The organism is Microbacterium sp. CGR1 (genome assembly GCF_001266755.1).
Taxonomy (GTDB): Bacteria; Actinomycetota; Actinomycetes; order Actinomycetales; family Microbacteriaceae; genus Microbacterium.
The window spans coordinates 2,650,207-2,707,322 of the sequence record NZ_CP012299.1 but is presented as its reverse complement, the minus strand read 5'-3'; the positions used below and the strand labels follow the sequence as shown (position 1 = coordinate 2,707,322).

General features: G+C 68.7%; 52 protein-coding genes and 1 pseudogene (2 of these 53 only partly in view). 25 read left to right on the top strand and 28 right to left on the bottom strand.

The annotated features are described in order from the left end of the window. Positions 1-644, top strand: the 3' portion of a protein-coding gene (locus AKG07_RS13115; protein WP_053098327.1) for a tetratricopeptide repeat protein. It extends 142 nt beyond the left edge of the window; 644 of the gene's 786 nt are visible here — the last part of the coding sequence; the start codon falls outside the window, past its left edge; its stop codon occupies positions 642-644. Beyond that, a complete protein-coding gene (locus tag AKG07_RS13110; RefSeq protein WP_053098326.1) occupies positions 638-1,759 on the top strand; it encodes a hypothetical protein in 1,122 nt (373 codons plus the stop codon). Before AKG07_RS13115 ends, AKG07_RS13110 begins: the two co-directional genes overlap by 7 nt. A gap of 63 nt (positions 1,760-1,822) precedes the next feature. On the opposite strand, the gene AKG07_RS13105 is transcribed toward AKG07_RS13110, so the two are convergent. The 3 genes from AKG07_RS13105 to AKG07_RS13095 all read right to left on the bottom strand — a co-directional run bounded on the left by AKG07_RS13105 (position 1,823) and on the right by AKG07_RS13095 (position 4,807). Next, a complete protein-coding gene (locus tag AKG07_RS13105) occupies positions 1,823-2,530 on the bottom strand; it encodes a ZIP family metal transporter (protein ID WP_053098325.1) in 708 nt (235 codons plus the stop codon). An 89-nt stretch (positions 2,531-2,619) separates the two neighbouring features. Next, positions 2,620-3,411 (bottom strand): NAD(P)H-dependent oxidoreductase, encoded by a 792-nt coding sequence (locus AKG07_RS13100; RefSeq protein WP_233277271.1) that lies wholly within the window; start codon positions 3,409-3,411, stop codon positions 2,620-2,622. Between the two features lie 13 nt (positions 3,412-3,424). After that, positions 3,425-4,807 (bottom strand): MFS transporter, encoded by a 1,383-nt coding sequence (locus tag AKG07_RS13095; RefSeq protein ID WP_053098323.1) that lies wholly within the window; start codon positions 4,805-4,807, stop codon positions 3,425-3,427. Positions 4,808-4,905: 98 nt separating this feature from the next. Between AKG07_RS13095 and AKG07_RS13090 the strand changes: the two genes are divergently transcribed. The 6 genes from AKG07_RS13090 (at position 4,906) to AKG07_RS13060 (ending at position 13,225) form a co-directional block, all read left to right on the top strand. Beyond that, a complete protein-coding gene (locus tag AKG07_RS13090; RefSeq protein WP_053098322.1) occupies positions 4,906-5,310 on the top strand; it encodes a winged helix-turn-helix transcriptional regulator in 405 nt (134 codons plus the stop codon). A 50-nt stretch (positions 5,311-5,360) separates the two neighbouring features. After that, entirely contained in the window at positions 5,361-6,794 is a 1,434-nt protein-coding gene (gene argG / locus AKG07_RS13085; protein WP_053098321.1) for an argininosuccinate synthase, read from the top strand. 228 nt (positions 6,795-7,022) lie between these two features. Then, complete coding sequence (locus AKG07_RS13080) at positions 7,023-7,646, top strand: TetR/AcrR family transcriptional regulator (RefSeq protein WP_053098320.1); 624 nt, start codon at positions 7,023-7,025, stop codon at positions 7,644-7,646. Beyond that, a complete protein-coding gene (locus AKG07_RS17955) occupies positions 7,643-8,563 on the top strand; it encodes a hypothetical protein (RefSeq protein ID WP_201778462.1) in 921 nt (306 codons plus the stop codon). The genes AKG07_RS13080 and AKG07_RS17955 overlap by 4 nt, the downstream gene beginning before the upstream one ends. Beyond that, positions 8,560-10,437, top strand: coding sequence for a YhgE/Pip domain-containing protein (locus tag AKG07_RS13065; RefSeq protein ID WP_053098318.1), 1,878 nt, complete (start codon positions 8,560-8,562; stop codon positions 10,435-10,437). The genes AKG07_RS17955 and AKG07_RS13065 overlap by 4 nt, the downstream gene beginning before the upstream one ends. 133 nt (positions 10,438-10,570) lie before the next feature. Further along, positions 10,571-13,225 carry a penicillin acylase family protein gene (locus tag AKG07_RS13060; protein WP_082297938.1) on the top strand — a complete coding sequence of 885 codons (2,655 nt, stop codon included), beginning with the start codon at positions 10,571-10,573 and terminating at the stop codon, positions 13,223-13,225. A gap of 20 nt (positions 13,226-13,245) precedes the next feature. On the opposite strand, the gene AKG07_RS13055 is transcribed toward AKG07_RS13060, so the two are convergent. Then, a complete protein-coding gene (locus AKG07_RS13055) occupies positions 13,246-14,607 on the bottom strand; it encodes an MFS transporter (RefSeq protein WP_053098317.1) in 1,362 nt (453 codons plus the stop codon). A 104-nt stretch (positions 14,608-14,711) separates the two neighbouring features. Here AKG07_RS13055 and AKG07_RS13050 point away from each other — a divergent pair, with 104 nt between their 5' ends. Continuing rightward, the gene (locus tag AKG07_RS13050; RefSeq protein ID WP_053098316.1) at positions 14,712-15,473 is read left to right on the top strand and encodes an alpha/beta fold hydrolase; all 762 of its coding nucleotides are present in this window, start codon (positions 14,712-14,714) and stop codon (positions 15,471-15,473) included. A gap of 63 nt (positions 15,474-15,536) precedes the next feature. Here the strand turns inward: AKG07_RS13050 and AKG07_RS13045 are convergent, their stop codons facing one another. The 14 genes and pseudogenes from AKG07_RS13045 to AKG07_RS12980 all read right to left on the bottom strand — a co-directional run bounded on the left by AKG07_RS13045 (position 15,537) and on the right by AKG07_RS12980 (position 30,784). Next, on the bottom strand, positions 15,537-16,454 hold the full coding sequence (locus AKG07_RS13045; protein ID WP_053098315.1) for a hypothetical protein: 918 nt from the start codon (positions 16,452-16,454) through the stop codon (positions 15,537-15,539). Positions 16,455-16,715: 261 nt separating this feature from the next. Beyond that, the gene (gene mnhG / locus AKG07_RS13040; RefSeq protein WP_053098314.1) at positions 16,716-17,105 is read right to left on the bottom strand and encodes a monovalent cation/H(+) antiporter subunit G; all 390 of its coding nucleotides are present in this window, start codon (positions 17,103-17,105) and stop codon (positions 16,716-16,718) included. Further along, entirely contained in the window at positions 17,102-17,371 is a 270-nt protein-coding gene (locus tag AKG07_RS13035; protein ID WP_053098313.1) for a monovalent cation/H+ antiporter complex subunit F, read from the bottom strand. The genes mnhG and AKG07_RS13035 overlap by 4 nt, the downstream gene beginning before the upstream one ends. Then, entirely contained in the window at positions 17,368-17,955 is a 588-nt protein-coding gene (locus AKG07_RS13030; protein ID WP_053098312.1) for a Na+/H+ antiporter subunit E, read from the bottom strand. The genes AKG07_RS13035 and AKG07_RS13030 overlap by 4 nt, the downstream gene beginning before the upstream one ends. Then, complete coding sequence (locus tag AKG07_RS13025) at positions 17,952-19,505, bottom strand: Na+/H+ antiporter subunit D (protein ID WP_053098311.1); 1,554 nt, start codon at positions 19,503-19,505, stop codon at positions 17,952-17,954. Before AKG07_RS13025 ends, AKG07_RS13030 begins: the two co-directional genes overlap by 4 nt. 263 nt (positions 19,506-19,768) lie before the next feature. Next, positions 19,769-20,269 (bottom strand): annotated as a pseudogene (locus AKG07_RS13020) (Na(+)/H(+) antiporter subunit C); the annotation flags it as partial. After that, positions 20,269-23,211 (bottom strand): Na+/H+ antiporter subunit A, encoded by a 2,943-nt coding sequence (locus AKG07_RS13015; protein ID WP_053098310.1) that lies wholly within the window; start codon positions 23,209-23,211, stop codon positions 20,269-20,271. The gene AKG07_RS13015 and the pseudogene AKG07_RS13020, both read right to left, overlap by 1 nt. A 180-nt stretch (positions 23,212-23,391) precedes the next feature. Next, on the bottom strand, positions 23,392-24,108 hold the full coding sequence (locus tag AKG07_RS13010; RefSeq protein ID WP_053098309.1) for a GntR family transcriptional regulator: 717 nt from the start codon (positions 24,106-24,108) through the stop codon (positions 23,392-23,394). Between the two features lie 5 nt (positions 24,109-24,113). After that, complete coding sequence (locus tag AKG07_RS13005) at positions 24,114-25,127, bottom strand: aldo/keto reductase (RefSeq protein ID WP_053098308.1); 1,014 nt, start codon at positions 25,125-25,127, stop codon at positions 24,114-24,116. Beyond that, the gene (locus tag AKG07_RS13000; RefSeq protein ID WP_082297937.1) at positions 25,124-26,272 is read right to left on the bottom strand and encodes a mandelate racemase/muconate lactonizing enzyme family protein; all 1,149 of its coding nucleotides are present in this window, start codon (positions 26,270-26,272) and stop codon (positions 25,124-25,126) included. Before AKG07_RS13000 ends, AKG07_RS13005 begins: the two co-directional genes overlap by 4 nt. Further along, the gene (locus AKG07_RS12995) at positions 26,272-27,135 is read right to left on the bottom strand and encodes a carbohydrate ABC transporter permease (protein ID WP_053098307.1); all 864 of its coding nucleotides are present in this window, start codon (positions 27,133-27,135) and stop codon (positions 26,272-26,274) included. The genes AKG07_RS13000 and AKG07_RS12995 overlap by 1 nt, the downstream gene beginning before the upstream one ends. Then, on the bottom strand, positions 27,128-28,090 hold the full coding sequence (locus AKG07_RS12990) for a carbohydrate ABC transporter permease (protein WP_232224506.1): 963 nt from the start codon (positions 28,088-28,090) through the stop codon (positions 27,128-27,130). The genes AKG07_RS12995 and AKG07_RS12990 overlap by 8 nt, the downstream gene beginning before the upstream one ends. Positions 28,091-28,103: 13 nt before the next feature. Next, entirely contained in the window at positions 28,104-29,360 is a 1,257-nt protein-coding gene (locus AKG07_RS12985) for an ABC transporter substrate-binding protein (protein WP_233277270.1), read from the bottom strand. Positions 29,361-29,440: 80 nt separating this feature from the next. Beyond that, positions 29,441-30,784, bottom strand: coding sequence for an alpha-L-fucosidase (locus AKG07_RS12980; protein ID WP_053098304.1), 1,344 nt, complete (start codon positions 30,782-30,784; stop codon positions 29,441-29,443). 86 nt (positions 30,785-30,870) lie between these two features. Here AKG07_RS12980 and AKG07_RS12975 point away from each other — a divergent pair, with 86 nt between their 5' ends. From AKG07_RS12975 to AKG07_RS12965, 3 genes are read left to right on the top strand one after another with little or no spacing between them, the layout of a single operon-like run. Continuing rightward, the gene (locus tag AKG07_RS12975; protein ID WP_053098303.1) at positions 30,871-32,199 is read left to right on the top strand and encodes an alpha-L-fucosidase; all 1,329 of its coding nucleotides are present in this window, start codon (positions 30,871-30,873) and stop codon (positions 32,197-32,199) included. Between the two features lie 15 nt (positions 32,200-32,214). Continuing rightward, entirely contained in the window at positions 32,215-32,541 is a 327-nt protein-coding gene (locus AKG07_RS12970; RefSeq protein WP_053098302.1) for an L-rhamnose mutarotase, read from the top strand. Between the two features lie 47 nt (positions 32,542-32,588). Continuing rightward, positions 32,589-34,085 carry a hypothetical protein gene (locus tag AKG07_RS12965; RefSeq protein ID WP_053098301.1) on the top strand — a complete coding sequence of 499 codons (1,497 nt, stop codon included), beginning with the start codon at positions 32,589-32,591 and terminating at the stop codon, positions 34,083-34,085. Between the two features lie 20 nt (positions 34,086-34,105). Here the strand turns inward: AKG07_RS12965 and AKG07_RS12960 are convergent, their stop codons facing one another. Next, positions 34,106-35,167 (bottom strand): LacI family DNA-binding transcriptional regulator, encoded by a 1,062-nt coding sequence (locus AKG07_RS12960; RefSeq protein ID WP_053098300.1) that lies wholly within the window; start codon positions 35,165-35,167, stop codon positions 34,106-34,108. A gap of 59 nt (positions 35,168-35,226) precedes the next feature. Between AKG07_RS12960 and AKG07_RS12955 the strand changes: the two genes are divergently transcribed. After that, complete coding sequence (locus AKG07_RS12955) at positions 35,227-36,477, top strand: MFS transporter (protein ID WP_082298064.1); 1,251 nt, start codon at positions 35,227-35,229, stop codon at positions 36,475-36,477. 1 nt (position 36,478) lies between these two features. Here the strand turns inward: AKG07_RS12955 and AKG07_RS12950 are convergent, their stop codons facing one another. Further along, positions 36,479-36,805 carry a hypothetical protein gene (locus tag AKG07_RS12950; RefSeq protein WP_053098299.1) on the bottom strand — a complete coding sequence of 109 codons (327 nt, stop codon included), beginning with the start codon at positions 36,803-36,805 and terminating at the stop codon, positions 36,479-36,481. 147 nt (positions 36,806-36,952) lie between these two features. Between AKG07_RS12950 and nucS the strand changes: the two genes are divergently transcribed. Further along, positions 36,953-37,648 carry an endonuclease NucS gene (nucS, locus tag AKG07_RS12945; RefSeq protein WP_053098298.1) on the top strand — a complete coding sequence of 232 codons (696 nt, stop codon included), beginning with the start codon at positions 36,953-36,955 and terminating at the stop codon, positions 37,646-37,648. Between the two features lie 63 nt (positions 37,649-37,711). Further along, on the top strand, positions 37,712-38,377 hold the full coding sequence (locus AKG07_RS12940) for an HAD hydrolase-like protein (protein WP_053098297.1): 666 nt from the start codon (positions 37,712-37,714) through the stop codon (positions 38,375-38,377). 116 nt (positions 38,378-38,493) lie between these two features. Here the strand turns inward: AKG07_RS12940 and AKG07_RS12935 are convergent, their stop codons facing one another. Further along, positions 38,494-38,700, bottom strand: a complete 207-nt coding sequence (locus AKG07_RS12935; RefSeq protein WP_042540947.1) for a cold-shock protein — start codon at positions 38,698-38,700, stop codon at positions 38,494-38,496. 542 nt (positions 38,701-39,242) lie between these two features. Here AKG07_RS12935 and AKG07_RS12930 point away from each other — a divergent pair. After that, complete coding sequence (locus tag AKG07_RS12930) at positions 39,243-40,061, top strand: shikimate 5-dehydrogenase (RefSeq protein ID WP_171821965.1); 819 nt, start codon at positions 39,243-39,245, stop codon at positions 40,059-40,061. A gap of 30 nt (positions 40,062-40,091) precedes the next feature. On the opposite strand, the gene AKG07_RS12925 is transcribed toward AKG07_RS12930, so the two are convergent. Further along, on the bottom strand, positions 40,092-40,925 hold the full coding sequence (locus tag AKG07_RS12925; protein WP_053098296.1) for an aldo/keto reductase: 834 nt from the start codon (positions 40,923-40,925) through the stop codon (positions 40,092-40,094). Positions 40,926-40,960: 35 nt separating this feature from the next. After that, the gene (locus AKG07_RS12920) at positions 40,961-42,148 is read right to left on the bottom strand and encodes an MFS transporter (RefSeq protein WP_053098295.1); all 1,188 of its coding nucleotides are present in this window, start codon (positions 42,146-42,148) and stop codon (positions 40,961-40,963) included. A gap of 114 nt (positions 42,149-42,262) precedes the next feature. Here AKG07_RS12920 and AKG07_RS12915 point away from each other — a divergent pair, with 114 nt between their 5' ends. Next, positions 42,263-42,712, top strand: a complete 450-nt coding sequence (locus AKG07_RS12915) for a MarR family winged helix-turn-helix transcriptional regulator (RefSeq protein WP_053098294.1) — start codon at positions 42,263-42,265, stop codon at positions 42,710-42,712. A gap of 15 nt (positions 42,713-42,727) precedes the next feature. On the opposite strand, the gene AKG07_RS12910 is transcribed toward AKG07_RS12915, so the two are convergent. From AKG07_RS12910 to AKG07_RS12895, 4 genes are all read right to left on the bottom strand, one after another. Then, positions 42,728-45,073, bottom strand: coding sequence for an FdhF/YdeP family oxidoreductase (locus AKG07_RS12910; RefSeq protein WP_233277269.1), 2,346 nt, complete (start codon positions 45,071-45,073; stop codon positions 42,728-42,730). Beyond that, a complete protein-coding gene (gene fdhD, locus AKG07_RS12905) occupies positions 45,063-45,947 on the bottom strand; it encodes a formate dehydrogenase accessory sulfurtransferase FdhD (protein WP_053098293.1) in 885 nt (294 codons plus the stop codon). Before fdhD ends, AKG07_RS12910 begins: the two co-directional genes overlap by 11 nt. Before the next feature lie 66 nt (positions 45,948-46,013). Further along, positions 46,014-46,691, bottom strand: a complete 678-nt coding sequence (locus AKG07_RS12900) for an ABC transporter ATP-binding protein (RefSeq protein WP_053098292.1) — start codon at positions 46,689-46,691, stop codon at positions 46,014-46,016. Then, a complete protein-coding gene (locus AKG07_RS12895; protein ID WP_053098291.1) occupies positions 46,688-47,758 on the bottom strand; it encodes an ABC transporter permease in 1,071 nt (356 codons plus the stop codon). The genes AKG07_RS12900 and AKG07_RS12895 overlap by 4 nt, the downstream gene beginning before the upstream one ends. A 163-nt stretch (positions 47,759-47,921) precedes the next feature. Between AKG07_RS12895 and AKG07_RS12890 the strand changes: the two genes are divergently transcribed. After that, the gene (locus AKG07_RS12890) at positions 47,922-49,106 is read left to right on the top strand and encodes a sensor histidine kinase (protein ID WP_053098290.1); all 1,185 of its coding nucleotides are present in this window, start codon (positions 47,922-47,924) and stop codon (positions 49,104-49,106) included. Next, positions 49,103-49,729, top strand: a complete 627-nt coding sequence (locus AKG07_RS12885) for a response regulator transcription factor (RefSeq protein WP_053098289.1) — start codon at positions 49,103-49,105, stop codon at positions 49,727-49,729. Before AKG07_RS12890 ends, AKG07_RS12885 begins: the two co-directional genes overlap by 4 nt. A 55-nt stretch (positions 49,730-49,784) precedes the next feature. Here AKG07_RS12885 and AKG07_RS12880 read toward each other — a convergent pair whose 3' ends face one another. Beyond that, a complete protein-coding gene (locus tag AKG07_RS12880) occupies positions 49,785-50,756 on the bottom strand; it encodes a LacI family DNA-binding transcriptional regulator (protein WP_053098288.1) in 972 nt (323 codons plus the stop codon). Positions 50,757-50,908: 152 nt separating this feature from the next. Between AKG07_RS12880 and AKG07_RS12875 the strand changes: the two genes are divergently transcribed. The 6 genes from AKG07_RS12875 to AKG07_RS12850 form a co-directional block, all read left to right on the top strand. Beyond that, on the top strand, positions 50,909-52,438 hold the full coding sequence (locus tag AKG07_RS12875; protein WP_233277268.1) for a mannitol dehydrogenase family protein: 1,530 nt from the start codon (positions 50,909-50,911) through the stop codon (positions 52,436-52,438). Next, positions 52,435-53,439, top strand: a complete 1,005-nt coding sequence (locus AKG07_RS12870) for an L-idonate 5-dehydrogenase (RefSeq protein WP_053098286.1) — start codon at positions 52,435-52,437, stop codon at positions 53,437-53,439. The genes AKG07_RS12875 and AKG07_RS12870 overlap by 4 nt, the downstream gene beginning before the upstream one ends. A 59-nt stretch (positions 53,440-53,498) precedes the next feature. Beyond that, complete coding sequence (locus AKG07_RS12865; protein ID WP_053098285.1) at positions 53,499-54,890, top strand: MFS transporter; 1,392 nt, start codon at positions 53,499-53,501, stop codon at positions 54,888-54,890. A gap of 84 nt (positions 54,891-54,974) precedes the next feature. After that, the gene (gene manD, locus AKG07_RS12860) at positions 54,975-56,201 is read left to right on the top strand and encodes a D-mannonate dehydratase ManD (protein ID WP_053098284.1); all 1,227 of its coding nucleotides are present in this window, start codon (positions 54,975-54,977) and stop codon (positions 56,199-56,201) included. Further along, positions 56,191-56,844, top strand: coding sequence for a bifunctional 4-hydroxy-2-oxoglutarate aldolase/2-dehydro-3-deoxy-phosphogluconate aldolase (locus AKG07_RS12855; protein ID WP_053098283.1), 654 nt, complete (start codon positions 56,191-56,193; stop codon positions 56,842-56,844). The genes manD and AKG07_RS12855 overlap by 11 nt, the downstream gene beginning before the upstream one ends. Beyond that, on the top strand, positions 56,841-57,116 hold the 5' end (the start) of the coding sequence (locus AKG07_RS12850; RefSeq protein WP_308418030.1) for a sugar kinase. It continues 684 nt past the right edge of the window; the window shows 276 of its 960 coding nt (coding positions 1-276); the start codon lies at positions 56,841-56,843; its stop codon lies beyond the right edge, outside the window. The genes AKG07_RS12855 and AKG07_RS12850 overlap by 4 nt, the downstream gene beginning before the upstream one ends.

Genomic DNA, 57,116 nt, shown 5'->3' with positions numbered 1-57,116 from the left:
TGACGCTGGCCGCACTGCTGTTCGTCGGCAAGATCCTCAGCATGTACGCATTCGCGCACCAGTCGATCACCGCGTACGTGGCCGATGACTATGCCGGATCAGAGGCGTCGGCCCGCGGGCAGGAGTGGGTCAACTGGTTCGAGCCCTTCAAGGCGCCGTTCAACGTCGGCACCGCGCTGGCGGGCGCCGAGAAGCTGCCGGATGCTCGGGCGAAGCTCGAGGAATCACTCGACCTCGCGACCGGCCTCGAGGTGTGCACGGTGCGCATCAACCTCGCTCTCGTCCTCGAGCGCATGGGCGACGCCGCCCGCGCCGAGGGCGACGGCGCGGGGGCCGCGGAGTTCTACGGCGAGGCGCTCACCATCACGACCGAGATGCCCGAGGAGTGCAACAGCGACGAGGCGCAGGAGCAGTCGTCCGACCCCGACCGAGACATGCAGCAGAGCAGGGAAGACCTCGAGGACCGCCTCAAGCAGAAGCAGCAGAACGAGCAGCCGCCGCCGGAGGAGGAGCAGGAGCAGGAGCCGCAGCCCTCCGACGAGAAGCTCGAAGAGCTCGAGGACAAGCTCGAGCAGGGCACGCAGGAGCGCGATCAGCAGCAGGGCGACGATGGCGGAGGCTCGGGAACGGACAAGCCATGGTGATGGATCACGAGAAGCAGCGGGCCCGCTACGTCGCCGGCACGGAGGGTGCGCCGCCCGTGCCGCCGCCCGGCGGCTATCGCAACGCCCGCCGCCAGGCCGGGCCGGTCGTGCAGCATCCCGGCGCTCCGGCGATGTCGGGCACGGCGACCGCAGGCGAGGTCGCCTCCGCCGAGAAGAAGCCGGCGAACGCACTCGGCTGGATCGCACTCATCGCCGGCATCCTGTTCGCCCTGATCCTCCTCATCATGCTCGCGATCGGCGCTACCGACGCGGTCTACGGCGTGACGATGCTGACGCTGCAGCTCGTCGTCGTCGCCGTCGTGATCGGCGCGCTGTTCACCGCCCGAGGACGCACGCTGGCCGCCGTCGCCCTCGCTGTCACGCTGATCTTCAACGTCGCCACCGTGGGCGGCATCGGTGCACTGCAGACGTCGGCCTCGGGCAGCTACGACGGCATGAAGACCGACGAGCAGAAGCACGAAGAGGCCTACCCGGGCATCAAGGGCACCGACCCGCAGGACGCTCTCACCCAGCAGTCGCTCGAAGAGGTGAAGGCCGAGGCGGACAGCCTGTTCGCCGACATCCGCGAGCGCATCACCGCCGAGTACGGATACGACTGGGTGCAGGTCGGCGACGAGGATCTGCGTCCGGAGCGCAACGGCTACGGCGGCGAATCGATGCTCATCGAGTACACCTCCGCCGGCTGGGCCACCACCGAGCCGATCCAGGACTACAGCCTCAAGCTCGAGGTCATGTCGACGATCGACTCGGTCGTCGCCGAGCACGGTCTGCCCACGCTGTACTCGTTCAACGGGGAGTACTCGGGGATCGACCCGTCGATGATCGCGAAGCTCTACGGCAGCGAAGACCCGCGCGAGCAGCACACGTGGGAGTACTACACCGAGAACTATCCCGATCCGATGAGGTTCTACGCGAATATCTTCGACCTCTCGAACGACCCGTCGGGCGACTTCCTGACGACGCGCGAGGCGCAGAACGCCCGCACCGGCGAGCCCCTCGAAGGGCTGCAGATGGTGGTCATCGCGAGCGCCGTGCTCAGCGATGCGGACCGAGCCGAGTTCGAGCAGAAGCTGCAGGAGTACCCCGGGTTCTGAGCCCTGGCGGCTGTACCACCCCGCTGACCGCGGTCGCACTCGTCTTATCTCGCGACGCCCGGATCAGCTCGCGAGCGAGAGCCCCGCGGCGAGCGCGAAACCGAGCACGGTCGCGAGCCCGGTCACCTGCTTGGCCTTCTGCTGCGCGTCGGGCACCATCGAGTCGACGAGCATCACGAGCAGCGCGCCTGCCGCGAAGCCGCTCGCGCCGGCCCGGAAGTCGTCGCCGGTGCTGCTCGCCACAGCGAATCCGGCGACGGTCGCCAGCGCGCAGATGACCGAGATGCCGGCCCACAGCAGCAGCACGCGCGACTTCGCCATGCCGCCCTCCAGCAGGTCGGCGGCCGAGCCGATCGACTCGGGCAGGTTCGAGACCACGATCGCCACGACGAGCGCGATGCTCACCGGCTCTCCGGAGGCCAGTCCGATTCCCAGCACGAGCTGCTCGGGGATGCCGTCGAGCAGTGCTCCGAGCGCGAGCGGGACGCCCGCCCCCTGCTCCTGGGACTTCGCGGCTCGCGCATCGAGGATCCGGTCGGCGATGAAGTACGCGAGCGCGCCCGCGACCACGCCGACGATGAGAGGGATCGGACCTGCGAGGTCCAGCCCCTCCTCCCACAGCTCGAAGGCGATGGAGGCCATCAGGGCACCGGCTCCGAAGCCGAGCACGATGCCCAGCCAGCGCGGCGGCCAGGTGCGCAGCAGAGCGAGAACAGCACCGACGATGAGGGGCGACGCCGCGACGACGCCCCACAGGATCGCTCCACCCATGCCGTCCTCCTTCACGGACACTCTGCCACCGTCGGGGCCGATCGTGCAGAAGCGGAGAGCTACGCCCGCGCGCGTCGGGCCGCGTCGCCTCAGTCGACCGCGACGCGATGGATGCCGAGGTCGGTGCGCCCGGGAAGCAGGTCCGATCGCAGCGCCCGGGTGCCGTGGTAGTCGCCATCGCGCAGCCGACGGTACGGGCGGCTCGGAGATTCGAACGCCACTCCGGAGAGCCTCTCGATCAGCCGTGCGCTCTCGCGATCGACGCGCTCCGCGTCCAACCCGTCAGCGTCGTGGACGACGTGCAGGTCGAGCGGCTCGATGCCCGTGTACCAGAGGGTGCCGTGGGTCAGCGGGAACAGCAGCGAGTCCAGATCCCCGCTGATGCCCCGTTCTCCGATCGAGCGCTCGTCCTCCCCCGCCGTCACGATCACGAGGGCTCGGCGCCCGGCGAGCGGGCCCTCTCCGTATCGCAGCGGCAGACCGGTCTCGGCATCCGACGGGCCGTAGGCGAAGCCGTTGGTGAGCACCCGGTCGAGCCAGCCTTTGAGGATCGCCGGCGGTCCGTACCACCACAGCGGGAACTGGAGCACGACGAGGTCGGCGGCCGCGAGCTTGCGCTGCTCCTCGGTGACGTCCGGCGGCAGCTGGCCCGTGGCGTACGCCTCGCCCATCAGGTCGACGACGCTGCCCTCACGCCCCCGGGGCTCGCCCAGATCCGGCGCTGCGAGAACCGGATCGAAGCCCTGAGAGTACAGGTCGGTGATCTCGACATCGTGGTCGCGCGCGAGGGCGTCGACGCCATCTCGGAACAGTCGCGCGTTGAACGAGCTCGATCGGGGGTGGGCATAGATCCAGTGGACGGTCGGGCGCGATGCTGACACAGGTGTCCTTCCTTCAGCGGGCATCGATGGCCCGGTTCTCGGCAGCGCTCACCGGCGAGCGTCTCCACAGCGGCAGGAGCGCGGCGGCGACGACCGCGACGGTCGCGACCAGCAGGGCGACGAGGAAGCCGCGCGAACCGACGATCGATGCGATCGTGCCGAGCACCGCGATGCCGAGACCGCCGCCGAGGGCGAACCCGACCTCCTGGATCGCCCCCACCTGACCGGCGTCGTCCTCCGTCGTGACGTCGAAGAGCGTGGTGGCGGCGAGCGTCGCCGCGACTCCGAACCGCGCGCCGACGAGCACGAGAGGGATCACGACCAGCTCGACGCCCGTGGACAGCCACGCGAGTCCCGCCCCCTGCACCACCAGGGCGAGCACGGTGAGCGTCGGCGAGGTCAGCCACCGCAGGAACAGGGGTGCGAGCACCCCGCCGAGGGCGATCGCCACCGCCTGCGGCAGGATCGCGATACCGGCTTCGGCCGCGCTGAATCCCCGCGCATCCTGCAGGTGCAGGCTCACCAGGAGCACGGATGCCGTCGACACCCCGCTGCTCGCCAGGATGCGCACGATCGCAGGGCTGAAGCCGGGCACGCCGAACAGCCGCATGTCGATGAGAGGTTCGGCGAGGGCACGCTGGCGGCGGATGAAGAAGACGAGCGTCACGACGGCGACGACACCTGCGATGCCGGCGGCGACGGGAGCGGCGAGCACCTCGTGCAGGGCGAAGACGAGAGACCCGAGAGCGACGATCGACGTCACGATGCTGAGGATGTCCCACGACGGGCGACGGGAGCTGCGCGAATCCGGCACGAGCCAGATCGCGAGCACCCCGGCGACGACGGCGAGCGGCACGCTTCCGAGCAGCAGCCAGCGCCACCCCGGCCCCTCGGTCACCAGCCCGCCGAGCACGGGTCCGAGCGCGCTGCCGGCACCGAACGTCGCGGTCCACAGCCCGTAGGCGAGCACGCGCTGCCGTGCGTGATAGTGCGCCCCGATCGTCGCGACGACGCCCGCCACGACGAACGCCTCGGCGACGCCGAGGAGCGCCCGGACGACGATGAGCAGCATCCCGTCCTGAGCGAATCCGCCGACGAGGTTGAGCACCGCGAAGCCGGCGAGACCCGCGAGCACGATCCGCTTGCGACCGAACGCGTCTCCGATCCTGGCGGCGATGATCAGGGTCGCCGCCAGCGACAGCGCGTACACGTCGACGAGCCACAGCGCTCCACTGTCGGACAGGACGAGATCGCCGCGGATCGCGGGCAGCGCGGTCGACATGCTGCTGATCGCGAGAGCCCCGATCAGGATGCCGAGAAGCAGCGGGATCATGGCGAGCCACGGATGCAGGGTCGTGCGCGGTCGAGCGGATGCCGTGGGAATCGGGAAGGTCACCGCATCAGTCTCCCGGTCTGAGTACACTTCAGACAAGTACTGTCATTCCGGGTAGATAGTGACCGAATGGATACCATGACGGCCAGGAGGCGGAGCCGATGAGGGAGAAGACCGAGCGGATCGTCCGGGAGTGGGGCGACGCGTGCGACGCGGAGATCTCGATCGCCGTCCTCGGCGGGGCCTGGAAGCCCAGCATCCTCAGCCTCCTCGATGAGCATGAGGTGCTGCGTTTCGGCGAACTCAGCCGGCTTCTCGACGAGCCCACAGCCCGCGTGCTCACCCGTCAGCTGCGCGAGCTGGAGGACGACGGCCTGATCCTCCGCACGGTCTACCGGCAGGTCCCTCCCAAAGTCGAATACCGGCTGAGCGACCTCGGGCGCGGATCGATGCCGCTCGTCGAGGCGCTCACGAGCTGGGGTGCCGGCTACGCCGCGCATCAGCGACGCGAGCTGGCGCGGCTCGACTCCGAGCCCGAGGCACTCGACGCCGTCGTGGCCCGCTGACGGCCGACGCCGTCCGAAACAGCCGACACGCCGCCGATAGACTGGGAAGCATGTCCAAGGTCCTCCAGTCACTTCCCGTCGGCGAGCGCGTCGGCATCGCCTTCTCCGGAGGACTCGACACCTCCGTCGCCGTCGCGTGGATGCGCGACAAGGGCGCCGTCCCTTACACGTACACCGGTGATCTCGGTCAGTACGACGAAGACGACATCGAGTCGATCCCCGGCCGTGCCCTCGAGTACGGCGCCGAGGCCTCGCGCCTGGTCGACTGCAAGACCGCGCTGGTCGAAGAGGGCCTGGTGGCGCTCGCCTGCGGCGCCTTCCACATCCGCTCCGGCGGCCGCACCTACTTCAACACCACTCCCCTCGGCCGCGCCGTCACCGGCACGCTGCTGGTGCGCGCCATGAAGGAGGACGGCGTCGACATCTGGGGCGACGGCTCGACCTACAAGGGCAACGACATCGAGCGGTTCTACCGCTACGGCCTGCTCGCCAACCCGCGTCTGCGCGTGTACAAGCCGTGGCTGGATGCCGACTTCGTCACCGAGCTCGGCGGCCGCAAGGAGATGAGCGAGTGGCTCGTCGCCCACGACTTCCCCTACCGCGACTCGGTCGAGAAGGCGTACTCGACCGACGCCAACATCTGGGGCGCCACGCATGAGGCGAAGACGCTCGAGCACCTCGACGTCTCGCTCGAGACCGTCGACCCCATCATGGGCGTGAAGTTCTGGGACCCCTCGGTCGCGATCGAGACCGAAGACGTCTCCGTCACGTTCGAGGCCGGCCGCCCCGTCGCACTCAACGGCGTCGAGTACACCGACCCGGTGGCCCTGGTGCAGGAGGCCAACACGATCGGCGGACGCCACGGCCTCGGCATGAGCGACCAGATCGAGAACCGCATCATCGAGGCGAAGTCGCGCGGCATCTACGAGGCCCCGGCCATGGCGCTGCTTTTCATCGCCTACGAGCGCCTCGTCAACGGCATCCTGAACGAGGACACCCTCGCGACCTACCACGAGCAGGGTCGCCGCCTCGGTCGACTGATGTACGAGGGCCGCTGGCTCGAGCCGCAGTCGCTCATGCTGCGCGAGTCCATCCAGCGCTGGGTCGGCCTCACGATCTCGGGCACCGTGACGATCCGCCTGCGCCGCGGTGACGACTGGACGATCCTCGACACCACCTCGCCGAACCTGTCCTACGGCCCCGAGAAGCTCTCGATGGAGCGCGTCGGCGACGCCGCCTTCGGCCCGGTCGACCGCATCGGCCAGCTCACGATGCGCAACCTCGACATCGCCGACTCGCGCTCGCGCCTCGAGCAGTACGCGGGTCTCGGCCTCATCGGCGGCGCCACCGGCGAGCTCGTCGGACGCGTCACCGCCGGCGAGTCGGGCGAGATCACGGGCTCCGTCGAGGAGGTCGACGAGAACTTCGCCGACGCGGTCGACACCGCATCCGAGGGTGCTGCGTTCGACTCCGGCACCGACTGACGCGCGACTCTTCTGGGGGCGGATGCTGCGGCATCCGCCCCCTTTTCTGTCTGTGCCCGCCGCTCGCCGTTCACGATTCAGCATGAGCGCCGGGATTCGGGTCCGCATGGTGCTGATTGCGGCTTTAAGCGCCCATCCGTGCTGAGTTGTGAACGGCCCACCGTTCAGACCCTGCGAGTCCCCCGAGTTATCTTGCACACGGCTGTGCACAATACGTAGAATACGGGCATGACAACCCGTGCTCCCCGCCGCGACTCCGTCGAGAACCGCGCCGGAATCCTCGATGCGGCCCGCGCGACCCTCGCCACCGACCCGCGGGCGTCCATCGACGTCATCGCCCGCAGCGCCGGCCTGTCGCGCCGCACCCTCTACGGCCACTTCGACGACCGAGAGGCTCTGATCCGCGAGCTGATCTCGGTCGGAGCGCAGCGCTTCAACGCGATCGCCGAATCCGTCACCGACGCCGACTCACGCATCGCGCTGGCCCGCCTCGCCGCACGACTCTGGCAGGAGGCCGCGCACGTTCAGGTCGCAGCCGCGCTCGCCCTCGACGAAGCCCACGTGCAGCACACCGCAGACGCCCTGGCCCCGCTGCGCCGCACCGTCGCCGCCCTCGCGCGTCGCGGGCAGGAAGACGGCAGCTTCCGCACAGACCTCTCTGCCCCGACCCTCGCCCGCCTCATCGAAGAGGTCGCCCGCACGGTCGTCTCGCGCACCGACGCCTCGAGCACCGGGGCAGCCGATCTCGCTGTTCGCACTCTGCTCAGCATCGCCGGACTCTCGTGGCGCGAGGCCGACGAGCTGTTGAGCGCGCACCCGGACATCGTCGAATCACAGGAGGTCAGCGCATGAGGGTCACCCTGCACGACGTGAGCAAGGGGCGGGGTGGCCAGGCGCTGCCGACGACGAGCCTCGAGTTCCACAGCGGAGCCGTGCGCTTCGCCCTCGCCGAGACCGAGCAGCGCCCGACGGTGCTGGGCCTCATCGCCAGCGGTCGGATGCGGCCGGACACCGGGCGCGTGACGATCGACGGCGACGCGGACAACCGCGCGCTGCGCCGCACGATCGCGCTCGTCGACGCCCCCGACGTGAGCGATCCCCACGCTGACATCACCCTCGCGGGTGTCGTCGGCGAAGAGCTCATGTTCGCCGGCGTCGGCGCCACCCCTCTGCACGCACGGCACTGGCTGAATCAACTCGGCTTCGGCGAGCTCGCCGGCGTGGCGATCGGCAACGTCGATCCCGCCGCACGGGTGCGCATCCTCTGCGAACTCGCGATCCTCCGCACGGGCACCGAAGCAATCGTGCTCGTCTCGCCCGACCGTCACGGCGGCAGCCCGGACGGCTGGTGGCGGATCGCGTCGGAGTTCGCCGACCGCGGGTACGCGATGCTCGTCGTCATCGGCGGATCCGCTGCGGTCGCCCTCGAGCGCATGCACGAGCTCGAGGCGATCAACGCGTCCGGACCGGTCGAGCCGCTCGTCCTCGACCTGCCCGGCGGCTCTGAACCCGAGCCCGAGCCAGACTCCGAGGCCGAGGCCGAGCCCGAGCCAGCGCCCGAACCGGATCCCGAGCCCGCCCCTGAGCCAGAACCGGCGCCCGAACCGGATCCCGAGCCAGAGCCCGAGGCGGAAGACCCGGACGAGCGCCCCGCGACACCGCATGCCGACGCCGAGCACGCGGATGCTCTCGGCTCTCCCCCGGCCGACGACGAAGACCCACCCGCAGAACCCGAGCCGAACACGACAGAGAACGGAGGCGAGCGATGAAGGTTCCCGCCATGATCGCCGCCGAGCTGCGGCGCCTCACCGCGAGCAGGATGGGCGTGATCGCCCTGATCGCACTGGTCTGCGTGCCCATCCTCTACGGCGGCCTGTACCTCTGGGCCAACCAGGACCCGTACGCGAAGTTCCCGGAGGTCCCCGTCGCGCTGGTCGTCGATGACAGCGGAGCCCCCGAGCCCACCACGGGAACGGATGCCGCCACCGGCGAGACCGTGAACTACGGCGAGGACGTCGCCGACAACCTCATCGACGGCAACGCGTTCGACTGGCAGCGGATGTCGGCCGACGAGGCCGCCGACGCATTGCGGGAGGGAACGGTCGACTTCACCGTCACGATCCCCGCCGACTTCTCGTCGGCCTTGACCTCGGCCGCGGGCGACGACCCCCACCAGGCGCGCATCGAGCTCGAGACCAACGACGCGAACAACTACCTCGCGTCGTCGATGGGCACGCAGGCGGTGGAGAAGATCCGCAGCTCGGTCGCCGAGATGGTGGGCAGCGAGGCCGCAGAGCGCCTGCTCACCGGCCTCAGCGAGGTGCGCGACAACCTCGTGACCGCGGTCGACGGAGCGACCCAGCTCACCGCTGGCGCCGACACCGCCGCCACCGGCAGTGCGACGCTCGCAGACGGAACCTCTCAGCTCGCCGCGGGCACGTCGCAGCTCGCGGGCGGCGCGTCCGAGCTCGCCGGTGGTGCGGCGACGCTGGCGTCGGGGGCTCAGCAGGTCAGTGACGGCAACCGGCAGCTGGCCGACGTCGCGGACCGGGCCGGATCGGCTGTGCAGCAGGCGACGGATGCTCTGCCCCAGGCGCGCGAGGACATCGCCACCGTGCTCACGGATCAGGGCCTGACGCCGGAGCAGATCGATCGGGTGCTCACGACACTCGATCCCCTCGCGACACGACTCCAGGAGGGCAACTCGACCGTGCAGAACGCGGTCGACAAGGTCGACCAGCTCGCCGCAGGAGCGGACTCGGTGGCATCCGGCGCCTCGCAGCTCGCCGGCGGCGCGCAGACCCTGGCCAGCGGCGCGCAGAGCGTCGCCACCGGCGCGGCGGCCGCGAACGACGGCGCGGCCCAACTGCGCGATGGGCTCGGCACCCTCGCGTCAGGCACGGCCGAGTTGCGCGACGGGCTCTCGGACGGTGTGCAGCAGATCCCCGTCTCGACGCCGGAGCTCCGCACGCTGCAGGCCGACACGATCGCCGACCCGGTCAAGGTCTCGAGCGACAAGGTCGCCTCCGCCGAGGACTACGGCGCCGGTCTCGCACCGTTCTTCGCCGCACTGTCGGCCTGGATCGGCATCTACGCCCTGTTCCTCATCGTGAAGCCGATCTCCCGCCGCGCGGTCACGGCGCTGCACTCTCCGATCCGAGTGACACTCGCCGGGTGGCTCACCCCGGCGACGCTCGGCGCGGTGCAGATGCTGGGGCTCATGGGCATCCTGGCGATCACCCTGGGCTTCACGTTCAACAACCCCGTCGGCACCTTGGGCGTGATGATCTTCGCGTCGGCGACCTTCGCGGCGATCATCCTCGCCCTCAACGTCTGGCTCGGTTCCGTGGGGCAGTTCCTGGGACTCGTGCTCATGGTTCTGCAGCTCGTCACCGCGGGCGGCACGTTCCCCTGGCAGACCCTCCCCGCCCCGCTGGCCGCACTCCACCACGTGCTGCCGCTCGGCTACGTCGTCGACGCCATGCGGCAACTGATGTACGGCGGCAACCTCGGCCGGGCGGGCTGGGATCTGGTGGTATTGGGCATCTGGCTGGTCGGCGCGCTGCTGCTCGCCGCCATCGGAGTGACGCGCATGACGCACCGGCGCACGCTGCGCGACCTGCAGCCGAGCCTGATCGGCTGACGCCGCGGGCGGGGGCGAGAACACCCCCGCCCGCGAATGCTTTATGGGTAGTATTCCGGAAGCGTCTGTTGAGACGCGCTCTGGGACTCTCTGGGACTGAGTTCCGCCATGCCACCCGAAAGAGTTCTCGAAGATGACAACCCATTCGACCGAGATCGTCGACCCGTCGCGCCCTTCCCTGGGTGCTCGCATCGGCCGCATCGTGTTCCTCGTCGTCGCTGCGATCGTGGTGGTCGCCGTCGCCGGTGCCTTCTTCGTGACCTGGACCATCCAGCGCTCGTTCCCGCAGACCGACGGCACCCTGTCGCTCGACGGGCTGCAGGCCGAGGTCACGGTGCAGCGCGACGCCAGCGGCATCCCCACCATCACCGCCGACTCATCGCACGATCTCTTCTACGCCCAGGGCTTCGTGCACGCGCAGGACCGCTTTTTTGAGATGGACTTCCGCCGCCACGTCACGGCGGGACGCGTGGCCGAGATGTTCGGCGAATCGCAGGCCGGGACCGATGCCTTCCTCCGCACGCTCGGCTGGCGCAAGGTCGCCGAGGCCGAGGTCGAGGCCATGGACGACGTCACCCGCGGCTACTACGAGGCCTACGCCGACGGCGTCAACGCCTACCTCTCCTCCCGCTCGGGCGCCGAGCTGTCGCTCGAATATGCCGTTCTCGGAATACAGAACCCGGAGTACGCGCCGGAGCCCTGGGAAGCCGCCGATTCGGTGGCGTGGCTCAAGGCGATGGCCTGGGATCTCCGCGGCAACGTCGAAGACGAGGTCGAGCGCTCGCTCCTGGCCGCACAGCTGGCGGAGACCTCCGACGCCGCCGGGATCACCACGACGCTCGACGAGCTGTACCCGCCGTATCCGTTCGAGGATCACCCCGTCATCGTCCCCGAGATCTCGACCGCCCCGATCACCGAGGCCGGTGCCGAGCCCGCCGCGTTCACGACCGATGGGAACGACGGCGAGATGCAGCAGGCGGCGACGACGATCCAGTGGCAGGAGGCGTCGGACGTGATCGAGGCGGCGAGCCTGCTCGTCGGCGATGTCGGCGAGGGCATCGGATCGAACTCGTGGGTCGTGTCCGGGGACCTCACCGACACGGGCATGCCGCTGCTCGCCAACGACCCGCACCTGGGCGCATCACTCCCCTCGGTCTGGTACCAGGTGCAGCTCCGGTGCAGCGAGGTCACCGACGACTGCCCGTTCGACATGGGCGGTTTCTCGTTCTCGGGTCTCCCCGGCATCGTGATCGGCCACAACCAGCAGGTCGCCTGGGGCTTCACCAATCTGACCACCGACGTCACCGACCTCTACGTCGAGCGGATCGAGGGCGACCAGTACTGGCGCGACGGCGCGCTGGTGCCGATCGACGAGACCACCGAGACGATCGCGGTGGCCGGGGGCGACGACATCGATCTCACGATCCGGTCGACCGTGCACGGACCGATCATCTCGGGTCTCACCGACGACTTCACCGCGATCGCCGACGACCCTGAGCCGGGCCTCGCCGCCGGCGGCGCCGCAGGTCCGGCGCCCACCGGCACCGCGCCGGAGGGAGCCGAGTACGCGGTCAGCCTGCGCTGGACGGCGCTCGACCCCGGCACGGCCGCGACCGCGACCTTCGCTCTGTCGACCGCCCAGGACTTCGAGGAGTTCCGCGCGGCGGCCGCGCTGTTCGATGTGCCGGCACAGAACCTCATCTATGCGGACGTCGAAGGCAACATCGGCTATCAGACCCCCGGACGCCTCCCCGTGCGCGGGGCCGGCGACGGATGGATGCCGCAGCCCGGCTGGGACAGCAGCTACGACTGGACCGGATTCATCCCGTTCGACGAACTGCCGGTGTCATACAACCCGGCATCCGGGTACATCGTGACCGCGAACAACGCGATCGTCACCGACGACTACCCCTACTTCCTCTCACGGGACTGGGACTACGGCTATCGGGCGGATCGCATCGCCCACCTGATCGAGCGACGCGCCGCCGCCGCACCGCTCACCGCCCAGGACATGCGGGAGATCCAGATGGACAGCGAGATGTGGATCGGCAAGCGACTGGCAACGGAGATCGAGGATGTGGAGGTGACGGGTGCGGGGACTGCAGATGCCGTGGCGCTGCTGCGCTCGTGGGACGCACAGAACGACGCGGGTTCGGCCGCAGCCGCCTACGCGAACGTCCTCTGGTCGAACCTCGTGCAGAACCTGTTCGCCGAACGCGACCAGCCCCTGCCGATCGACGGCCAGGGTCGACTCTTCACCGTCGTCGCGGACCTTCTCGATGACCCATCCGACCCGCTCTGGACCAACCCGAGCATCGATGTCGCGGGCATGGACGAGATGCTCGCCCTGTCGGCCGAGGAAGCGTACGACGAGCTCTCCGCGGTTCAGGGCGACGTCGTCACCGCATGGAGGTGGGGCGACCTGCACGCGATCACCCTCACGAGCGACACCCTCGGGTCCTCCGGCATCGCCCCGATCGAAGCCCTCTTCAATCGCGGCCCCTACGCCGTCAGCGGCGGCGCGTCCGTGGTCAACGCCACCGGCTGGGAGCTCGGCACGTCGTACGCCACGACCACCGTGCCGTCGATGCGGATGGTCGTCGACCTCTCCGATCTCGACGCCTCGACCTGGATCCACCTCACCGGCGCATCCGGACACGCGTTCGACGAGCACTACGTCGATCAGACGTCCGACTGGGCGGCGGGGATTCAGCGGCCGTGGGCGTTCACCGACGGGGCGGTCGATGCGGCGACGCGTCACACTCTGGTGCTGGCGCCGGCCGGTTAGCCCGGGACGGCTCTGCGGGCTCAGTCTGGAGCAGGCGTGGCGGATGCTGCGGCGCGGCGTGCGATGAGCCAGATGCCGATCGCTGCGGCGAGGAAGATCGCGGCGAGGATCACCCAGCCCACGAAGCCGAAGGTGATCGCGGTGGCGTTCACGACGATCGGCGACGCCAGGGCTCCGAGCGAGAATCCCATGCCGAACACGCCCTGATAGGCGCCGGCTCGGACAGGATCGGCGAGCTCGAAGCTGAGACCCCAGGCTCCGGCCTGCGACAGGATCTCGGCGAACGTGTGCGCGATCATGCCGACGATGAGGATGACGATCGCCGCCCATGCCGGAAGCCCCGCGGCGAGCGCGTAGATCAGGCAGGCGGAGACCATCAGCCAGCCGGCGATCATCGTCACCCTGCCGGCGATCCGCAGGTCGTGCGTGCCACGGGAGGCACGCACCTGGAACAGCACGACCAGCGCGGTGTTGACGATCAGGAGCACTGCGAACGTGGCATCCGGGGCGTTCGTGTACTCGCTGATCCACAGCGGCACCCCGAGTTCCGCGACTCCGAACTGCATGCCGAAGATCGCCGAGAGCGCGCTCAGCAGCAGGTACCTCGGGTCCCGCCACGGTGAGCGGCGGTTCCAGTCCCTGCGCTCGGCGGATGCCGCGGCCGTGGCGTGCGTGTCGATGGATCCCGTTTCCGTCAGCTGAGCCGCGGCTCGGTTGCGCGGCGGCGCGTCGACGGCCGATGTCAGCCGCAGGAGGGAGAGCGAGCCGAGCGCGCAGACGGCGCCCGCGCAGGCGATGACGACGCGGTAGGCCTCGGGTGTGCCGAGAGCCAGAGCGATCGCGCCGAATCCGGAGCCTGCCGCGATCGCGAGGTTCGTGACCGTGCGCAGCACCGCACGCGCGTGCACCCGCCGGTCCGGCGCGAAGCCCCGGGCGATGATCGCGGAACGAGCGGAATACCCCAGCGAGTCGAAGAAGCCCGAGAGGCTGGCGAGGACGAGCGCCGACACGAAGTCTCCGACGAACGCGTATGCGGCGAGCAGCACGCCACCCGCCATCTCGAAGCCGAAGGCGAGGCGTCGGGCGCTCCACCGATCGGCGAGCCAGCCGCCGAGGAGCGACCCGACCACCCCGCATCCGCTCGACACGGCGAGCACCACCGCGGCGTGCGCGGGCGAGAGGCCGATGATCTGCGTGAAGAACAGCACGGTGACCGCGAGGAAGACGCCGCGGCCGATGCGTGAGACGGCCGTCGCGGCGACGAGCGCGCGCAGCACCGGATCGCGCAGCCCGTCGGCGATGCGCGCGATGACACCCTTGGGCGAGCCTGATGTCTCGCCCTCCGACTCGATCTGATCGGGATCGGGGTTCGGCGAAGACACCCTTCATCCTCGCACGACGCAGGCTCGCCCCTCGTCGCACACCGGCGTACGGCATGCGTGGATCCCGGTTCGTCGCAGGGGTCCCACTCGGTTAGCGTTGAGGTGTGGTCTCCAGCTATCTCGCCCCGAAGGGCACCCCCGTCACGCTGCTCGAGTTCGAGCACGCGGGCGCGACGCTGATCGCGGAGACCTTCGGCGACGGACCGCACACCTTCCTCCTGCTGCACGGCATCGGCATGGGACGCAGCGTCTACCTCGACGTCGTGCAGCGACTGAAAGGCCGGGTGATCGCAGTCGACCTGCCCGGTTTCGGCGAAGCACCCGAGCCCGCTCGCACCTTCACCATGGAGCGTCACGCCGACCTCGTCGCCGCGTACCTCCGTCATGCCGACGAGGGCCCCGTCGTCGTCATCGGGCACTCGATGGGCAGTCAGATCGCCGCGGAGCTCGCCGCCCGGCATCCCTCCCTCGTCGAGGGCGTCGTGCTCGCCGGTCCGACCGTCAACAAGGCCGCACGGAATGTCGCAGCGCAGGCGAGCTATCTCCTCACGGACCTGGTCGGCGAGCGCCCGCTCGTGATCTGGCGCGGTGCCCGCGAATATCTGCGCGGCGGCCCCCACCTCATCCGCAAGATCCGGGCGACCATCGTGCACGAGCCGGAGAAGGCGTTCGCGCGCATCGATCAGCCTGTGCTGGTGCTGCGCGGGGAAGACGACCCGCTCGCTCCGATGACCTGGTGCCAGGAGATCATCGACGAGATCCCGGGGGCCGATCTGCAGGTCATCCCGGATCACGGCCACGGCACGTTGATCAGCGACTCCGAGCCGGCCGCGCGGCTGATCCAGAGCTTCGCCGACGGGCTCTGACCCGCCGCCCCGCACTTTTCCGTTCACAACTCAGCATGAACGCATGTGAGCCCCGTGATTCCGCTATTCGACCGCCGCGCCGCGGCGATTCCTGCTGAATTGTGAACGACGTGCGTCTACGAACCTCGGTCCGAGTGCAGCGATGACCTGCTCGAGAGCCTGCCTCACAGACGCCTGGTCACCGAAAATGTCTTTCGCAAGGGGCCGGACGGTCACGAAGCCGAGTCGGGCCGCGGCGATATCGCGCTCGCGATCCTGCATCTGCTTCTCCCACCCCTCGTGGAACTCCTTGCTGTCGCACTCGATGATCAACCAGCCGTCCACCACGAAGTCGACGTACCCGACGCCTTCGAGGTACACCTGGGTCTCATAGGCGACGCCCATCGTCCGGAGCAGCAACCGCATGAATGTCTCTGAGCCCGAGCCCGCCGACGGGTCGACCAGTGCGAGCAGCGGGCGGAATCGGGCGGGTAGAGCAGCGAACATCGTGACCAGATCTTCGCGGGTCAGGAGTCCGTGATGAAGCACACTGTCCAAGGTGGCAAGCGCCTCGCGCGGAGCCTGGCAGAGCACGGAGTGCGCGACGGCATCGATCAACGGAGCCGCATGAAGGCTCTCGCGAACGCTGGTCAGCGCCTTCCAATGGAGCACGACCTTTCCGTCCCTCGCCACACGTAGACGAGACGAACCCGGAGTCACGAGCACATGGAGCTCTCGGCAACGGAACACGAAGACACCGAGAAGGGCGAGGAGAGACAAGCATGAGACCCGCCCGCCGATGCGGACAGCCTCGACGATGTCCCGGTGCGTCGACGGCAGCGCATATCGATCGCGGCGCACGTGCTGGAGTTCTCCTCGGGCCACTGACTCGGCGATGAGACGCCCCGTGAGCCCTCGGTGCACCAGATCCGATCGACTGAAGACCGTGCGCGAATAGGTGTCTCTCGCGCGCTGAACGACCGTCTTCTGCTTATTCCCCATCGCAGAAGTGTGCAGACAAGGGACGGTGTCGATGTGCGTCGTCCAAGCAACAGTGGATGACTTGCACGGAACAGGGTTCCGTGTAGGAGAAGAAGCAATGACCGGTGTCGTTCACTACTCAGCATGGATCGCGTATCGAGCAGCCCTGAAGCCCCTTTGGCCCCACCGGCACAGGCTCATGCTGAATTGTGAACCGCAAGCGGCCCCGCACCGGCGTAAGACGTGCGTGGCGTCCGTCTCAGCGCAGCTGCGAGCGTGCGATCAGCCGGCGGCCGGCGGGGTCTGCTTCGACTCGGCGAGCTCGTCGACGACCAGGCTGCGCTCGTCGGTGGTGCCGTTGCGATACGCCTGCCGCCCGACGATGTGCGCGGACAGCGGCGCGGTGGCGAACTGCATGAGCACGACCGGGGCCACGAGCGCGAGCCCGAACAGGATTCCGCCGACCGTGCGCTGAGACAGCGCGATCGCGAGGCAGATGAGGATGAGGCCGAGCACCTGCGGTTTGGTCGCGGCGTGCAGCCGCGACGGCACGTCGCGGAATCGCAGCAGCCCGACCGCCGCCGACAGGCAGAGGATCGCGCCGAGCAGGATCAGCACGAGCACCGCGACGTCGATGACCACGTCGGGAATGGCGAGACCGAACACGTTCATGGTGTCGTGTTGTCCCTTCTGGCCACGAACCGGGCGACCGAGATCGAGCCGAAGACGCCGACCGCGGCGATGATCAGCATCACCGGGATGTTGCGGGTGTGGCCGTTGATGGCCATCTCGGCGCCGAGCACGCACATGACCTCGGTGAGCAGCACGTCGGAGGCCACCGCCCGGTCGAGGATCGAGGGCCCCCGCACGATGCGGATGATCGTCAGGATGGCGGCGACGCCGAAGACGACCATGATCGCGAGCATCAACACATTCATCGGGCACCTCCGCCGGCGCGCGCCGCACGTTCGTCGGCCTTGAGGGCACGGTACTGCGCCGGGGCTCCGAGCGCACGCACGACCCGTCGCTCCCAGCGCAGCACGCCTTCGCGCTGCTTCTCGACATCGGCCATGCTGCGCACCCCGATCACGTGCAGATACAGCACCTGCCGGTCGCGATCGGCCTCGACGACGAGCGACCCGGGAACCAGCGACGACACCACGGACACGTGCGTCATCATCAGGTCGTCGGCGTAGCGCAGAGGAACGGCGATGATCGCGGCGCCGGGCTGATGCCGAAAGTCGAACACCTGCAGGGTGACCGCGACGGCGCCGCGGAGCACGGCGAAGAGGAACTGCACGATGAGCAACGCGGCGAACCAGATGTTGATGCGTCCGGAGAGCTCGACGGTGGGCAGCCGGAAGACACGGGTGACGAACACCGCGATGACCAGGCCCGAGACGAACGCCAGCACCGTGAACTGCCCCCACAGCAGCATCCAGAGCACGACGAGCCATGCCAGGAACGGCAGCTGCACGCGGATGTCCCGCCAGAAGTGGCGGCCGGTCTCGGTGGGGCTCATCCTTCCACCTCGTCTTCCAGCTGCACGAGGGTGACGGGGTCGAGCAGCGCCGCACCGATGCGGTCGCACAGGGCATACAGCGGGCCCGCGAACACGGTGAGCGCGATCGTGACCCCGACCATCCCGGCGGTCGCGATGGTCATGATCCGGGGGATGCGGCGACGCTCCTGCTGCTCATCCGCGGCCGGGGCGTTGCCGAGGTACGAGATGCGCCCCTCGGTCTCGGTCGAGTCGTCCTCCTCGCGCCAGAACGCGAGGTTCCATGCTCGCATCAGCGCGTAGAGCGTGAGCAGCGAGGTGACGATGCCGCCGAAGATCAGCACGAGCATCAGCGGCGTTCCCACGGAGGCTGCCGCTTCGAACAGCGCGAACTTGCCGATGAAGCCGGAGAAGGGCGGCAGTCCGCCGAGGTTGATCGCGGGGATGAAGTAGAGCACCGCGATCACGGGCGCGACCTTGAGCAGTCCCTTCACGCGCAGGATGGACGTGCTTCCCGCCCTGCGCTCGATGAGACCGACCGCGAGGAACAGCGTCGTCTGCACGATGATGTGGTGGACGATGTAGTAGACCGTCGCGCCGATCGCCGCGGGGGTCGCTATCGCGAGGCCAAAGATCATGTAGCCGACGTGGCTCACCAGCGTGAACGACAGGATTCGTTTGAGCTCGGCCTGTGCGACAGCGCCGAGCACGCCCACGATCATGGTCGCCAACGCGATGATCAGCAGCACGGTGTCGATGCTGTTCTCGGCGAACAGCTGCGTCTCGGTGCGGATCAGCGCGTAGACGCCGACCTTGGTCAGCAATCCCGCGAACACCGCAGTGACGGGCGCCGGTGCCGTCGGGTACGAGTCGGGCAGCCAGAACGACACCGGGAAGATCGCGGCCTTGATGCCGAAGGCGATCACCAGCATGAGGTGCAGCACGAGCTGCGTCTCCTGCGGGAGCTCGGTCATGCGCTCGGCGATCTGGGCCATGTTCACGGTGCCGAGGGCACCGTAGATCATCGCGATCGAAGCGAGGAACAGGATCGACGAGACCAGCGAGACGACGATGTAGACGGCACCCGTGCGGATGCGGGACTCGGTGCTCCCGAGCGTTATCAGCACGTACGACGCCACGAGCAGGATCTCGAATCCGACGTACAGGTTGAAGAGGTCGCCCGCGATGAAGGCGTTGAAGATGCCGGCCGCGAGGATCAGGTACGACGGGTTGAAGATCGAGATCGGGGTCTCGTCGGTGCCGTCCGCGGCACCCTGACCGATCGAGAAGAGCAGGACCGCGAGCAGCACGATGCTCGAGATGAGCACGAGGAGCGCCGCGAGCCTGTCGACGTAGAGCACGATGCCGAAGGGCACCGGCCACCCGCCGACCGAGACCGCGAGCGGCTCATCCGCATCGACGACGACCAGCAGCACGGCCGCGATGACCGAGACGATCGCGAGCGTGGCCACCGTGACGAAGGCCTGGAGGCGCGGATTGCGGCCGAAGATCAGGGTCACGGCGGCGCCGAGCAGCGGCAGGGCGACGAGCAGGGGGACGAGGGCGCTCATCGGCGGTCCTCCCCATCGTCGGTGTGCTCGGGTGCGCTGTCATCGGATGCCGTGTCAGCCGCCGTATCTCGAGCGGCGTCCGCCGCATCGGTCTCGTGGGCGTCCGACGCGTGCGTGTCGGCATCCGTCCGGAAAGCCGACGAGTGCGTCGAGTCCTCGGCGTCGTCGTCGGGCGGTGCCGACTCCCCGTCGAGGACGGCCGCGCCTGGACCGGCATCCACATCGGGATCCTGGTCGGACGCCGCGGACACGGCTCGAGGCGGGGTGGGCCGGTCGGTCGGAGCGTCGTCGTTGATCGCGGCGTGGTCGCGCATGTGCAGCACGGTGATCGGCGACGTCTGCACGCCGACGAAGTCCGTGGTCGCCTCGTCGTCCGCCGCGTCGGCCTCGTCGTCCATGAGGTCTTCGTCGGCATCGGTGCGCTCACGGAGAGCGATGTCGGCCTCGTCGTCCTCGACGGTGTCGGCCTGGCCCAGCTGCCACGAGCGGTAGATGAGGGCGAGGAGGAACGCCGAGACGGCGAAGGTGATGACGATGGCGGTCAGGGTGAGCGCCTGGGGCAGCGGGTCGCTGAGCTCGCCCTCGGTTCCGAAGAAGGGCGCGTTGCCGGGCACTCCCATGACGATGAGGAGCAGCAGGTTCGTCGCGTTGCCGAGCAGCAGGAAGCCGATCAGCACGCGGGTGAGACTGCGCTCGAGCATCGCGTAGACGCCGCAGGCGAAGAGCACGGCCATGATCACGATCAGGGTGAGGGAGACATCCATCAGAGTGTCACCCCTCGCTCGCGGAACTCCTGCGCCTGACGGTCGACCTCGGCACCGAGGCTGCGCAGTACGTCGAGCACGAGGCCGATCACGACCAGGTACACACCGACATCGAAGATGGTCGAGGTGACGAACTCCATGTGGCCGATGCCGGGGACCTCCCACTCCCAGAAGTTGCTGGTGAGCGGCGCCAAGCCGAAGAACAGCGGCACGACCGCCGTGCCGACGGCGAGGATCAGACCGGCACCGAGCAGTCGCCCGGCATCCGTGGGTGCGGCAGCGCCCAGCTCCCAGCGTCCACCGGCGACGTAGCGCATGACGAGCGCCATGCCCGCGACGAGACCTCCGGCGAAGCCTCCGCCTGGCAGGTTGTGGCCGGAGAAGAGCAGGAAGATCGACACGACGATGATCGTGTGGAAGAGGATGCGGACGATGACCTCGAGCAGGATCGACCTGTTCTCGGGCTTCATCTTCGGGCCGCCGACGAGCCAGGCGCGGGGGCTGCTCTCGTTCTCGTCGGTCTGGAAGCGCACGCCCTCGGTCGTCTCGACAAGCGGGCGGCTGAGCGTGCGACGGCGGCGCGCCTTGGGCAGCGTCTTCGTCGCGGAGAGCATGTCGGCGCGGTGCGTGACGAACACGAGAGACGCGACACCCGTGGCGGCGAGCACGAGCACCGAGAGCTCGCCCATCGTGTCCCAGCCGCGCAGGTCGACCAGGGCGACGTTCACGACGTTCTTGCCGTGACCGATCTCGTACGCGAGCTTCGGGAACGCGGCGGAGATCGGATCCGCGACGCGGGACTGGGTCGCCACGATCGCGACCAGCGCCATGGTGAGCCCGACCCCGACACCCAGCAGCGCGCGGGGAATGCGCCCGACAGAGGCGTTGTGCTCGCCCATCCGCGCGGGCAGGCGACGCAGCACCAGTGCGAAGGTGACCATCGTCACGGTCTCGACGAGGATCTGCGTGAGCGCGAGGTCGGGGGCGCCGCTGGTCGCGAACAGCACGACCATCCCGAGACCGGTGATCGACACGAGGACGACGCCCGTGTATCTCTTCTGCGCGCGCACGGCCATGACGCCCGCGGCGGCCATCATCGGCGCGACCACGAGCTGCGTGGGCGTGTGCCAGGCCGAGAGCTGGAAGCGATCGATGTCACTGGCGACGAGCGCCGTGATCTCGGCGGCGACGAACACCACGAAGATGGTGCCGACGTAGACCGGCAGAGAGCCGCGCTGGGTGAGCGTCGTGCTCAGCACCGAGAGTCGGTCGATACCGCGCATGACCAGGTAGTAGACGTCTGCGGCAGTGAAGCGGATCAGTCGCGCCTTGCGGTCCCATCCGGTGCGCAGCGTGAGGAGGAAGACGGCGGCGCCGAGCAGGATCGACAGGATCGAGATGCCGAGCGCCGGCTCGAGACCGTGCCAGAGCGCGAGATGCCCGGGTCCTTCCGCGGCGACCCCCTCCGCATCGAGGCCCGGGGTGGCTGTGAGCGCGTATCCCTGGAGCGCGACGTCGAGAGCCGGTGCTCCGATGCCTGCGGCGAGCGTGAGCCCGGCGAGGATGATCGGCGCCGAGAGGAATCCGACGGGCGGGTCGGGCCAGGCGGTGTCGGGAAGGCGATCGCCCGCCGCATCGCGCTTGGTCCAGAAGGCACCCCAGAGGAAGCGGATGCCATATGCCGCCGTGAGCATGGATCCCAGGCTGACGCCGATGATCGCGACGAGCCCCCAGGGCGAGCCGTGCAGTGCGTCGTCCAGGAGCGCCGTGAGGGTCGACTCCTTCGCCACGAATCCGAGGGTCGGTGCGATGCCGGCCATCGATGCGATGGAGATGAATGCCGCTGTCGCCATGACGGGAGCCTGACGCCCGACGCCGCTCAGCTCGGTGATGTCTCGCGTCGACAGCTGACGGTCGATCACGCCGACGATCAGGAACAGCGCCGACTTGAACAGCGCGTGCGCGATCACGAGTGCGAGACCGGCCAGCGCGCTCGCCTGGGTGCCGTAGCCGATCACGACCGAGAAGAAGCCCAGCTGGCTGACGGTGCCGAAGGCGAGGATGCGCTTGAGGTCGGTCTCGCGCAGCGCCTGGATGCCGCCGATCAGCATCGTCAGGATGCCCAGCGAGATGATGATCGGCCGCCACGGGCCGGTGAACGCGAAGATCGGGGCGAAGCGCGCGATCAGGTAGATACCCGCCTTGACCATCGCCGCGGCGTGCAGGTAGGCGCTCACGGGAGTGGGCGCCGCCATCGCACCGGGCAACCAGAAGTGGAAGGGGAAGATCGCGGACTTGCTGATCGCGCCGACGAGGAGCATGACGACGGCGGCGTCGACGATGGCACCTGTGGGTGCGATCTCGAGGATCTCGCGGATGCTCGAGGTGCCCGCATCGACCACGAGCAGCACGACTCCGACGAACATCACGAGCCCGCCGAGAGTGGTGACCAGGAGCGCTTGCAGTGCTGCTCGTCGGCTGGCGGCGCGGCGTCGGTAGTGCCCGATGAGGAGGTACGAGAGGATGCTCGTCACCTCCCAGAACATCACGAGCATGACGAGGTCGTCGGTCAGGACGAGGCCGTACATCGCACCCGCGAACCCGAGCAGCACGCCCGCGAACTGGCCGATGCCGGCGGAGTCGTCATGGAAGTACCAACGGCAGTACAGCAGCACGAGAGCACCGACGCCGGTGACGATGAGCGTCAGCACCCAGCCGAGCACGTCCATGTTCATGGACAGATTCAGTCCGAGCTGCGGGATCCACGCGACCGAGACGAAGGGCGTCGGTCCGTCGAGCACCTGAGGGGTGAGGACGAGGGCGTGGATGAATGCCGCGGCGGGAATGAGAGCCGCGATGGCGAATGCCTGGGATCCCAGCCAGCGCACCAGAACGGGCATCAGGATCGACCCGAGGAGGAACACGGCGAGGAGCGTCAGCATATACGCGGCTCCTCAAAGCTCGTCGGCCGGGGGCGGCGCAGGCGGGCGGGCGGGTGTCGATATCGAGTTTACCTTGATATTCCGCGCTTCAGGGTCGATCGTGTCGGCGCCCGACCATGCAAATGGTCGGTTTCCCCCGGATTTTCGGGCACTTTGCGCGATCTCGCACGCAGAATCAGATCATTCGGATGCGTTCTCAGCCTGCCGAGCGAGCGCCGGACCGAGACGGTCGTACGAGTTCGCGATGTGCATCCTCATCGCCGCGGCGGCGGCTTCGGGGTCGCGTCGGCGCAGCGCGTCGAGGATGCTCTCGTGCTCGCTCACAGTGTCGTCTTCGAAGTCGTGGCGGAAGTTCAGCCGGTAGAGGTGCATGTGCGCACGCAGCCGCACGATGGCCTCCGACAGCAGCGGACTCTGCGCACTCTCCGCGATCAGGTGATGGAAGTGCAGATCCTCGTCGATGAACCGCCGGTAGTTGCGGAAGCGCTCGTCCTCATCGGGTGCCGACGCTGTACGCATCGTCACCACGGACTCCGCCAGCTCGGTCTCGGTCTCGTGGTCGAGATGCGCCGATGCACGCCGCGCCGCCTCCGGCTCCAGCAGCTCGCGCATGTCGTACAGATCGCGCAGGCCCGCCGCGTCGAGCAGAGGAGCTGCGACATAGCCCTTCAGCGCCCGCTTCGCGACGAGCCCTTCGGACTCGAGCCGCGTCAGCGCCTCGCGCACGGGCGTCGGAGACACGTCGAGGTCGCGGGCGACCGCGTCGATGTTGACCTTTGCTCCCGGTTCGATGACCTGGTCCATGAGCAGGCCGAGCACCGCGTCGTACACGTCGTCGACGAGCGCGCGCCGTGCCGGAAGCGGCCTCGGTCCGCGTGCCTCGTCGTCGCCGAACATGAGTCTCATCGTAGGGGGTGCCCTTCGTCGGCGATCAGACCGCGATCACGCAGATCGTCCCAGACCGCCGCGGCGACCGGGCGTGCGACGAGACGGCTGTTGCGCGCGACCTGCTCCGCGCTGGCACCGCCCATCACCACCGCGCCCACGGCGGGATGCGTCAGCGGATACTGTGCGGCCAGTTCGGGGAGTGTGGTGCCGTGATGCCGGGCGACCCGGGCGATCGCCTGAGCCCGGGCGAGCACCGAGCGGTCCGCGGGGCCGTAGTCGAACGTGGCATCGTGAGCGGGAGCATCCGTCGCGAGGATTCCCGAGTTGAAGACGGCGGCGGCGAGCACCGTCACCTCGCGCTCCCGGGCGATCGGGAGCAGGTCATCGGCGGCCGACTGGTCGAGCAGCGTCCAGCGCCCGGCGACCATCATGACGTCGGCATCCGTCTCCTGCACGAACCGCGTGAGCATGCCGCTCTGATTCATGCCGGCACCGAACGAGCGGATGACGCCCTGGTCCCGCAGCTCGCTCAGGGCGGGGAAGGCACCCTCGAGCGCCTCGCGCTCGTGCTCATCGGGATCGTGCACCAGAGCGATGTCGATGCGGTCGAGTCCGAGGCGCTCGAGCGACTGCTCGACCGAGCGCAGCACGCCGTCGCGGGAGTAGTCGCGCACGCGCCGATGATCCGCCGGCACGTCGAACAGGTTGTCGAGGTCCGAGCGGCCCGCGGCATCCTGCGGAACCAGCAGGCGTCCGACCTTGGTCGAGACGATGTACTCCTCACGCGGGAGCTCGCGCAGGCTCTCGCCGAGGCGTCGCTCGGCGAGGCCGAGACCGTAGTGCGGCGCGACATCGAAGTACCGCACGCCGCCCTCCCACGCGGCCGGCACGATCCGCGGCCACTCCCGGTCGTCCAGCGCCCGGTAGAGATTGCCGAGCGCGGCAGCCCCATAGGCGACAGGCGGGGCGAGAAGCCCTCCGCGTCCGATCGCGACGGGCTTCGCTGCGGTGGAGGCAGGCGCACTCATGACACGATCAGCCGGCCCAGGGCGTCATCGTTCCAGGGGATGCCGAGGCCCGCCTGCGTCGGCGCCCACCCGCGACCGTTCTCGATGCGGATCTCGCCCGTCGTGACCGCTCGCAGCTGCGGGATGTGCTCGAGGTACAGCGCGTTGGGGATCGCGCAGACGAGGGAGACGTGGAGCTCCATGAGGAAGTGCGGCGCGACGGGGGCGTTGAAGGACTCGGCCAGATGCGCGATCTTGAGCCACGGAGTGATCCCGCCGACCCGGGCGACGTCGGCCTGCACGATCGACGCGCCGCCACGCTGCAGGTGCTCGCGGAAGTGACCGAGCGAGTACATGCTCTCGCCGACCGCGATCGGCACCGACGTCGAGCGCGCCAGAAGACGATGCCCCTCGACGTCCTCCGCAGGCAGGGGCTCTTCGAACCAGAAGACGTCGACCTGCTCGAACAGCCGGGCTCGACGCACGGCTTCGGCGACCGTGAACGACTGGTTCGCGTCGACCATGATGTCCATGCCGGGTCCGACCGCGTCGCGCACGGCACGCAGTCGCTCGAGGTCCTGGTGCCCTCGCGGCATGCCGACCTTGATCTTCACGCCGCCCATGCCGCGCTCCTTGGCGGCGACCGCATGGGCGACGAGTTCGTCGGTGCGGAAGTGCAGCCATCCGCCCTCCGTGTCGTACACGGGCACGGAGGGCGACGCGCCTCCGGCGGCGACCCAGAGCGGGAGTCCGGCGCGACGGGTCTTCGCATCCCAGACCGCGGTGTCGACCGCGGCGAGCGCGAGTGCCGTGATCGGCCCGACCGTGGTGGCGCGAGTGATGCCGAAGAGTGCGAGCCACAGCGCTTCGGGACGCTCGGCCTCGAGCCCGATCAGAGCGGGCAGCAGCGTCTCGCGCAGCATGCTGAGCACCGCCCCGCCGCCGGTGCCGATCGTGTAGCTGTAGCCGATGCCCTCGGTGCCGTCGGCGGTGCGCAGCCGCACGAAGATGGTCTCCTGCTTGACGAACGTCTGCAGGGCATCCGTGCGCTCGGTCTCCACGGGCAGGTCGCACAGCTGCGCCTCCGCGTGCACGATGCGGCTGCCGGCCGTCGCGTCCGCGACGGCCTCCCGCAAGGGCTTCGTGGTGTGGTGTGTCGTGGTCATCAGCGTCCTCCGAGTCCGCCCAGGGTGACCCCCTTGATGAGCTGCCGTTGCAGCAGCAGCACGAGGATCAACGAGGGGATGACGGCCAGTGTCGATGCGGCCATGAGCAGCGACCACTGCGTGCCGAACTGACCGGTGAACATGCCGAGCCCGAGGGGCACGGTGGCCATGTCCTGCGTGTTGATGATGATCAGCGGCCACAGGTACGAGTTCCAATAGCCGATGAACGAGAACACCGCGAGCACGCTGAGCGGGGCGACCAGCTGCGGCAGCAGCACCGACCACAGGGTGCGCAGTCGCGAGGCGCCGTCGATCAGTGCCGCCTCCTCGTACTCCATGGGGATGGTGAGGAAGAACTGCCGCATCAGGAAGGTGCCGAACGCGGTGAAGGCGAACGGGATGATGAGGGCCGCGTAGCTGTCGTTCCATCCCCAGCTGTTGATCATGATGAAGAGCGGGACGACGAGCACCTCCTGCGGCAGCACGAGAGTGAGCACGAACAGCAGGAAGAGCTTGTCGCGGTACTTGAACCGCAGTCGAGAGAAGGCGTAGGCCGAGAGCACGGCGACGATCACCGAGAGGACGGCGCCGAGGATCGCGACGAACAGGCCGTTGAGGATGAAGCGTCCGAACGGCACGACGGTCCACGCCTCGACGAAGTTCGCCCAGCGGATCTCCGATCCGAAGATCTGCGGGGTGGCGGTGAAGACCTCGTTCTCGGGCTTGAGCGCCGTGAGGAACATCCAGATGAAGGGGAACGCGAAGATCAGCGCGACCACGGCGATGGCTGCGGTGTTGAGCCACTCCTTGAGCGACTCACGGCGCTGTCGCGCACGACGGGGCAGGCTCACGACGTCACTCATAGTTCACCCACCTGCGCTGGCCGACGAACTGCAGGGCCGTGATGAGCATCACGACGAGGAAGAGGATCCACGCGAGAGCGGATGCATAGCCGAGCCGATCGAAGACGAATCCGTTGCGGTACAGGTACAGCACGAAGGTGTTGGTGCTCTCTCCCGGCCCTCCCTGCGTGAGGAAGAGCGGCTGCACGAACACCTGGAACGCGCCGATCATCGTCATCGTGGAGCAGAAGAACAGCGACGGCGAGAGCAGCGGGAGGATGATGAAGCGCAGTCGCTGCCACGCCGAGGTGCCGTCGATGCGAGAGGCCTCGAGCAGTTCCTTCGGGATGGCGCTGAGTCCGGCCGACAGGACGATCACGTTGTAGCCGAACGACTGCCATACCGACATCGCGATGACCGAGGGCAGCGCCCACGCCGAGTCCGACAGCCAGTTCGGTCCGTCGACGCCGACGGTCGCGAGCATCGAGTTGACGAGACCGTCCTGCGAGAGCAGGAGTCGCCACACCAGCGCGTTGGCCACCATGGGCGTGATCACGGGCAGGAAGAAGATGACCCGCCACGCCCCGGCCGCCTTCATGCGCGTGCTGAGCCACAGCGAGATGGTGAGGGCGACGACCAGATTCAGCGCCGTGTACACGATCGCGAAGATCAGGGTGTTGCCGAGCACCGTGTAGAACGTCGGGTCGCGGAACAGCTTGACGTAGTTCTCGAAGCCGATGAAGTCGGGGCTGCCGAACAGCTTCCAGTCGAACAGGCTGATGAAGGCCGACCCGAACAGCGGAGTGAGGATGAAGAGGACGAACCCGATCATCCCGGGTGCGAGGAAGGCCACCGCCACCCAGGCTTGGCCGCGCCGTCGCGGGGGGCGGGGAACCCGCGGGGCGGGAGCGCCGAAGGGCACTCCCGCCGCGCCGGGCACGGGAGAGGAGGCCGTGGCCTCTCTCCGCTCGCTCATGATCGCCATCCGCTCAGCCCGCGACCGAGTTCTGGATGGTCTCCATGATCTCCTCCGCCGTCAGCTCACCCCGGTAGCCCTGCACTCCGTACTGGGTCATCAGGGTCTCGACCTGGTTCCAGGTCGGGGTGGTGCGCTGCGGGGTCGCATCGGCCAGCAGAGCCTCGACGACCTCGGCCGCACCCTCGGTCTTGCCCTCAGCCCAGGCCGGGAGCGCCTCGATGCGCGCCGGAACGATGCCGCGCGCCTCGGCCTGCTTCTCCTGCACGGACACCGAGGTCAGTGCCTCGATCGCCGCGAACGCCTCGTCCGGGCGGTCGCAGTTGGCCGCGATGCCGAAGCCCGAACCCGCCGTCATCGCGGCGGCCTCGCCGCTGGTCGACGGGACGATCGTGACGCCGAGCGTGAAGTCGGCGGCGTCGGCGAAGCTGCCGTACATCCACGGACCTTCGATCAGCATCGGCACCTCGCCCGAGGTGAAGGCCTGCTGCGAGACCTCCGAGCCGTCCGCCGCCTCGGGGGCCTTGGCGACCTGCTCGACCGACACCAGGTCGAAGAAGCTCTGGATCTGGTCGACGAAGTCGGGGTTCGTGAGGTCGAGCTCGCCGTCCTCGGTCACGGCCGGAACGCCGTCGGCGAGCGACCAGGCGTTCGGGATGAAGATGCCGGGTGCGAGCGCGAGGCCCTTCTTGTCGCCGTCGGTCAGCGCCTTCGCATCCGCGATGAACTGATCGCGCGTGTACTCGGTGCCGGGCAGTTCGAGACCCGCGGCCTCGAACGCCTCGACGTTGTAGAACAGCACGATCGGCTCGGCGTCGTAGGGGATCGCCCTGATCGTGCCGTCGACCGTCATGCCGCTGAGCATGGATGCGTCGATGTTCTCGATGTCGAAGTCGGACTTCTCGATCAGGTCGTCGAGCGGCATTAGCAGGTCGCCGAGCTCCTGCGCGCGGGCCGCCTGCGTGGTCAGCAGGCAGGGCGGGTTCGAGCCGCTGAGGCGGGTCTTCACCTTGGTCCAGTAGTCCGAGAAGCTGGGCCCCTCGACGGTGATGTCGAGGTCGGGATCCTCGGCCTGGGCGCCGTCGATGAAGTCAGCCCACTGCGCCTGATCGCCCTCGCTGGCGGCCCACGTGTAGAGCACGAGAGGGCCGCCGGCGTCGCCGCCTCCTCCTCCCGAGCCGCTGGCACAGCCGGCGAGGGTGAGAGCGGTGAGGCCCGCGACGCCTGTCAGGATGAGACGCTTCGCGCGTCGGGATGAGAGTGCATTCATTCTGTCTGCCTCCTTCATTGGATGCTGATTCGATGCGATGGGTGAGGGGGTGCTGCTCGGGGGTTCGGGTCGTGCTCGGGTCACTCGGAGAAGTCGATGGCGACGACGTCGATCAGGGCGCCGCTCGGTGCGGGGGCGACGATGCGCAGCTCGCCCAGGTCGTCGCCGGCGATCGAGGCCTCGTGCACCTCGAAGCTCGCGTCATGCTGCAGCTCGATATCGTCGGCCAGGCGGTGCACCCGGGTGATGCGACGCACGGGCAGGCCCCGCACGATGATCTCGTCGACCGGCACCGCGGTCAGATGCAGGTAGAGGCGTCCGGCGCGCGCGGTCGTCGGCCCGTGGAAGTCGATGCCGACGGTGGGCTCGACACCGATCACGGACTCGGCGTGCGCGTGCATCCATCCCGCGAACTCGCCCAGCCGCTCCTGTTCGACCACCGGCAGCGCACCGTCGGGACCGGGCCCCACGTTGAGCAGCAGATTGCCGCCGCGGGCGACGACGTCGATGAGGGTGACGAGCAGCGACCGCGCGGACTTCTCGTTGTCCGGCCCCGTGCGCCATGCCCAGTGATCGCCGATCGTGAGGCACAGCTCCCACGGACCTGTCGGCGGGGTGAGCGGGAAGCCCTGCTCGGGGGTGCGGTAGTCGCCCTGGCCGGGCAGGCGGTCGTTGATGACGACATCGGGCTGCAGCTCCTTGATCAGGCGGCGCAGTGCCGGCGCCGTCCACTCGACGGCGGAGCGCTCCCAGTCGCCGTCGAACCAGAGCAGATCGATCTGCCCGTAGTTGGTGAGGAGCTCGGTCAGCTGCGCCCGCACGTAGTCGAGGTAGCGCGACCACTCCTCCGGACTCGACCGCCGGTGGCGATCGGTCGCGTCGGGGGTGTCGGCGAACTCGGCGAGGCCCGCGGCGGGCCAGTGCTCGAGCTTGTACGGCCGGTCCTCATCGCGGAATGCCGGATAGTCGGGGTGGTTCCAGTCGGGGAGGCTGTAGTAGATGCCGACCTTCAGGCCTTCGGCGCGCACGGCATCGACGAACTCGCGGGTGATGTCGCGACCGAAGGGGCCGTGCTGCACGCCGAAGTCGGACTCCTCGGTGAAGAACATGTTGTATCCGGCATGGTGACGTGCCGTGAAGACGAGGTAGGTGGCTCCCGCTTCGCGGGCACGACGCGCGAGATCTGCGGCATCCCAGTTCACGGGGTCGAACGTCGGAGCCGTCGCCTGGTACTCGGCCACGGTCACGGCGTCTTCCACGGCATCCTCACCCGGGATGATCGATCGTCCGACGAGGGGCCAGGAGATCTCGATGCCCTGCTGCGATGCCTGGTCCCAGTGCACGAAAAGGCCGAAGCCTGCGCCGCTGAACCACTCCCCGCCGGGGATGCGCTCTGTGGGGCGTCGGAAGCGTGCGTCTGTCATCGAACCTCTCCTTTGAGTCCAAGATTTCCTATAGGATACGTGATAGACGAAACCGTTCACAAGGGTGTGATGAAAGGTGCCTACCGATGGCGATGTTCGAAACCGATCCTGTTCGTCCCGAGACCTACCGCGAGTTCGAGCGACCGCTTCCCGAGTGGTTCCGCGGCGCCGCACTGGGGATCTTCGTGCACTGGGGGCCGTACTCGGTTCCCGCCTGGGCAGAGCCCACCGGTGAGCTCGGCGCCGTGCCACGGGACGAGTGGTACGCCCACAATCCCTATGCCGAGTGGTACGCCAACACCATGCGCATCGAGGGCTCGCCGACCCACCGGCATCACGAGGAGGTCTACGGCGGGGCTCCTTATGACGACTTCCTCGATGCCTGGAAGGCCGAGGAGTTCGACGCCGACGAGGTGCTCGCCGTGGTCGCGGCGACGGGCGCGCGGTACTTCATCCCCACGACCAAGCACCACGACGGCGTCACGCTCTGGGACGCACCGGGAACGGATGGGCGCAACACCGTCGCCCGTGGCCCTGGACAGGACCTCATCGGAGCCTTCGCCGACGCGACGCGCGCGGCCGGCCTCCGCTTCGGCGTGTACTACTCGGGCGGTCTCGACTGGCACTTCTCCGACCTGCCGCCCATCGACCATGACGGCGCCCCCGCCCCCGATGACCTCGCCTACGCGGAATATGCGCACGACCACGTCATCGACCTGATCGACCGCTACCGTCCCGACATCCTCTGGGGTGACATCCGGTGGCCGGCTGCGGGAATCGAGCCGGGGCCGAAGAGCATCGCCCACGCCTTCCAGAGGTTCTACGCGCAGGTTCCCGAGGGCGTCGTCAACGATCGCTGGGGCGAGTCCCACTGGGACTTCCGCACCAGCGAGTACGTGCACGGCACCGCAGTCGAGGTCGGCGAGGCGTGGGAGAACACCCGGGGGATCGGACTCTCGTTCGGCCACAACCGCAGGGAGACGAGCGAGCACCTGCTGTCGGCGCACGAGGCCGTGCTTCTGCTCGTCGACGTGGTCTCACGCGGCGGCAACCTGCTGCTCAACATCGGCCTCGAGGCGTCCGGCCGCATCCCCGATCTGCAACGAGAGACCCTCGAGGGCATCGGCCACTGGAACAGGCAGTACGGGCACGCCCTGTTAGGTGCGCGACCGGAAGAGCGGATGCCGGCGTCCGACGACCCCTGGCTGCGCTGGACACGCACGGATGACGCGGTGCACGCGGTCGTCGACCGGAACGGACACGTCGAGCTCCCCGATCCGCACGGCCTGCTCGACGAGAGCAGCGCACGGATCGGAGAGCATCCGGTGATCGCGGAACGCGTCGATGGTGCCATCCTGGTCGAGGTGGCGGACGCGACGACCCCGGTCGCGATCTCGTTCCAGCCCAGGGACTGACGGAAGGACCCTCTCATGCGCATCGCTCTGCACTCCGAGATCCGCGACGGCGCGGTCGACGACTACCGCACGAACCACGCCCGCATCCCGGATGCTCTCGCCGAGACCTTCGCGCGCATCGGCATCCACGACTGGACGATCTGGAGGTCGGGCCGGCGCCTGTTCCACCTGGTCGACTGCGATGACTGGGATGCCGCGGTCGCCGCGCTCGAGGACGATCCGGCCGACCACGCCTGGCAGGCCGACATCGGTCGCTTCGTCGAGCTCTTCCGCGACGAAGACGGCGCCGAGGGCACCGCTCCCCTGGAGCAGGTCTGGGATCTGAGGTCGCAGGTCTCCTGACCGCCCCGCTGCCCGGGTCTGCCGCGGGCTCGTGGCAGAGTAGCCCCGTGACTCGGACGTGGGTGCGCGAGCTGGCCGGCTGGATGTGCGCTGCCGCCGTGTCGATCGTCACCGCATCCGTGGTCGCGTCGTCAGCCCGGTCCGACCTGCTCTTCCGAGACGGCGATTCGCTGGTCGTCGCGATGCTCGCGCGGTCGCTGCTGTCGGGAGAATCGCTCGACTGGGCGATGTCGAGCGTGCTGTTCCTGCCCGAGACCGCGGCGTTCACCGCGATCGACGCCGCCGTGCCTGCGACGGTGAACGGCCTCTTCGCGATCAGCGCGGTCGTCAATCTCCTCGCCCTCTATGGAGCCATCCGGCTCGTCGCCGGCCGCGGCCGCGCGGGCTCTGCGCCCGTCACCTGGTCCGTCGTCGCGCTCGGGGTGTTCGGCATGCTCGCGATGACCGATGTCTCGGCGTCGCGAGAGGCGCTCGACCTCGCATCCCTGCAGCTGACGACCACCTACTACTCGGCGACCGTGATCGGCGTCGTCATCACGGTCGGCATCGTTCGGCGCGTGATCGACGACGGCCGCCTCAGAGCCTCGCCGTCGATCGCTCTCGGCGCCGTCGCGCTCTTATCGGCTCTCTCGAACCCGCTGTACGCGGTGTGGGTGACCCTCCCCCTCGCGATCATCCTGGGCATCGCCGCCGTGTCGCCGTCGCGGCGTGCGCAGATCCTCGCCCTCATCGCGGTGCTGCTCGCCGGCACCACCGCGGGCTTCCTGGCTCGTCTTCCGTTCGCGGCATGGATCGCGAACACCGGCGTCGGCTACGCGCAGCCCGACCACTGGCACGAGTCGGTCGACTATTACGCACGGCTCATCGCCGAACGCGGCCAGAGCCTCCCCGGGCTGATCGGGCTGCTGGTCACCGTCGCCCTCATCGTCTTCGCCGTCGCGAGAACGGCGCAACAGGGCGACCCGGGAACCCGTCTCGTCGCCGCGATGGCCTGGGCGGCACCGATCGTCGTCATCGGGGCGATCGCGCTGGGCACGCATGCCGCGCGCTACCTGCAGCCTCTCGTCTTCGCTCCGGTGCTCGTGCTCGTCGCGTCACCTCGCGTGCTTCGCCTCCCCGCCCGACTGCGTCGTTCGACAGCTGCCATCGTCGGCGTGGTGCTTCTCGTCGTCGGCGGCCTCAGCATCCCGCGCCTGACGGACGCGACCACCCGGCCGGACCCCGATCTCGCGTGCGTGACGGACTGGGTCGACGCCACCGGTCGCACGGGCGCCGGACAGTTCTGGACCGTTCGTCTGCCCGCACTGCATGTCGCAGACCCCTCGCGCCTCGTCCAGGTCGATCATCAGCTCAACGGCTACGCGTGGCTGGTCAACCGCACGGACTTCGCAGTCGGCGAGGTGTCCTTCCTCGTCGAGGATTCGCAGACCGTGCCGTGGGATCTTCCGCAGGCGGTGCAGCCTGAGCGTGTGGTCGAGTGCGGCCGGTACTCGATCCTGGACTTCGGCAGTCAGACCCTGCCCCTGGGGCCGCAGCGCAGCTGAGCGAGACCGCAGCGACCCGGTCAGCGGGTTGGTGCCGCGGTGGTCGTTCCCTCGCGGAACCGGCACGTGAGGTGCAGGGTCTGGCCGGGTTCTCCTCGGAGCATCCGCGCGACCTGCTCTCCGGCGGCGCGCCCCTTCTCGACCGCCGGCTGCACGCTGGTCGTGAGCACGAGGTCGCCGAGCCCATCGGCGGCGATCCCGTCGAAACCCGCGACCGACAGGTCTTCGGGCACGCGCAGTCCCAGCTCCTCCGCGGCGCGGATGATGCCGACGGCGATCAGATCGCTCTGAGCGAGGATCGCCGTGGGCCGCGTCTCGGCATCCGCCAGCAGATGCCGTCCGGCGAGGAGCCCCTCGTCGATGAAGCTGCCTCCGGCCGAGATCGCGGGCGCGTCGGGAAAGATCTCGCGCATGCCGGCGAGGCGATCGATGGTCACATCCACCGTCGCCGCGTCGATTCGCTCCTGAGTGACCGGTCCCCGCTCGCGACGGGTGTCGAGCGGCAGCGTGACGAGTGCGACGTCGCGGTGCCCGAGGTCGCGCAGGTGACGTGCGACGTCCGCGGCCGCCGCAGAATTGTCGAGCAGGATCTTCGGGATGCCCTCTCCCGCGTCGCCCTCGATCACGACGACCGGCAGGCCCCGGCTGCGCACGATGTCGAGCGACGCCTTGGCCCGCCCCGAGCACCCGATCAGCACGACCGCATCGACGGGTGCGTTCGAGAGAGACGACTCGTCGTCGCCCGGCTCGTCGCGCATCAGCAGGATGCCGGCACTGAGCTCGGCCATCCCATCGGTCAGGCCGTCCATCATGGCGGTGGTCACCGGGTCGAGGAACGCCGCACGCAGGTGCCCCTCGAGAACGACTGCGACGATGCCGCTGCGTCCTCGACGCAGCGATGCGGCGCGCGGGTCGGGACCGGCATACCCGAGGGCCGCCGCTGCGGCGAGCACCCGCTCGCGCGTGGCCGGCGCGACGTTGGCCTTGCCGCTGAAGACGACGGATGCCGTCGACGTGGCAACTCCCGCCTCGCGTGCGACATCGGCGATCGTCGCTCGGCGCGGGCTGTCGTGGCTCGTCATACTCCGAGGATAGCTCCCCGGCTTCCCGATCATCGAATCGATTCGATATGCTGATCCGCATGGACACGGCTCTCTCCCGATCGCAGTACGTGCGCTGGCGCACCGCGATCTTCGCGATCTTCCTCGCCAGCGGTCTCTCGATCGCGACCTGGGCGTCCCGTGTCCCCGACATCAAGCTCGCCCTCGAGGTCGACAAGGCTCAGGTGGGCATGCTGCTGCTCGGCGCGGGCATCGCCTCGATCATCGGCATCTCGACCAGCCCCGCGATCATGGCACGCACCGGCGCGCGCCTCGGCATGATGGTGTCGATCTTCACCTTCGCCTCGGGCGTGGCCCTCATCGGCATCGGCGCCAACGTCCTCGGCTCGTACTCCGTGGTGCTGATCGGTCTCGTGCTGTTCGGACTCGGCAACGGCTGCGTCGACGTCATGATGAACGTCGAGGCCACCGCGATCGAGCAGCACTCGGGCAAGACGATCCTGCCCCTCTTCCACGCCTTCTTCAGCTTCGGCACCGTGATCGGCGCCGGGCTCGGGGCGCTTGCCGCACAGCTGCACATCGACGTCTTCACCCATACGCTCGTGATCGCCGTCGCGATCGCCGCCATCGGCATCGCCAGCATCGCGAACGTGCCGCGACGCGAAGAGGCGCTCGACCCCGCGGCAGACGACGCAGAGAAGCCGCACTGGCGGGAACGGATGCACGTCGCGATGTCCGCCTGGCGCGAACCGCGCACCTATGCGATCGGCGTCGTCATGCTCGGCATGTCGTTCGCAGAGGGCGGTGCCAACGACTGGCTCGCCCTCGGCGTCGCCGAAGACCACGGAGGCGGTACCGCACTGGGCGCCGCCGCGCTCGCGACGTTCTCGGTCGCGATGACCGTCGTCCGCGTCTTCGGAGGCCCCCTGGTCGACAGGTTCGGCCGCGTCGCCGTGCTGCGCATCCTCGCGGTTGCCGCCGCATCCGGCATCCTGCTCTTCATCCTCGCCCCCAGCCTTCCTCTCGTCTTCGTGGGCGCAGCGCTGTGGGGCGTCGGCGCTTCTCTCGGCTTCCCGCTCGGTATGTCCGCCGCCGCAGACGACCCCGCTAAGGCGGCCGCGCGAGTGAGCGCAGCCGCGACGATCGGCTACATCTCGTTCCTGGGCGGCCCGCCCGTGCTCGGCTTCATCAGCGAGCACATCGGACTGCTCAACACGCTCTACATCCTCGTCGGCCTGGTTGTGTTGTCCGGCCTGTTCTCGGGTGCCGCGCGCCCGCTCCGCAAGGACGAGATGTCGACGCCGCCGGTCAGCGCGAAGTCAGCCTCGTAGATCAGCGGGCGACAAGCAGACGTGGCGCCGGGCCTTCGAGTCGGGCGATGGCGATCTTCACCTCTCCGAGCTCGACGTCCACCTTCTCGAACCTCGCATCCATGCGCTGCTCGACCTTCTCGAACCGCGCATCCATGCGCTGCTCGAACTTCTCGAACCGCGCATCCATACGCTGCTCGACCTTCTCGAACCGCGCATCCATACGCTGCTCGAACATCTCGAACCGCGTATCCGTGCGCGTGATCATCCATCCGAAGCCTGCGGCAAGCCCCAGCAGCGTGGTCGCGACGGTCACGATCATGGTCACGAGCTCTATCGACACCGTCATCTCCTCATCCTTGACCTGTCCGCCCAGAATGTCAGGATCCAGTCCGATGGAATCGACGACGGGAGTCGATCCGCCGCAGATGTGGAAACTTCGGCGCTGATGCTGACATCAGCAGAACGAGTCGACCCGACGAAGTAGGCTCGACGGGTGCGTCTCGTCATCGCCCGCTGCTCCGTGGACTACACGGGCCGCCTCAATGCCCACCTCCCGCTCGCCACGCGTCTGCTCGTGCACAAGGGAGACGGGAGTCTGCTCGTGCACTCCGACGGCGGCAGCTACAAGCCGCTGAACTGGATGAGCCCGCCGTGCTCCCTGGCGGTCGAGGAACCCGGCGAGGAGGAGTCCATCGCCGGCGTCACCGAAGTATGGCGAGTGACGCACAAGAAGACCGGCGACGCGCTCCGGGTGCAGATCTACGAAATCCTGCACGACACCAACCACGACCTCGGCGTCGACCCCGGTCTGCAGAAGGACGGCGTCGAAGCCGATCTGCAGCGCCTGCTCGCCGAGCAGGTCGAGCGCATCTCCGACGGCGCGACCCTGGTGCGCCGCGAGTACCCGACCGCGATCGGTCCCGTCGACCTGCTCGTGAGGGATGCCGCCGGCGCGGCGATCGCTGTCGAGATCAAGCGGCGCGGAGACATCGACGGCGTCGAGCAGCTCACCCGCTATCTCGAGCTGCTGGGCCGCGACCCGCACCTCGCGCCGGTGCAGGGCGTGTTCGCCGCGCAGGAGATCAAGCCGCAGGCGCGGGTGCTCGCCGAGGACCGCGGCATCCGCTGCCTCGTGCTCGACTACGACGACATGAAGGGCATCGAGTCCGGCATCCCCCGCCTGTTCTGAGGCCACCTGCACAGATGTCCACCGCGGTCGGTCGCGTCGTGCACTGCCCATAGGCTGGAAGGTATGGCTTCTTCCCCCTATTCGTGCGTGCTCTGGGACGTCGACGGCACGATCGCCGACGCGTCGGTCGGCATCCTGCGCCGTCTGAACGTCGCCCTCACGCACTTCGGTCACCCTGCTCCCACGCGCGAACAGCTCGTGCACTGGATCGGGCCGCCCATGTTCGAGTCGTTTCAGGCGCAGGCGGCGATGACCCCCGAGCAGGCGACCGAGGCGGTCACCTTCTATCGGACACTCGGCAAGGCCGACGGATACACGACCGATGTCGCGACCTACCCGGGCGTGCCCGAGATCATCCGCGATCTGCACGCGGCAGGGGTGCCTCAGGCGACCGCCAGCTCGAAGCCCGAGATCCAGGTCGATGCGATCGTCGACTTCTTCGAACTGCGCCCGTACTTCCTGACGACGGTCGGTGCGACGCCCGACGAGGCGACGCTCGCCTCGAAGACCGACATCGTCGCCGAGGCGCTGCGCCGTCTGGCCGAGCGCGGTGCAGACGTCTCACGCCCCGTGCTGGTCGGAGATCGCCATCACGACGTCGAGGGCGGCAACGCCAACGGAGTGCCGGTGATCTTCGTCGAGTGGGGCTTCAGCGACACGCACGAAGGCGATGAGGCCGCGTACCGCGCCGCATCCGCCGACGAACTGCGCGCGCTGCTGCTCCACTGATCTCGGCCGACCGGAGGCCACCCGGCCGGGGTATTCCGGCCGGAAAGCACAGAACTCCCCGCCGGGGGTCGCAACGAGTGCGGACCTCCGGTCGGGGAGTTCAATGACGTCCGCTCTCAGAGCGGACGGATGTTCTCAGCCTGCAGGCCCTTGGGGCCCTGCGCCACGTCGAACTCGACTCGCTGGTTCTCTTCAAGAGAGCGGTAGCCGGATGACTCGATGGCGGAGTAGTGCGCGAAAACGTCAGCGCCGCCGTCGTCGGGGGAGATGAAGCCGAAGCCCTTCTCCGAGTTGAACCACTTAACCGTGCCCTGGGTGCTCATGTACTGCCTGTTCTGCTGGAAAGAAGCCGACGCAGGATGCCCCGACGTGCTCCACGCTAGTGGAGCACGCGCTGAGCGGAAGTCCTGATGTCAGCCCGTAACCCAAATGTTGCATGAGCGGTCGTCCGCGGTCACATGACAGGGCAGATGGAGACCCTCAGAAAATGGTGTGGCCCTCACCGCGGGGGGAGCGATGAGGGCCGAAGACGACCGGAGGGTGCGTCAGATTCCAGCCTAACCCCTCGCGCCTGCTTTTGTCCCCCATTTGGGGGACAGATTCGAAATTTGTGCGACGGAGACAAACGACAGCGGCCCTCTCGAGCAGTCCGTTGGGGACAGAACTACTCGAGAGGGCCCAATCGCATGCACGGATCGCCTTTGCCTCTGGGGAAGGCAGCCCGTCTCTGGGGAAGACGGAGACGATCAATCCCCTGTGCATGCACCTTCACCCTAGGGGAGTCCGTTCGATCCCGCCAAGGGGGGTTGACGATCGTCGTCATCGGTGGCAATGACGGGACGGACTGCGCGAGTAGCCTGGTGCGGTGACCATGCTGAACAAGGACATGACCCTGTGCATCTCGCTGTCTGCACGCCCGAGCAACAACGGCACGCGATTCCACAACTTCCTCTACGAGGAGCTGGGCCTGAACTGGATCTACAAGGCCTTCGCCCCGACCGACCTCGGCCAGGCGATCGCCGGCGTGCGCGGTCTCGGCATCCGCGGGTGCGCGATCTCGATGCCGTTCAAGGAAGACGTCATCGCGCTCGTCGACCGCATGGACCCTTCCGCGACGGCTATCGACTCGGTGAACACGATCGTGAACGACGACGGGGTGCTCACCGCTTACAACACGGACTACAGCGCGATCGCCCAGCTGATCGAGCGCAACTCCCTCGACCCTGCATCATCGGTGCTGCTGCGGGGCTCAGGCGGGATGGCCAAGGCCACCGCCGCCGCCTTCCGTGACGCCGGATTCAGCCGCGTCACGATCGCGGCCCGCAACGAAGCGCGCGGTCGAGGGCTGGCCGACCTCTACGGCTTCGCCTGGACGGCGGATGCGGATGCCGCCAACGCCGACATCATCGTGAACATCACGCCGATCGGCATGGCGGGAGGCGCGGACGAGCACGCGCTGTCGTTCACCGAGGAGCAGATCGCGGCGGCATCCGTCGTGTTCGACGTCGTCGCCCTGCCGGCGGAGACGCCTCTGATCTCCGCCGGGCGCGCGGCCGGGAAGGCCGTCATCACGGGCGCCGAGGTGGCGACCCTGCAGGCCCTCGAGCAGTTCGTGCTGTACACCGGCATCCGCCCCTCCACCGCTCAGGTGCGGGCGGCCGAGGAGTTCATGCGGGCGCAGTGACCACTGCGCCCGCAATCCGCCCCGAGGACCTCAGCCGTTGAACGCGGCGGGGTGGGGGCCGGTGCGACCGTCGCGCTCGAGGCGGTCGACCGCGGCCAGCTCGTCGTCGGCGAGCTCGAACCCGAACACGTCGAGGTTCTCGGCGATGCGAGCGGGGGTCACCGACTTGGGGATCACGACGCGTCCCTGCTGCAGGTGCCAACGCAGCACGATCTGGGCCGGCGTCCGCTCGTGTCGCTCCGCGATCTCGACGACCGAGCGATCGGAGAGCACGGCGCCCTGGGCGAGCGGGCTCCATGCTTCGGTGAGGATCCCCCGCTGAGCGTTCGCCTCGGCGACCGCGCGGTTCTGCAGGGCCGGGTGGAGCTCGACCTGGTTGACGGCGGGCACGACGCCACCCTCGGAGGCGATGCGCGCGAGGTGCTCGGGTTCGAAGTTCGAGACGCCGATGGCTCGTACGCGCCCGTCCGCGTAGAGGCTCTCGAGCGCACGCCAGGTCTCGGGGTACGTCGCCAGAGCGGGCGTCGGCCAGTGGATCAGGTACAGGTCGAGGTGATCGAGGCCGAGCCGTTCGAGGGACGCGTCGTATGCGCGCAGGGCCGCGTCGTATCCGTGGTCGGAGATCCATACCTTCGACGTCACGAACAGCTCGTCGCGAGGGATGCCCGACTCGGCGATCGCACGCCCGACGCCGGCCTCGTTGCCGTAGATCGCCGCGGTGTCGATGCTGCGGTACCCGGCGTCGAGGGCGGCAGCGACGGCGGCCGTGGTCTCGGCATCCGGCACCTGGAACACGCCGTATCCGAGCTGGGGCATCTCGATGCCGTTGTTCAGGGTGAGTGTGGGGACGATGGGAGCGTTCATGCTCGTGCTTCTTTCTCTCTCTGCGAATCGGGTGGTCACGCGGCGACGGTCTGCAGCGTGCCGGTGGGGGCGGGCGACGGCTTCCTGGCTGCGACCACGGCGATCACCATGACGACCAGGGCGGATGCGGTGATCGCGGCCCCGATCCAGATCGGCGAGGTGTAGCCGAGCCCTGCGGCGATGCCGAGGCCGCCCGCCCAGGCGCCGAGGGCGTTGCCCACGTTGAAGGCGCCGATGTTGGCGCCGGAGGCGAGGGTCGGTGCACCGCCGGCGTAGTGCATGACGCGGCTCTGGAGCCCCGGAACCGTGCCGAATCCGAACGCGCCCATCAGAACGAGGATCGCGATGGTCACGGGCTGCGACCAGGCGAAGAAGCCGAACAGCACGAGCACGACGACCAGAGCCGCGATGAAGATCAGCAGCGTGCGGTCGATCGATCGGTCGGCCAGGCGTCCGCCGATCCAGTTGCCCGCGACGAGCCCGGCGCCGAAGAGCACGAGCAGCCACGGCACCGTGGTGTCTGCGAAGCCCGTGACCCCGGTGAGCGTGTAGGCGATGTAGGTGAAGGCGCCGAACATGCCGCCGAAGGCGAGCGCGGTGACGATGAGTGACAGCCACACCTGTCCCGACCGGAAGGCCCGGAGCTCGCTGCGCAGACTCACCTGCTGGCCTGCTGTCTTCGGTGCCGTGACCAGCAGAGCGATGCCCGCGAAGGCGACGATGCCGATGGCGGAGATGACCCAGAACGTCGACCGCCAGCCGAACTGCTGCCCGAGGAAGGTTCCGAACGGAACACCGAACACGTTCGCCGCTGTGAGACCGGTGAACATGATCGCGATCGCCCGCGCCTTCTTCTCGGGGGCGACGAGGTCGGCGGCGACGACGGATCCGATGCCGAAGAACGCTCCATGGCACAGCGCCGCGACGATGCGTCCGATCATGGCGGTCGTGTAGTCGGGGGCGAGGGCGGTGATCGCATTACCGACGATGAACAGCACGACGAGGCCGAGCAGCACCGGTTTGCGGGGCAGACGGGTCGTTGCGGCGGTGAGGCCGAGTGCACCGACGACCACGCTGAGCGCGTAGCCCGAGATGAGCCAGCCGGCCGTGGCCTCGGTGACCCCGAAGTCCGCGGCGACGTCGGGGAGGAGCCCCATGATCACGAACTCGGTGAGTCCGATCCCGAAGGCGCCGATGGCGAGTGCGATGAGTCCGAGTGGCATGGGTGTGCTCCGTGGTCCTCTGCTAAAGTAGTTGCAGACGCGGGATATTGCGTCACGAGGGATAATCATTGCACACGCAACTATCCCGCGCAAGCAACTACTTCGGAGGTCACTGTGGGCATCTCAGACGACGCTGTCGAGATCCGGGCACGCGGCTGGCGAACGCTCGCCGCTCTGCACGGGATCATCGAGGCCGACCTCGAGAAGGCACTGGGCGCATCCGTCGGCCTGTCCGTCGTCGAGTACACGGTGCTCGACGCCCTCAGCAGACAGGACGGTTGGCACATGCGCATGCAGCAGCTCGCCCGCGCGACCGCGCTGAGCCCGAGCGCCACGACGCGTCTCGTGACACGGCTCGAAGACCGCGGGCTGCTCACCCGCATCCTCTGCGCCGACGACCGTCGGGGCATCTACACCGAGCTCACCCCGGCCGGCCTGGCGCTCTACGAGAACGCGCATCCGATCCACGACGAGACCCTCGAGCGTGCTCTCGGCGAGGCGGTCACGCAGCCCGAGCTGGCCCCCGTCGTGCACGCGCTTCAGTCAGTGACCGCCGAGGCCTGAGTCAGGCGAGCGCCCTCACGCGCTCGCGCGCGAGACCGTCACCTGGATGCTCTTCATCAGCGGCTGGTCGCTCTGGACGCTGAAGTCCTTGCGACCGATCAGCACGTTCATCTCCGGCATGTACCCGGCGGCGCTGCCGCGCGGCAGGTCGTACGGAACCGCGCGGAACGCCTTCAGCATCCGCGTCGAACCGTCTTTCGACGTCGACACGATGTCGACCGGATCGCCCTCGACGAGGCCGCGATCGCGCATGTCGTCCTCATGCAGGAAGACGAGCTCGCGCAGGTTCTTGACGCCTCGGTACCGGTCGTCGTTGGAGTAGATCGTGGTGTTCCACTGGTCGTGCGAGCGCACCGTCTGCAGCACGAGGGTGTCGGCGGACTCGGGGATGACGTTCGGCAGTGGAGCCAGGGAGAATTCGGCACGGCCCGACGGCGTCTCGAACACGCGGTCCCTGGCGGGCTGCGGAATGCGGAACCCGTGCCGGTCGCGGATCAGGTCGTTGAAGCCCTCGAACCCCGGCAGCACCTTCGCCATCACATCGCGGATGTTGTCGTAGTCGCCGACGTACCAATCCCAGGGCGTCGCCGTGTGCGGCAGGGTCGCCTTCGCGATGCCGGCGATGATCGCCGGCTCCGACCTCAGATAGGCGGATGCCGGCTGCTTGCGTCCCCTCGAGAGGTGCACCATGCTCATCGCATCCTCGACGGTGACGCCCTGCGGGCCCTGCGCCTGCTGGTCACGCTCGGTGCGGCCGAGACACGGCAGGATCAGGGCCTTCTCGCCATGCACGAGATGGCTGCGGTTCAGCTTCGTGCTCACCTGCACCGTCAGGCGGCACTTCTCGAGCCCCTGCGCGGTGAACGGGGTGTCGGGCGCAGCGAGCACGAAGTTGCCGCCCATGCCGACGAACACCTTCACGCGCCGGTCATGCATCGCCTCGATCGTGCGGACGGTGTCGAGCCCCGGATGCCGCGGCGGCTCGATGCGACAGACCTCCGCGAGGCGGTCGAGCCACGCCTCCGTCGGCCGGTGATCGATGCCGCAGGTGCGGTTGCCCTGCACGTTGCTGTGTCCGCGGATCGGCGACGGGCCGGCCCCCTTGCGGCCGATGTTGCCGCGCAGGAGCAGCAGATTGACGATCTCGCGCACCGTGTCGACGCCGTGCTCGTGCTGACTCACGCCGAGGCACCAGCTGATGATCGTGCGCTCCGAGGCCAGATAGACCGCAGCGGCGGCGCGGATCTGCTCTTCCGTGAGGCCGGACTGAACGACGAGATCTGCCCAGCTCGTGGCGTCGACCAGTGCGCGGTACTCGTCGATGCCGTTCGTGAGGGTGCTGAGGAACTCGCTGTCCAGCACCGACGGGTCGGTGGCGGCGGCTTCGAAGACGACCTTCGACATGCCGCGGATCAGCGCCAGATCGCCCCCCGGGCGCACCTGCAGGTTCATGGTGCTCGTGTCCGTCGCCGCGAAGCGCGCCATGTCGACGAAGTCGTGCGGCACGATCGTCCGGGTCGCCCCGGCCTCGACGAGCGGGTTGACGTGCACGACCTGCGCGCCGCGCTTCACGGCATCCGAGAGCGCGGTGAGCATGCGGGGAGCATTGGATGCCGCGTTCACGCCCAGCACGAAGAGGGCGTCGCAGTCGTCCCAGTCGTGCATGTCGACAGTGCCCTTGCCGGTCGCGATCGACGCCTTGAGCGCGCGTCCGGAGGCCTCGTGGCACATGTTCGAGCAGTCGGGCAGGTTGTTGGTGCCGTACTCGCGCACCATCAGCTGATACAGGAAGGTCGCCTCGTTGCTCAGACGCCCCGAGGTGTAGAACGCGGCCTCGTCGGGACTGTCGAGCGCCTGCAGCTCGTCGCCGACGAGCGCGAAGGCGTCGTCCCACGAGATCGGCACGTAGTGATCGGTGCCGGCGTCGTAGACCATCGGCTCGGTGAGACGACCCTGGTCCTCCAGGTCGAAATCGGGCCACGTCGCGAGCTCGGTGACCGAATGCTCGGCGAAGAACCGGCGGTCGACGCGCTTGCGCGTCATCTCCCACGTGACGTGCTTGATGCCGTTCTCGCAGATGTCGAGCTTCAGATTGCCCGGGTCGTCCGGCCACGCGCATCCGGGGCAGTCGTAGCCCGACACGGGGTGGTTCATCTGCAGCATCGCGAGCGGTCCGGCGATGGGCTCTCGCTGATCCAGCACCACCCGCCCCACCGACACGGCGGCTCCCCACCCGGCGGCCGGATGCCGGTACGGCTTGCGCGACCACGGTCGATCGGTGCGAGGGCCGTATCCGCCCTGACGCGGCTCGGCGGGCATCAGCCCGAACGCGGTGCCGATGGGTCCCTGGCTATCGAGCATGGCGTGCCCCTTCTTCGGCGTGCGCAGACGGTGCGAGCCCGTCGAGGCGCACCCGATGCGCGTGCGAATAGATGTTCATCGAACGCCCTCGGACGAACCCGATGAGCGTCACCCCGGCCTCCTCGGCGAGCTCGGCGGCGAGAGACGAGGGGGCCGAGACGGCACTGAGCAGGGGGATGCCGGCCATCGCGGCCTTCTGCACCAGTTCGAAGCTCGCCCTGCCCGAGACCTGGAGGATCTGCCGACGCAGGGGAAGCCGGTCGTTCAGCAGCGCCCACCCCACCACCTTGTCGACGGCGTTGTGACGCCCGACGTCTTCGCGCAGCACGAGCAGTTCACCCGAGTCGGCGTCGAACAGCGCGGCGGCGTGCAGACCACCGGTCTTGTCGAACGCCGCCTGCTCGGCGCGCAGCCGATCAGGGAACGACGCGATCTGCTCGGCCCCGACCTGGACATCGTCGACGGACACCGGATGCCGCGACACCGTGCGGACGGCGTCGATGCTGGCCTTGCCGCAGACCCCGCAGGAGCTGGTCGTGTAGAAGCGCCGAGCGGCCTCGGGGTCGGGAAGCGCGACGCCGTGAGCGAGGCCGATGTCGAGCACGTTGTAGGTGTTCTCCTGTCCACCGGTGCCGGGGCCACCGCAGTGGATCGCCGAATGGAAGTCTTCGGCCTGGGCGATGATCCCCTCGGACACGAGGAACCCCGCCGCGAGCTCGACGTCATGCCCCGGAGTGCGCATCGTGACGGCGAGCGGTGACCCTGCGACCCGGATCTCCAGGGGCTCCTCGACGGCGAGCGTGTCGGCACGCCGAGCGGCTCCCTCCCCGAGAGTGAGCTTCAGTATCGGTCTCCGCGTCGTGATCCGCCCCACACGAGCGAGCGTACTCCGCGGTAACAGGATCGCCTCATACCCATCTCACCCGGTCGCCGGGTCCGCCTACCGCGTGACGCGACCGTCCACGAGGTGCAGCACCCCGTGCATGCGCGGCAGGTGCACGAGGTCATGGGTGACGAGCAGCGTCGAGGTGTTGCGCTCATCGGTGAGTCGGAGGATGAGGTCGATGATCCTCGCTCCGCGCTCCTGGTCGAGAGCGCTGGTGGGCTCGTCGACCAGAAGCACGCTCGGATCGTTCATGAGCGCTCGCGAGATGTTCACTCGCTGACGCTGTCCGCCGGAGAGCTGGTGCGGCCTCTTGTGACCGTGCTCGGCGAGGCCGACCGCGGCGAGCAGCTCATCCGCACGGGATGCCGCGGCGGCGCGATCGCGGCGGCTGCGCGGCGCACCGAGCTCGTTCATGACGCTCAGCTGCTCTCGGGCCGTCAGAGAGGGGATGAGGTTGGGCTGCTGGAAGACGATCCCGATCCGGTCCCGCCGCAGACGCGTCGCCTCGGCCGGACTGAGGGCCGTGACGTCGTTCCCGTCGATGAGGATCTCGCCGGAATCCGGACGCAGGAGGGTGCCGGCGACGGCGAGCAGACTGGACTTTCCCGAGCCGCTGGGTCCCGTGATACCGGTGACGGTTCCGGGGTGAGCCGTGAGTGAGACACCGTCCACGGCGGTCACCCGCGAGTCACCGTCGGGGAAGGTCAGAGTGATGTCGTTCAGACGGATCATCGGTTGCTCCCGAGGGCGGTGAGAGGGTCGGCGGAGGTGACGGAGCGCAGGGCGAAGGCGGCGCCTGCGAGACCGAGGGCGATCATGATGCCGCCCGGAAGGATAGTCGTGACAGGACTCAGCAGGAACGGGAGGGCGGTGCCCGCGAGCAGGCCGAGCGCGGTGACCAGGCTCAGCCCGATGCCGATGCCCGCCAGCAGGACGATCAGCGCCTGCCCCAACGCGTCTCGGATCAGGGAGCGCGTGCTCGCGCCGAGCGCTTTGAGGACGGCGACATCGCCCTTGCGCTGCATCGTCCAGACGGTGAAGAACGCCCCGATGACGAGTCCCGAGATGCCGAACAGCATGCCGACCATGAGCAGGAGCGATCCGATCTCGGAGCGGAAGGCGCTGAGTGCCGTCAGCGATCCGAGCGTCGTCTCGGAGATCGTGTCGTTCGCCGCATCCGCGGCATCCCAGTCGGGGGCTCCCGTGACAGCGAGGACCGTGGCGTAGGCGTCAGGGTTTCCGGTGGATGCCGAGTACGCCTGCCAATCCTGCAGGGTCATCTGCACGACCGGAGTGTGGCTGTACCAGGCATCTCCCTCGATCGACTCGACGTCGTAGGAGACGCCCGCGATCTCGATCTGCTCGCCGACCTTCGCGGCGAGCGCGTCCGCCGCGGGCACCGACAGGCGCAGCCGTCCGTTCTCGGAGGGGGCGGCAGCGTCGAAGCCGGGCTCGACACCGAACACCGCGATCGCGGCCCGGGTGTCGTCCGTCTCGGCGCGGGTCTGACTGATGCCGAGGGGGCGCGCGTCGGTCACCCCTGCCGTCTGCGCCCAGTCGTTCGCCTGCTGCTCGGTGATGGCGGAGTCCGCGAAACTGGCCGCACCGTCGCCGCCCGAGGGTGCGGAGAACACGATGCGGTCTGCGGGGAGCGCGAGCACGCCCGAGACGTTCTGGATGGCGAGGCCCCCCGTCAGTCCGCTGAGGAACCCGACGAGCAGGGTGATGAGGGCGACGACGGAGCCGATGAGGATGAATCGCCCCTTGGCGAAGCGGAGATCGCGTAACGCGACGAACATTGTGGTGCCTTTCCTGTCTCCGATGCGGTGACCATTCCACTTTCGCCGTCGGCCCATTCGACGTCATCGGCCACTCGACGAGCCTTTCGCACCCGGAGTGAGGACGCCTCGATCGTCCTTTCGGACGATGCCGCGGTGCGCTCGTCGGCGTAGAGTTCGAGCCATGGCGCATACCGCTCTGACCCCGGTGTTCGTGGGTCTGCGGACCGGTCTCCACGTCCTCTTCTTCGCCCTGACGGGGGTCGTCATCGCGCGGGCCGTGCTCGACCCGTCGGAGTCGAGCGCGTCCGCGATCGTCCTGGCGCTGATCGTCGGCGCGACGTATGCGTCGGGTGCGCTGCTCGCTCGTCTCTCCCGCGGACGACGGCTGACGTCACTGATCTGGCTCGCCCTGCTCTCGGCGGAGTGGTTGGGCCTGCTGTGGGTGAGCGCCGACGCCGCCTACCTCGTGTTCCCCCTGTTCTTCCTGTTCCTGCACCTTCTGGGGCGCTGGGCGGGATCGGCGGCGATACTGGCCGCGACGATCGTCGCCGTCTGCGCCCTCGGCATCCACGGCGGGTGGAGCGTCGGCGGCGTGGTCGGCCCGTTCGTCGGCGCCGGCGTCGCCCTCCTGATCGGCCTCGGCTACCAGGCCCTCGCGAGAGAGGCCCAGCAGCGTGAGGCGCTGGTCAGCGAACTGCTGGCGACCCGCGGACAGCTCGCCGCGCGCGAACACGAGTCGGGGGTCCTCGCGGAGCGCGCCCGGCTCGCCCGCGAGATCCACGACACACTCGCGCAGGGACTCTCCAGCATCCAGATGCTGCTGCACGCCGCGGAACGCGCCGATGACACCCGACCGGGCATCGAGCACATCCGGCTCGCGCGCGAGACGGCCGCCGCGAACCTCGTCGAGGCTCGGCGATTCATCCGTGAGCTGACCCCACCCCAGCTCGACGACCAGACCCTCGGCGGGGCGCTGCGCCGACTGGCGCGAACGCAGTGGGCGACGCAGGGACTCGACGTCCAGGTGCGGGTGTCCGACGCTGTCGTGCTGCCCATGCACCTGCAGACGGCGCTGCTGCGCATCACGCAGGGAGCCATCGCCAACGTCATCCAGCACGCTCACGCGACGACGGCGACGGTCACCATCGGCATCGAGAACGACCACCTGCGCTTTACGGTCGAAGATGACGGAGACGGATTCGACGCCGAGCTCCCTGCGCCGGGGACCGCTGAGAAGTCCGATTCCTTCGGTCTGCGCGCCACCGCCGAGCGAGTGGAGCAGCTCGGGGGAAGACTCGTGATCGGCACGGCATCCGGCCGGGGAACGACGCTCACCGTCGACCTCCCCCTCACGGAGTTCGTATGATCCGCCTCGTGATCGCCGACGACCACCCCATCGTCCGTGCCGGTCTCCATGCCCTGTTCAGCCTGGAACCGGATCTCGAGGTGGTCGCGGAGGCGGCCACGCCTGATGAAGCGGTCGCCTGCGCGGAGCGCGAGAACCCCGACGTGGTGTTGATGGACCTCCAGTTCGGCTCTCAGACGGCGACCACGGGTGTGGATGCGACGCGACGCATCCGGGCGCTCGAAGCGCCGCCCTACGTGCTCGTGCTCACGAACTACGACTCGGATGCCGACATCCTCGGCGCCGTCGAGGCCGGCGCGAGCGGATATCTGCTGAAGGACGCCCCGCCCCATGAGCTGACCGCCGCCGTGCGCGCGGCGGCCGCCGGAGAGAGTGCTCTCGCGCCCGTGATCGCCTCGCGATTGCTCGACCGGATGCGCGCGCCGCGCGTCAGCCTCAGCAGCCGCGAGATCGAGGTCCTCGAGCTCGTCGCCGCAGGGCGTTCGAACAGCGAGGTGGCAGAACAGCTCTTCGTCAGCGAGACGACCGTGAAGTCGCATCTCGCGCACATCTTCTCGAAGCTCGACGTCAGCTCACGCACCGCGGCCGTCTCGGCGGCCCGCCGAAAGGGCATTCTCCGCTGACACGGGCCGCACTCCGCGGTACTCACCTGTCGGACACGGTGCGACGGTGGGCGACTCAGCGGGAGTCGTCAAGCGGCGGAGCGGTCGACGCGCGCACGATCAGCTGCGACCCGAGGGTCACGACGTCGTCGATCGCGGTGCCGTTCATCGCCTGCAGAAGCAGGTCGACGGCGAGCGCGCCACTGCGTTCGATCGGCATCCGCACCGTCGTGAGCGCCGGGGTGACCGCACCCGCGAGGTCGATGTCATCGATGCCGACGATGCTGATGTCGGCGGGGCACCGCTTGCCCAGCTCGAGCAATCCGGCCTCGAGTCCCAGGGCGACGAGGTCGTTGTAGGCGATGACGGCCGTGGCGCCGCTCGCCGCCGCCGGTGCGGCTGCGGCCCGTCCGCCCTGAATGGACGCGGCATGGTGGCTGAGCCCGGTGAGACGGATGCCGTGGCGCTCGCACGCTCGCGCGACGGTGTCGGCGCGGCGCACATCGGCCCATGATCCGCGCGGACCGGCGGCGTAGGCGATGTGCGTGTGCCCGAGGGCGGCGAGGTGCTCGATCGCCTGCGCAGGTCCGTGCTCGGTGTCCATGAGCACGCACGGTGCGCCGTCGATCTGCCGGTTGACCACGACGTAGGGGGTGTCTCCGACGAGGTCGAGCACGTCGGCGTCGGGCAGACGGGGTGAGCACAGCAGCATGCCGTCGAGCTTTCGGGCCTGCTCGATCTGCTCGCGTTCGCGGCGCAGGTCCTCGTCGGCGTCGAAGAGCACGATGCGATGGCGTCCGTGCCATGCCTGCCCCTGGATCGCCTTGAGCAGAGTGGCGTAGACGGGGTTCGCGACGTCGGGCACGACGACCCCGAAGGTGCGCGTGGCGGTGGCCGACTGCGACGCCGCGTAACCGAGCTCCCCCGCCGCTTCGAGCACGCGGCCGAGGGTGTTCGGGGCGAGGCGATCGGGCTCCCCGAAAGCACGCGATGCGGTCGCGATGGACACGCCTGCGCGTCGTGCCACATCCGTCAGCGTCGCTGCCATGTCGTTCTCCCGCCCTCGCAGGCAATCCTACGATCCTCCACCTCGATGTAAAACTGCTTGACAAGTTTGTACAAACACTGCACACTGATTTGCATGACGATCAACGCCGATCACCCTCAGCGGTGCGCGGCCCCGAGCGAAGGAGCCACCGCGTGAGCATCCCAGCACCGGCCCTGCGCCGCACGACCTCTGCCACCGCATCCCCGCTGGTCGCTCCGACGCCCGGCATCCTGCACCTCGGCCTCGGCAGCTTCCACCGGGCACACCAGGCCGTCTACACGGCAGCCGCGCTGCAGTCCGCGGGCGGCGACTGGGGCATCGTCGGTGTCGCCTCGCGTTCGCGCACCATCGTCGACGCGATGCACGCTCAGGACATGCTCTACACGGTCGCGACCATCGCCCCGGGCACCACGTCACTCACCATCCCCGGTGTGCACGCCGACGCCTTCGTCGGCGCCGAGCAGCCCGAGCGCGTCGTCGCACAGATCGCCGACCCCGGCATCCGCATCGTGACCCTCACCGTCACCGAGAACGGCTATAGCTACTCCCCCGCCACGCAGCATCTCGACCTCGACGACGACACCGTGCGGTCCGACCTCCGCGGCGGTGCCGCCCGCTCGACCATCGGCCAGCTCGCCCGTGGCCTGCAGGCCCGTGCCGCAGCCGGTGGAGCGCCGATCTCGATCCTCAGCTGCGACAACCTCTCGGCCAACGGCGCCCACACCGAGAAGCTCGTCCGGGAGTTCCTGCACGAGCTGCCCGGATCCGAAGGCGCCGACACCCTCGCCTTCCTCGACCGCGCCGTGTCGTTCCCCTCGAGCATGGTCGATCGCATCGTGCCCGCGACCACCTCCGAGCTGCGCACCCGCGTCGACACCCTGCTCGGCGCCCGCGACGACATCCCGGTGCCTGCCGAGCCGTTCACGATGTGGGCGATCGAAGACCGCTTCGCCGGCGGACGCCCCGCCTGGGAGGCCGGCGGTGCCGTGTTCACCGACGAGGTCGGACGCTACGAGCAGATGAAGGTGCGACTGCTCAACGGCACGCACTCGCTGATCGCCTACCTCGGCGCGCTCAGCGGAGTGGGGACGATCCCCGAGGCCATCAGGCTCGACGGCATCGAGAGCGCGGCGCGCGCCGTGCTGCGTGACGAGTACGAGCCCTCGATCGAGGTTCCGTCCGGCGTCGACATTCGCGCCTACGAGAGCGAGCTGTTCGAGCGCTGGGCCAACAGCGCCCTGGGTCACCGCACCAGCCAGGTCGGTACGGACGGCTCCGTGAAGCTGCGCCAGCGCATCCCGGAGCCCGCCCTGCGGGCGCTGCGGCTCGGCGAGATGCCCCACCTGATCGCCCTCACGGTCGCCGGATACCTGTCGTGCATCGCCCCGCTGCCCGGATTCGACCCCGGCCTGCACGCCGCCGCGATGACCGACGGCGCCCGAGAGCGTCTCGCCGACTATGCGGCGAGCGCCCGCACGGGTCGTGAGCTGGCACAGCGCGTGATCGGCGAGCTTCACCTGTTCGGTGATGGACTCGGATCACAGGATGCGTTCATCGCGCGCGTCGGCGAGCTCGTCGACACGATCCAGCGACGCGGCGTCGACGCCGCGATCGCCGATGCCGTCTCGGCATCCCAGACCACCACACCATCACTCACCCGCGCAGAGGAGTACCAGCCATGAAGGCTCTCGCCATCCACGGCAAGGAAGACATCCGCTGGGAGGACCGCGAGGTCCCGACCCCCGGCGACGGCGAGGTCCGCCTCCGCGTGAACTTCGTCGGCATCTGCGGCTCCGACCTGCACTACTACTTCCACGGAGCGAACGGCGAGTACACGATCCGCGAGCCGCTCACCCCCGGCCATGAGCTGTCGGGTGTCGTCGACCTCGACCCGTCCGGCCGCCTGGAACCCGGCACCCCCGTCACCGTGCACCCCGCGCGCTACGGTGCCGAGGTCCCCGGGCTCGAAGGCCACCCGCATCTGCGTCCCGGCGGCGACTACTTCGGCAGCGCCGCCGCGAACCCCCACCGCCAGGGCGGGGCATCCGAGCTGCTGATCGTCGAAGACCACATGCTGCGCGTGCTCCCCGCATCCCTTCCGCTCGAGCGCGCAGCCCTCGCCGAGCCGCTGGCCGTGGCGATCCACGCCGTGAGCCTCGCCGGAGACATCACCGGCAAGCGGGTGCTCGTGATCGGCGCGGGGCCCATCGGACTCCTCGTCGTCGCTGCGGCACTCCACGCGGGCGCCGCGGTGGTCGGCGCGAGCGACGTGCGTGAAGAGCCTCTCGACCGGGCGACGTCCCTCGGCGCGACCGAGGTCTCGCTCGTCGGTCGCGACACCATCGAGAACGAGTCCTACGACATCGTGTTCGAATGCTCCGGCGTCGGAGTGGCCCTCACCCAGGCGGTGCGCGCGGCCCGCCGCGTCGGCACCATCGTGCAGGTCGGGATGCTGCCGAACGCCGACATCGGAGTGAACCTCGCGCCGATGCTCGCCAAGGAGCTCACCATCCGCGGCGCCTTCCGCTTCTCGACCGAGATCGACGACGCGGTCGCGCTGCTGGCCGAGTCCGATGCCCTCGACTCCGTCATCTCGCACGTCCTCCCGGCATCCGACGCCGTCCAGGCCTTCGAACTCGCTCGCGACTCGTCCGCCTCGGCGAAGGTCCTGCTGGCCCTCTAGCAACACCCTCCGCGCTCCCCGCGCACCCCACCCGATCCTGGTCCGAAGGAGTACCTCCCATGTCCGAACCGCAGACGACCGCCACGGTCGCCGATCCTGCCGCGAAGAGGTCGGTGCGCGACCTCGTGCGCGCCGCCATCTCCGGATGGCTCGGCACGGCCCTCGAGTTCATGGACTACCAGCTCTACTCGCTGGCAGCCGCCCTCGTCTTCGCCGACCTGTTCTTCTCGTCCGAGAACCCCGCCGTGGCCGTGGTCGCCGCGATGGCCACCTACGGCGTCGGCTACGTCGCCCGCCCGGTCGGCGCATTCTTCTTCGCCCGCCTCGGCGACAAGACCGGTCGCACGAAGGTCCTCTTCTACACGATCCTCCTCATGGGTCTCGCGACCACCCTCATCGGATTCCTTCCGACCTACTCGCAGGTGGGCGTCCTCGCCCCGATCCTCCTCGTGCTGCTCCGCATCGCGCAGGGCTTCGGAGCCGGAGCCGAGATCTCGGGTGCGGGCGTCATGCTCGCCGAGTACGCCCCCGCCAAGCGCCGAGGCATCATCGCCTCGCTCGTCGCACTGGGCACGAACTGCGGAACCCTGCTCGCCTCGGGCATCTGGGCGATCCTGCTCGTCGCGTACAGCGAAGACGAGGTCATCGCCTGGGCGTGGCGCATCCCGTTCATCGCCAGCGCCGTCATCATGCTCTTCGCGATCTGGGTGCGCTTCAACCTCAAGGAGACCCCGGTCTTCGAAGAGCGCGACGACGTCGTCGACGGCAAGGCGCTCTCGCGTGAAGAGGTCGTGAAGCTCGCCACCGAGACCAACGACATCCGCACGCTCGAGGCGATGAACCGCAAGCCCTGGAAGGCGTTCTCGATCGCGCTCCTGCTGCGCTTCGGCCAGGCCGGCAACTCGGGCATGATCCAGACCTACCTGATCAGCTACATCACCGTCGTGCTGCTGCTCGACCGCTCGATCGGCGTCAACGCCGTGATCGTCTCGTCGCTCGTCGCCTTCATCACGGTGCCCCTGTCGGGCTGGCTCGGCGATCGCTTCGGCCGCAAGCGCATGTACATGGTGTGGGCGATCATCGCGCTCATCATCATCGTCCCGACCATGCTCATGATCAGCAGCAAGGACACCGTGCAGGTCTTCGTCGGCTACGTGGTGCTGCACAACCTCGCGGTGATGAGTTTCGCGTCGCTCGAGAACCTCACGCTCCCCGAGCTCTTCGGATCCCGCAACCGCTACACGTTCACGGCCATGGCACGCGAGATCGCCGCCATCGTCGCGACCGGTGCGGGCCCCGTCATCGCCGCCGCGTGGGTGTCGGCCGTCACCGGCTCGTTCATCCCGATCATCATCATGCTGTTCATCTTCACGCTGTGTGCGCTCATCGCCTCGATCTGGATGCCGGAGGTCGCCGGTCGCGACCTCACCGATCCGCGCGACGCGATCTGATCGGACCGCTCTTCACGACCAGGGGTGCGGGCGCCCGAACGCTCGCACCCCACACCTCATTCCGCACCTCCAGGAGAGAACGACATGACCATCGAGATCGTCGACGTCAACATCACCAGCCCCGGACGCAACTTCGTCACGCTCAAGATCACGACCTCCGACGGCATCGTCGGCCTGGGCGACGCCACTCTGAACGGCCGCGAGCTCGCCGTCGCCTCGTACCTGTCCGACCACGTCGCCTCGATGCTGATCGGTCGCGATGAGGACAGGATCGAAGACACCTGGCAGTACCTCTACCGCGGCCCGTACTGGCGTCGCGGACCCGTCACAATGGCGGCCATCGCGGCGGTCGACATGGCGCTGTGGGACATCAAGGCGAAGAAGGCCGGGATGCCGTTGTACCAGCTTCTCGGCGGCGCCAGCCGCGAGGGCGTCCGCGTCTACGCGCACGCCTCGGGCACCGACTACGCCGCCCTGAAGAACGCGATCACCGGATACGAGGAGCTCGGGTTCACCGCCGTCCGCGTGCAGACCGGTGTTCCCGGCCTCGGGCAGATCTACGGCGTCTCTGCCGCAGGCCCCGGCGTGCGCTACGACTACGAGCCCGCCAAGCGCTCGGGCGACCGCCCCAGCGAAGAGACCTGGGACACCCGCAACTACCTCAACCACATGCCGGGGATCTTCTCGCAGATCCGGGAGGACTTCGGCACCGACCTCCGCATCCTGCACGACGGACACCACCGCATGTCGCCGATCGAGGCCGCGCGCTTCGCGAAGGACATCGAGCCCTACGACCTGTTCTGGCTCGAGGACTGCACCCCCGGCGAAGATCAGACCGCCCTGCGACTCGTGCGTCAGCACTCGACCACGCCGCTCGCGATCGGCGAGGTCTTCAACTCGGTCTTCGACTATCAGACCCTCATCACCGAGCGCCTGATCGACTACGTGCGCTCGGCGGTGACCCACACCGGTGGCATCACGGCCATGAAGAAGCTGCTCGACTTCGCCGCGATCTACGGCATCAAGTCCGGCATCCACGGGCCGACCGACATCTCGCCGGTCGGCATGGCCGCGGCACTGCATCTCGACCTGGCGATCCACAACTTCGGCATCCAGGAGTACATGCCGCACAACGAGCAGACGCTCGAGGTGTTCCAGACCTCGTTCACGTTCGACAAGGGCTTCCTGCACCCCGGCGACCAGCCCGGTCTCGGTGTGGACCTCGACGAGGATGCCGCGGCGGGCCACGAGTACACCAAGGCGTACCTGCCGGTGAACCGTCTGCTCGACGGGACCGTCCATGACTGGTGAGGTGCGACGGGTCGCCCTTCCCCCGCGCACGGTCGACTCGCGCCTGATCGTCGTCGCCCGCGCGAAGCGGGCGGAGGACTACGACGCCGTGCTCGACGTGCTCGTCGATGCCGGCATCCGCAGCGTCGAGCTGACGCTGACCACACCGGGCACGTTCGAGCACTTCCCGCACCTGCTCGCGCGGTTCGGCGACACGATCGACCTCGGCATCGGCACCGTCACGAACGCCGTGGACCTGGCACGGGCGATCGAGGTGGGGGCGGCCTACATCGTGACCCCGATCACCTCGCGCGACTTCGTCACGCAGGCGACGGATGCCGGTGTGCCGATCGTCCCGGGCGGACTCACGCCGACCGAGCTGTTCGCCTCGTGGTCTGCCGGAGCATCCGCGGTGAAGGTGTTCCCCGCGGGGCAGGTCGGACCCGCGTACCTGAAGGATCTGCGCGGCCCCTTCCCCGACCTCGTCGCCGTGCCCTCGGGGGGAGTCGACCTCGCCGGGGCCGAGGCATGGCTGCGTGCCGGTGCGGTGGCGGTGAGCGTCGGCGGGCCGCTGCTCGGCGACGCGTTCGCCGGCGGTGACCTGCATGCACTGCGGGAGCGCGCCGCGTCATTCGTCGACGTCTGCGCGCGGAGCGCCGAGTGACCACCTCGTCGCCGTCCGTCGTCACGCTCGGAGAGACGATGGCGCTCGTGCGCACGACCGAGATCGGCTCGCTGCGTCACGCGAACTCGCTGGCGTTCGGCATCGGCGGCGCTGAGAGCAACGTCGCGATCGGACTCGCGCGACTCGGAGTCACGACCTCGTGGCTGGGCCGCGTCGGCGACGACTCGCTCGGCGAGCGCATCGTCCGAGAGATCCGCGGTGATGGCGTCGACGTGCGCGCGATCGTCGACCCGGATGCCGCGACCGGCCTC

What these genes read in the sequence shown, in the direction of transcription:
- AKG07_RS13110 (WP_053098326.1), top strand. Translation starts at nt 638, where the DNA reads ATGGTGATGGATCACGAGAAGCAGCGGGCCCGCTACGTCGCCGGCACG.
- AKG07_RS13105 (WP_053098325.1), bottom strand. Translation starts at nt 2,530, where the DNA reads ATGGGTGGAGCGATCCTGTGGGGCGTCGTCGCGGCGTCGCCCCTCATC.
- AKG07_RS13090 (WP_053098322.1), top strand. Translation starts at nt 4,906, where the DNA reads ATGAGGGAGAAGACCGAGCGGATCGTCCGGGAGTGGGGCGACGCGTGC.
- argG (WP_053098321.1), top strand. Translation starts at nt 5,361, where the DNA reads ATGTCCAAGGTCCTCCAGTCACTTCCCGTCGGCGAGCGCGTCGGCATC.
- AKG07_RS13080 (WP_053098320.1), top strand. Translation starts at nt 7,023, where the DNA reads ATGACAACCCGTGCTCCCCGCCGCGACTCCGTCGAGAACCGCGCCGGA.
- AKG07_RS17955 (WP_201778462.1), top strand. Translation starts at nt 7,643, where the DNA reads ATGAGGGTCACCCTGCACGACGTGAGCAAGGGGCGGGGTGGCCAGGCG.
- AKG07_RS13065 (WP_053098318.1), top strand. Translation starts at nt 8,560, where the DNA reads ATGAAGGTTCCCGCCATGATCGCCGCCGAGCTGCGGCGCCTCACCGCG.
- AKG07_RS13060 (WP_082297938.1), top strand. Translation starts at nt 10,571, where the DNA reads ATGACAACCCATTCGACCGAGATCGTCGACCCGTCGCGCCCTTCCCTG.
- AKG07_RS13045 (WP_053098315.1), bottom strand. Translation starts at nt 16,454, where the DNA reads ATGGGGAATAAGCAGAAGACGGTCGTTCAGCGCGCGAGAGACACCTAT.
- mnhG (WP_053098314.1), bottom strand. Translation starts at nt 17,105, where the DNA reads ATGAACGTGTTCGGTCTCGCCATTCCCGACGTGGTCATCGACGTCGCG.
- AKG07_RS13035 (WP_053098313.1), bottom strand. Translation starts at nt 17,371, where the DNA reads ATGAATGTGTTGATGCTCGCGATCATGGTCGTCTTCGGCGTCGCCGCC.
- AKG07_RS13030 (WP_053098312.1), bottom strand. Translation starts at nt 17,955, where the DNA reads ATGAGCCCCACCGAGACCGGCCGCCACTTCTGGCGGGACATCCGCGTG.
- AKG07_RS13025 (WP_053098311.1), bottom strand. Translation starts at nt 19,505, where the DNA reads ATGAGCGCCCTCGTCCCCCTGCTCGTCGCCCTGCCGCTGCTCGGCGCC.
- AKG07_RS13015 (WP_053098310.1), bottom strand. Translation starts at nt 23,211, where the DNA reads ATGCTGACGCTCCTCGCCGTGTTCCTCCTCGGGTCGATCCTGATGCCC.
- AKG07_RS13010 (WP_053098309.1), bottom strand. Translation starts at nt 24,108, where the DNA reads ATGTTCGGCGACGACGAGGCACGCGGACCGAGGCCGCTTCCGGCACGG.
- AKG07_RS13005 (WP_053098308.1), bottom strand. Translation starts at nt 25,127, where the DNA reads ATGAGTGCGCCTGCCTCCACCGCAGCGAAGCCCGTCGCGATCGGACGC.
- AKG07_RS13000 (WP_082297937.1), bottom strand. Translation starts at nt 26,272, where the DNA reads ATGACCACGACACACCACACCACGAAGCCCTTGCGGGAGGCCGTCGCG.
- AKG07_RS12995 (WP_053098307.1), bottom strand. Translation starts at nt 27,135, where the DNA reads ATGAGTGACGTCGTGAGCCTGCCCCGTCGTGCGCGACAGCGCCGTGAG.
- AKG07_RS12990 (WP_232224506.1), bottom strand. Translation starts at nt 28,090, where the DNA reads ATGAGCGAGCGGAGAGAGGCCACGGCCTCCTCTCCCGTGCCCGGCGCG.
- AKG07_RS12985 (WP_233277270.1), bottom strand. Translation starts at nt 29,360, where the DNA reads ATGAATGCACTCTCATCCCGACGCGCGAAGCGTCTCATCCTGACAGGC.
- AKG07_RS12980 (WP_053098304.1), bottom strand. Translation starts at nt 30,784, where the DNA reads ATGACAGACGCACGCTTCCGACGCCCCACAGAGCGCATCCCCGGCGGG.
- AKG07_RS12975 (WP_053098303.1), top strand. Translation starts at nt 30,871, where the DNA reads ATGGCGATGTTCGAAACCGATCCTGTTCGTCCCGAGACCTACCGCGAG.
- AKG07_RS12970 (WP_053098302.1), top strand. Translation starts at nt 32,215, where the DNA reads ATGCGCATCGCTCTGCACTCCGAGATCCGCGACGGCGCGGTCGACGAC.
- AKG07_RS12960 (WP_053098300.1), bottom strand. Translation starts at nt 35,167, where the DNA reads ATGACGAGCCACGACAGCCCGCGCCGAGCGACGATCGCCGATGTCGCA.
- AKG07_RS12955 (WP_082298064.1), top strand. Translation starts at nt 35,227, where the DNA reads ATGGACACGGCTCTCTCCCGATCGCAGTACGTGCGCTGGCGCACCGCG.
- AKG07_RS12950 (WP_053098299.1), bottom strand. Translation starts at nt 36,805, where the DNA reads ATGACGGTGTCGATAGAGCTCGTGACCATGATCGTGACCGTCGCGACC.
- AKG07_RS12940 (WP_053098297.1), top strand. Translation starts at nt 37,712, where the DNA reads ATGGCTTCTTCCCCCTATTCGTGCGTGCTCTGGGACGTCGACGGCACG.
- AKG07_RS12935 (WP_042540947.1), bottom strand. Translation starts at nt 38,700, where the DNA reads ATGAGCACCCAGGGCACGGTTAAGTGGTTCAACTCGGAGAAGGGCTTC.
- AKG07_RS12925 (WP_053098296.1), bottom strand. Translation starts at nt 40,925, where the DNA reads ATGAACGCTCCCATCGTCCCCACACTCACCCTGAACAACGGCATCGAG.
- AKG07_RS12920 (WP_053098295.1), bottom strand. Translation starts at nt 42,148, where the DNA reads ATGCCACTCGGACTCATCGCACTCGCCATCGGCGCCTTCGGGATCGGA.
- AKG07_RS12910 (WP_233277269.1), bottom strand. Translation starts at nt 45,073, where the DNA reads ATGCTCGATAGCCAGGGACCCATCGGCACCGCGTTCGGGCTGATGCCC.
- AKG07_RS12900 (WP_053098292.1), bottom strand. Translation starts at nt 46,691, where the DNA reads ATGATCCGTCTGAACGACATCACTCTGACCTTCCCCGACGGTGACTCG.
- AKG07_RS12895 (WP_053098291.1), bottom strand. Translation starts at nt 47,758, where the DNA reads ATGTTCGTCGCGTTACGCGATCTCCGCTTCGCCAAGGGGCGATTCATC.
- AKG07_RS12890 (WP_053098290.1), top strand. Translation starts at nt 47,922, where the DNA reads ATGGCGCATACCGCTCTGACCCCGGTGTTCGTGGGTCTGCGGACCGGT.
- AKG07_RS12885 (WP_053098289.1), top strand. Translation starts at nt 49,103, where the DNA reads ATGATCCGCCTCGTGATCGCCGACGACCACCCCATCGTCCGTGCCGGT.
- AKG07_RS12880 (WP_053098288.1), bottom strand. Translation starts at nt 50,756, where the DNA reads ATGGCAGCGACGCTGACGGATGTGGCACGACGCGCAGGCGTGTCCATC.
- AKG07_RS12870 (WP_053098286.1), top strand. Translation starts at nt 52,435, where the DNA reads ATGAAGGCTCTCGCCATCCACGGCAAGGAAGACATCCGCTGGGAGGAC.
- AKG07_RS12865 (WP_053098285.1), top strand. Translation starts at nt 53,499, where the DNA reads ATGTCCGAACCGCAGACGACCGCCACGGTCGCCGATCCTGCCGCGAAG.
- manD (WP_053098284.1), top strand. Translation starts at nt 54,975, where the DNA reads ATGACCATCGAGATCGTCGACGTCAACATCACCAGCCCCGGACGCAAC.
- AKG07_RS12855 (WP_053098283.1), top strand. Translation starts at nt 56,191, where the DNA reads ATGACTGGTGAGGTGCGACGGGTCGCCCTTCCCCCGCGCACGGTCGAC.